Origin of the sequence: Bacillus sp. UMB0728, from assembly GCF_002858875.1 — a bacterium.
Lineage (GTDB): Bacteria > Bacillota > Bacilli > Bacillales > Cytobacillaceae > Bacillus_AB > Bacillus_AB infantis.
Genome location: NZ_PKLA01000002.1, coordinates 405,760 through 463,430, shown reverse-complemented (window position 1 = coordinate 463,430; position 57,671 = coordinate 405,760). Strand labels below are relative to the sequence as shown.

The following is a 57,671-nucleotide window of genomic DNA, read 5'->3' as shown; positions in this document are numbered from 1 at the left end:
GCCCTTAAGGAATGGAAGCGGATGGCTCCGTTTGCCGAGTTGTTTGTCTCACGGCTGAAGGAGTATCTGAGCTGGAACAATGAATATAATGCCAGCATGGATTTTTCCAGGATGGCTTTGAAGGCACTGCGCACCTATACCGGCGAGATGCGGAGGCATGATCTGTATGAGAAAGCCATGATCCAGACGCTGCCGTACAGCTATCGGGAATATGAGGATGTCCTTTTTGAGCAGGAAAACTATGAAAAGTGGGCAGAGCTGCAGTCTTATATCGGCTTTGATATCAGCATGCTCCCTTCTGAACGGATCAAAAGGATCCAGCAGGCCGAGCCTGAGATCCTGCTTGGGCTTTACCATCAGTCTGTACAGGGCCATATCAACATGAAGAACCGGGATCATTACCGGGAAGCTGTCCGCAAGATGAAGAAGCTCCGGACCATTTATAAGAAATTAAAGCGGCAGAATGACTGGGAGCTTTTTCTAGAAATGATTCTTGAAAGGACAAGGCGGCTGCGTGCCTTTCATGAAGAATGCAAAAGGGGTAAGCTGATCGATGCTTAAAACACGTTTTATAAAAGTGAACGTCCAACAATATGATAAAGATACTTTTTTCATTGGAGCTTCTGATGAGCACGATAAATGGATGGTGCCGAACGAGTGGCAGAACCTGTTGTTCAACAATCATAAGGAAAGTTTTTTCGGGACGATGCTTGCACCGGCTGAGCTGGATGGCGCCCCTGGCCTCCTGGTCAACGGCTGGCAGCTCGCTACGCTGTTCGCGAACGAGCAGTTCAACCGCCTGATCGAATGGGACTGGGATGACACAGCTGAGATCTGCCTTGCTGCCGGACATGCGCTAGAAGAATCCATTCTTGAAAAAGAATGGGTGCCTGACTTCAAGGCGTGGGAGCGGAATGAATTCCACTGGGCACTGCCTGAAAATGTCCTTTATGAATTCGATGATTCCTTTTGGGAGCGCCCCCTTGCAGAAGAAGATGGCAGGTCTGTCAAAGGCTTTGTCCAGCATTGGTTTGACCGGTCTCTGAATGATTATTTGAACCGGAATAGAGAAATGAAAGAAATGTTCGGCCGTAAAATAGACAGCCTGCAGAATGAAGATATTGCGCCAAGCCAGCTGGCTGCCTACTTTGACGAAGAAAGCTGGCAGGAATGGATTGGACTGAAGGACAATGATGTGCCTTTTACAATTGGTTTGAAGCTTGAAGAGCCTGCTGATATTGACAGCTTCTGGGACTTGTCTATTTTCCTGCGCGGCAAAAAGGAGCCTGACCTGTTTGTCGATTACCGGGATGAGAGCAACTATCCGCGAAGCTGGCTGAAGTATCAGGAGGTCATTGAACGGGAGCAGCAGCGCTGGATCAATGTCTTCCCCTGGCTGAACGGCGACCGCGGCATCTCCACCCGCCTGACTGAGGATGAAGCATGGACTTTCCTGACAGAAGCCAGCGAAACACTGCTTGCCCTTGGTGTCGAAATCCTTCTTCCTTCCTGGTGGCAGGCGATGAAGAATGCGAGTATGAAGGTGAAGGCCAAGGTAAAAGGAACATCTGGCAGCCACCGCCCTTCCTTCGTCGGCCTGCAGGCGATGCTAGATTATGACTGGCGCTTCAGCATGAACGGAGTCGAGCTGTCAGAGGATGAATTTAATAAACTCGTTGAAGAGAAGCGCCGCCTTGTCTATATCCGCGGACGCTGGATCAAGCTCGACCATGGCTTCATCCGCCAAATTCAGGATTTGATGAAAAAAGCGGAAAAAGAAGGGCTGCATGTCCGCGATCTGATTGAGCAGGAATTGTCAGGAGAAGATGATTCAGAAGACGAGCTCGATAACCCGAAGGCATTTGCACGCATCCAAATTGAATTGAACCGTCAGTGGAAGCAGATGGTGAAGCAGCTGCGCGAGGTGAACAATATCCCGCTCGCTGATGCGCCGGAAGCACTTCACGGCGAGCTGCGCCCATATCAGCAGCTTGGGATGAGCTGGCTGTTATTCCTTAGGAAATATGGTTTTGGTGCGATTCTCGCTGATGATATGGGGCTCGGAAAAACGGTCCAGCTGATTTCTTATTTATTGAAGGTGCGCGAGCAGGAGCATGAGGGAGCTTCCCTCATCATCTGCCCGACCTCGGTGCTCGGCAACTGGCAAAAAGAAATTGAACGCTTCGCCCCTGATTTGAAGGTGTATCTCCATTATGGACAGAATCGCCTGAAGGGACAGATGTTCACGGAAGAGGCCGAGAAAGCGGATATTGTCTTAACGTCTTATGGCCTCACTCATCTGGACCTGTCCGATTTCGAGAACGTCACCTGGAGCTCGATCAGCATTGATGAAGCCCAGAACATTAAAAATGCGCAGACCAAGCAGTCCCGGGCAGTCCGGAAGCTGCGCGGCAAACATCATATCGCCCTGACCGGGACACCGATGGAAAACCGCCTCAGTGAGCTGTGGTCAATTTTTGATTTTACCAATCACGGCTATCTTGGCAGCCTTGGGCAGTTTCAGAAACGGTTTATCCTCCCGATCGAGAAAGAGGATGAAAAAGAAAAGGTCCAGCAGCTTCAGGCGATCATCCGCCCCTTCCTCCTGAGGCGGACGAAGAAGGACAAAGAAGTTGCTTTGAATCTGCCGGATAAGGTGGAGCAAAAGGAATATTGCCCGCTGACCGCAGAACAGGCTTCCCTTTACGAGCAGCTGGTTAAAGATACTTTTGCTGAGATTGAAAAGCTGTCTGGCTTCGAGCGCAAAGGGCTTATCCTGCAGCTGCTCAGCCGCCTGAAGCAGCTTTGCAATCACCCGGCTCTATATTTGAAAGAAGAAAAGCCAACCCATCTGCTGGAACGGTCATCAAAGCTCGAGAAGCTGAATGCCCTCGTTGATGCCGTTCTGGAGCAGGAGGAAAGCTGCCTCATTTTCACCCAGTATATTGAGATGGGGCATATGATCCAGAAAATCATGAAAAAGCGGCACGGAATCGATGTGCCATTCCTGAACGGAAGTGTCTCAAAGAATGAACGCGACCGCATGATCACCAGGTTCCAGGATGGTGAATTCCCTGTCTTCCTGCTGTCCCTGAAGGCCGGCGGTACCGGATTGAATCTGACTGCGGCGAACCATGTTATCCACTATGACCGCTGGTGGAACCCTGCGGTCGAAAACCAGGCGACAGACCGCGCCTACCGGATTGGCCAAGAGCGGTTCGTCCACGTTCATAAACTGATCTGCACAGGAACTTTGGAAGAGAAAATTGACCTGATGCTCGAGAAAAAGCAAACGCTCAATGACCAGGTCATCCAGAGCGAAAGCTGGATCACGGAGCTGTCCACCGATGATCTCCGCGATCTGGTGCATCTGGCATAGATATTACAGGGTCCGCTTCTGTCTTTTGTACTCCGCAAGAGATGGCAGCGGACTTTTTTCTTTATTTTTCACCCGGCTGTCAGGCATCTGGATGGCAAATGACACTTTATTCCGGCTTGTTTTTATCAGCAGGCTCGATAATAGGCGATAGTTGATGCCGCTATTTTCATGGATGAGATTCCCTCGGCCGTCCGGCTCGTCGTCATATGGCAGCACCCGGACATCAGTTTGATATATTTTGGAATAGATAGGATGTGAGGTGTTTGGGTCAAGGAGGATTTGACAGAAGTGGGCTGATGGGTAGGGCTTAAGCAGCTGAAGGGCATCAAAAAAGCCTGGCTTGAAATCAAGATTGATCTCCTTCGAATCTGTTTTTTGAAAATAAATCCTTTGCTGGTTTTTCTTCATATACAATTTACACTCCCTTTATTTTAGAATCTGTTTCCAATTGTTATTTCGACAGCTATCTCCAAATTCCTTCAAGGACACAAAGAAAAACAGGTATTTTTTACCACAAAATTACTTCTAACTGCAGAAGCTCTCCGCGACTTATAATAAATGAAAAGAAAGTTTTTACATTTTATATAAGACAGGAGAAAACCATGAGAATCCTTACCCCATTATTGCTGTTCTGCCTCTTCATTGCCGCTGTTCCCGCTGACGCAGCAGAACCCGTGTCAGGGTTTACTGGCCATGCCGCTCTGATTTCACCTTCTGGAGATCATGCTTATATCCAGGAATACAATTTATATACAGGAGAGTACACGACTTATTTATATGATGTGCAAAATAAAAGGAAGCTGTCTTCCTACCCGCACAGAATTGATAGTGACTTTTCCAAAAGTGTTAATTTTACTCCTATGGGAGAGTTAATGGTAACAACCCGTTCTGACGGCACCCATTTTTACCACCCTCGCACAGGCGGGCTGATCCGGACGCTTCCCGAGTCGAGTTCGCTGAATAACTACGCTTTTCAGCCAGGCGGGCACCTTCTCGCCCTGGCGAACCAGGAAGTGGAACAGAATGATTCTGAAGGCTATTATCTGGCAGTCTATGATACAAGGAACTATGAAAAGTTATATAAGATCAATTTCCCTTATGCCCGCACAGCGGCTGCAGCTTTCAGTCCATCAGAAGACATTCTTGCTGCGGGCAGCAGCTATCATGACACCATCTCCTTTTACAAAGCTTCAACCGGTGAAAGGCTTTCTTATGAGCTGCAGGACACTTCCTTTATCGGAGTAGATGAAATTGATTTTTCCCCGGATGGTCAGCGTTTGTATGTCCGAAGTGAAAATAGTGTCTATCTTGCAGTGAAAGCTGACGGCAAGTGGAAATGGAAACAGGAGCGCGCCCTTTTCTCCGTGAAAGACAGCCACCTTGGGAGGATCCTTCCAAGTGTGGATGGACGTTATCTGTTTTCTTATACAAATTCAGGCTTCCGCATTTATGATGCCTATAGCGGCAAGCTTCTTGTGGAGAAGCCCGATTTCCAGAATATGAATCTCAGTTTGGACCAGAAATGGCTGATTGCAAATATCAACAATTACAGCACAATCCAGCTGTTCAGCACTGCAGGCCTTTTAGCAGGATCAGATAGCAAAACAGCTGCGGAGCTTCAGGCAGAAAAGTATCTGGCAGAAGCCGAAAAATATGCAGGCGCCCTGAAGTGGCAGATTTCAGTTGAGTACACAAAGACAGTTCAATATCCTGATATGTCTGTTTTCAACTTAACAAAAGATCATTATGTGCGGGCCAAAAACCAGATCAACAGCCTGGACGGCACCTATGAGCTCGAGTACAGGCTTGCAAATCATGTAGAGCTGCATTATTTCCGGGCCATCGGCTATATTGATGCTATCACCTCCGGACAGAAGATCGTCAATCAGGCAAAGCGCTTCAATCAGCTTTACAGCACGGCTCCGGCAGCCGACGGAACTGAAGCAGCCTACCATGCCCTGTCCGGTGAGATCCGCAAGCAGGCTGTACTCTTATACCGTGTATATGGACAGACAACCCGCAACAGTATCCTTGCCAAGTATAAAGCGCCTGGAGAAAAGGCTTTACAGTCAGCGCAAAAGGCCATTACCGTCAAAATGCTGATTGACGATTTGGCTGAAGCCTCCTCTGCGGATGAAAAAGCAGAACTGAAAAAAAGAATTGAAATGCTGCTTGCCAATATGGACCAGGATTGGGCCTATCAAGCCTTGATACTAAAATATAAAGCAGTAAAATAAAGAACAAGAAAGCCGGCACACCTAAATGGTTGTGCCGGCTTCTCTATTACATTGCTTCTTTGCCTGGGTCTGGCTTGACAGGAGTATCAGGAGTGCCTGGCAGTCCTGGAATATCAGGTTTTACAGGATTGCCCTTATCAGGAGCTGGAGTTTCCCCTTTGTCAGGTGTCTCTCCTTTATCAGGCTCCTTTTCGCCTTTTTTCAGCTTATACAAGTCAATTGTTTTCGCTGTTTTATTGCCTGCAAGGTCAACTGCCTCAAAGACAAATTGATTTGGACCGTCCTTCAGCTTCAGCTTTACCTTCTTAAGGACTTTTTCAATATTCCTCATTGCATATGGCTCTTTGAACTCATTGTAGAACAGTTCGCTGCCATTTAGGGAAATGCGGAGCTCATCGAAATTGTCAGTAACCTTTACATCGACAACAGGATCCTTCGCATTATGCTTTAAGTACATGCTGGACGGAAGCCCGGTGACTTCCAATCCTGGAGCTGCTGCATCGACCATCACAGTACGTTTGAAGGAGATGGTGTTGTTTGCTCCATCTGTTGCTTTCACTTCAAAAGAATGGACGCCATCTTCGAAGTGAAGAGTTGAAGTGAATTCATATTGCTCTTTCTCTTCATTGTAAGTCAATTCAACTTCCTGCCCATTGATTGTGAATTCCTTCATATCGGATTCTTCTTTAATGGTGCCTGATACGTTCAGGTCATTTGTATTATAGACTTCAAGTGCAGCAGGCTCGTCCAGGTATACGTATGGAACGGTCTTGTCATTGCTGCTTTCGCCGAGTTCAGCTTTTGCTTCAGCTGAATTTCCAGCGTTATCATACGCGACAACTGTCACTTCTTCTTTCTCGTCCAATGCTTCCGGCAGTTCAAATTCATCTGTTTCGCCGCTTAATGGCTCAGAAAGAACTGTTTCTCCGTTCACAAGCACATCGAGATAAGATAAGCCTGATCCCTTTTCATTGTCGGCTGCTTCAATTTTTACAATGGTATTGTTTTCTGTCAGGTTTGCCTTCACGCTTGGTGCAACAGTATCAACTTTTACAGGAATCTTGACGCTTTGCCATTCAGCTCCTGCAAAATCTACCACTGTCTTAATCTCGAAATAATACTGGCCATCCTTGGCCACAGCATTATTCAGCTGGCCATTCCATCCCCATGCCGGATTCAGCGTGTAATTGGCAGCTGCTCCGCCATCATAATAATGCTTGCGCAGATTGGTTTCGGTGCGCAGGGTTCTAAGCGTTTTCCCTTTTTCATTGGTAATGATGAATTCTGCCTTCTTGGCATTTCTCAGGAATGACAGGACAGGAATGATCTGATCCTGTACCTTGTCCCCGTTTGGAGAAATGGCAATGGCTTCTTTCTGGAATAGATCTTCTACAGGGTTATAGCCCAGGTAATTATAGCTGTCTGCAGACTCGGAAACGGCTCCAGCCATTCCGTAGAATGAGCTTTCATCATATTTTGTTCCATCCAAGATCGGTGCCTTGTCCCAGTCACCTTTGAAACCAACATAAGGGACTGTAAGCTCGGCATTCACATCGTTAGGGTCCTTTAGTGTTACATATCCTTCAACAAAATAGCCGTTCGGGAACACTTCATCAATGGCAACCGGTGTTTCCCAATCGCCTGTGATGGAAGGATCGACTACCTTCGCATTGCTCACATCGACAGATACCTTAATGGTTGCAATGCCTTTTGCCGGGATATTGACAGTGGTTGTATCCTGGCCGTTCACCTTGATGGAAGAGTCAAGGATCTTCTGTGCTTCAAGGCTGTCTGGATCCCAGCCCAGCTCGCCATATGCTGCAAAGTCTGTCTGCAGGTTGGCTGCTACATCATATTTCACTTTTTTGCTGCTGTAGTTTTTCGCTTTCAATGTGAATTCAAATGTATTTCCTACTTCTTTCAAAGCTACCTTAGCTTCATCTGTTGATGCTTCGGTTACGATTACCGGAGTCTGCAGTGCGGAGTTCAGCTGCATGATTCCTGAACCCTGACGGCGCGGAGAGTATGGAAGCTCCCAGCCGAATGACGCATTTACAGTTCCCTGGTCAATGATTGGCTTAGCCGTATTCATCAGAAGGCTCTTAGCAATATTGACACGGTCAAAGCCTTCCACCACAAATTCATTATCGACTCTTTCAAGGATGAGTGCAGAACCGCCGGCAACATGAGGTGCTGCCATAGAAGTACCGCTCATCATTCCGTACTTGTTATTTTCCAGCGTAGAGTAGATCTGTCCGCCTGGCGCCGTGATTTCTGGTTTGAAATCAAGGTTTGGGGTCAGACCCCATGAAGTGAAGGCACTCATTTTGCCAGCTTCAGGATTGGCTGATTTTACTTTCTCGCCGTTGAACGTCAGTGTTACCTGCTCGCCTGCTGCAAGGGCAGCCTGAAGCTTGTCCCCATCCTGTTTCAGCATGAACAGCTGAGGGATTTTGATGGCAGGGTCTGTCTGCATGTTGACGTAGCCGTCAGCATTGTTATAAATGATGACGCCGACCGCACCTGCTGCCTGGGCATTCAGTGCCTTATCAGTAAATGCGAGCTCACCGCGCTTGATGAGTGCATATTTGCCTGAGACATTACCAAGTTCCTCCGGCTTACCGAGGCCGCCGTAAGCAACTTCAAATGTTTTGGTTTCCACACTGTTCGGATGGACGCTTCCTGCAGACAGGAATGCTGCCTTTCCGCTTTCCGAACCGAATGAATAGTTAACTGCATCAAGGTCCATATAGGAATTTTCTACAGAAGCTACCTGCAGTGAGTCATAGGAAACCCCAGGAGATCCTGAGACACCTACGTCAGGGTTTGATGCCCAAGGATTGGCAAAGCCATTTCCGAAGTGGGCGGAGTTCCCTGCAGAGATGGACATAAGGATGCCGTTGTTAACCGCTCTTTCAACTGCTTTTTGCTCCTGGTCTTCCGGAGAAACGAAGCCGGCAGTAGAGCCCAAACTCATATTCAGTACATCTGCGCCCAATACGATGGCATCATCGATTGCTTTCACATAGATATCACTGTATGTGCTAGGCATATTCGGATCATTTCCGAAAACCTTCAGTGCCAGGATCTGTGCTTCAGGGGCAACCCCTTTGATCCCGCCGTTTTCTTCATCGCCATTGGCGCCGACTGTACCTGACACGTGCATTCCGTGCATAGAGGCATCAGGGCCGATGTCGCCGATTGTATCGTTTTCATCCATATAGTTGTAGCCATAAGGCACTTTTTCGGTATAGTACTTTCCTTTAAGTGCATTGTTCTTCACGAATTTATTGACTTTGGACTTTGTCAATTCTTCTTTCGTTTCAGAGGAAAGCACCATATCGCGGTGGTTCGGGTCCATACCTGTGTCGATGACACCAACAATCATGCCTTCTCCTTTAAAGCCGTATTCCCTCCAGGCTTCTTGTGCCTGGACCAGCTCCTTGCTGTATACCATGTCCGGCTTTTCTTCCGGGCGTGTATATTCATTAACTACCTGTACATCAGAGACTTCCGCCAGTTCTTCGACCTTTTCGATATCCCCGTACATCATTTCGGCGCTGAAGCCGTTGACAACCGTTGTAAAGCTTTCATGCTCAATAAGCTTTACCCGGTTTTGCTTTGCTTTATTTTTGACCGCCTGCTGTTCAGTCAGCTTCTCGTTCTTAAGCTGTGTTTTTGTTGCATCAGGCAGCTCTTTATAGCGCTTGTTCTGCTTTTGTGCAACAAGAATCGCAGGCTCCGATTTCATTTCTACGATAACACGGACAATGTCAGTGTCTTTGTACTGCTTGTCCAATTCAGCCTTTTTGATCTGCTGAATTGTTTTCTGGTTCTGCTGCCCTTTTGTGCTCTTTGATTTTTCAGGCACAGCGGCTGCAGACACCGAGCTTGAAAACATTAAGAAAAATAAAGATAAAATAGCCAATAGCCTTTTGGTCGACTTCATGCTTTTCCCCCTTAAGCGGTAAGTTTATTCAGAATTTTTCTAATACTACATAAAGTTACCATATCGGAAAAAAGGTTATTAAGGGGAAATAGTCACGATTGTGTTCGCTTTATGCTAGTCCTATAGGCTTATTTGTTCGACTCTCGAAACAAATTCCGACAGCAATTTCTCACTAAAAAAGAAAAATCCGGCGAATATCACCGGAAAATGCGGGAAGTGGGGATAAGATTGATTCTTTCTAGTGGGGTCATACTGCGTGGGTAAAAAGGTTATTTAATGTATTCGGCGAATTTTTTGAGTATGAAGTTTCTCTTGCGGCATACGGCGGAGGACAAATTCAAGCTGCTCGATCCTTTTTTCCAGCTGGCCTATCCTTTCATTGGACCTGCCAGTCATTTTGATCAGCATTTCTATGAGTGTTTCCAGGTTTTGATTTGTGTTCAAACCTTCGCCGCCTCCTTTTGGCTGCTAATATTCCGTTTTGGTTCAAGGAAGCGGACCGAATCGGCCATAACCTCTGTCACATACACCCGCTTTCCTTCCTGGCTTTCGTAGTTCCTTGTCTGAATCCGGCCTGTTATGCCAATCAAGGAACCTTTTTGGCAGTACTGAGCAGTGTTTTCGGCTGTTTTTTCCCATAATGTGCATTGGACAAAATCAGCCTCTATTTCGCCCTTCTGGTTTTTGAATTGCCTGTTTACTGCCACTGTGACATTTACAACCGATGTTCCTCCAGGGGTAATTTTCAGCTCCGGGCTTTTAGTCAGCCTCCCTACCAGAATTACTTGATTGATCATTTCTCATCTCCTCTCTATTTGATAATTTTTATATTACAGGCTGTGCAGGAAATGGTAAAAAGGCGGAAAACGGCATTTGTGATGGCCTTTTGCCGGACGGAGGCTCTTTTGGGTTGCGGAAACCGAAATTTCAGGCCATCTCTCCTATATAAAAATGAATTTTGGGTGCTGCCGCCGTTATTTTTCGACATGGCTAAAATTCGCTTTCAAAGTGGGCTGTGCTATAATTTTAGCAAGGACTATAAACCAGAACGGAGGCAATGATAATGAAGACATTTAAGTTGATCTCCCTGCAGATTGTTGAAGAAGAAGGCTTGAAGGATATTGCGCTTGATGATGGCTTGATCATTAATAAAGAGGATGATTTAAGCAACTGGCTGATCGAAGCCTATATCAGTAAAACTTATCTCGACTATTTCACCGCGGCGGAAGACGCTAACAAAGAATTGACCGTCCAGGCTGTTATCACGAAGAAAGAGAATGATCCGGCTGCCTTTACCACTACTGTTTCTTCTGTGAAAGAGTTGGAAAACCATATCAGCATCCTTCTTCAAGGAAGCTTAAGAAGAACAAAAAGCGATTATGCAGAGCTGCTTCTCGGTGACCTGGTACAGCAGGGATTGGATGGAGAGGCACTCGTCACTGAATTTAAAAAGAAAATGAAAAGCAAGCCAAGACTGGCAGCAGCAAAGAAATAGGAAGCTCCTGAACGGGGCTTCCTTTTTTTGTATAAAAAAGAGCAGGTTCCCCTGCCCTTCTCATTCATTATTTATCTTTATTATCGTCATCCTGCATGTCAAGATCGTCTTCGACCGCATCTTCGCCAGGATCATTATTATCTTCCATCATATCCTTGTCTTCGTCAGTGTTGATGTCGCCGTTTTCGCCATTATCGTCGATAACGCCGTTGTCATCTTCGCTGATGTTGCCATTGTCTTCGTTATTGCCATTCATGTCGCCGTTTTCTCCGTTCATGTCGCCTTCTTCAACAGGCGGCGTGTTATCGTCTTCCGGAGGCGGCTCCTGGTCATTATTGCATCCTGCCAATACCATAGCTGAAAGCACCGATCCGCCAATTAATGTTAAAAGCCTTTTCTTCATAAGTAAAAAGCTCCCTTCTGGTTGTTTATATTGACCTTGGTCTTTTCATATGATGTCCAAAAAAAGAAACAACTTGCATATAAAAAATTATTTTAGGGGGATTTTTATATGCAAGTTGTCACCTGCTGGCCAGGATATTATATACATACACGTATATGGGACAAGCTAAACGTGTTAGTTTGTTTTTTCGGCATATTAAAAAAGAATGTCCGGCAGCCGGACATTCTGAATTTATTCCTGCTTATCTCCAAGGGCAAACGTCAGCTCTGCTTCGCAGACAAGCTCCCCATCTACTGTTGCGGTGCCTTTCCCTTTTCCGATGGCTCCTCTTACACGTGTCATTTCAACTTCAAGACGGAGCTGGTCGCCCGGCTTTACCTGTCTTTTAAAACGGCAGTTATCTATGCCTGCAAAGAAGGCGAGGCGCCCGCGGTTTTCCTCTTTTTTGAGCATGGCCACGGCACCGACCTGCGCCAAAGCTTCAACAATCAGCACTCCTGGCATAACCGGGTAGTCCGGGAAATGCCCGTTGAAGAATTCCTCATTCGCCGTCACATTTTTTATCCCAATTGCCCTCTGCGCCTCTTCAACCTCAAGGATGCGGTCCACGAGCAGGAAAGGATAGCGGTGGGGAATGATTTCTTTGATTTGGTTTATATCCAGCATAATTTAGTACCTCCTACTAATAATAGGTATCATATGTCTTTATTGTACTGTAAAAGAACAGAAAAAAGGAAGGGCAAATCCCCTTCCCGGCAAAAATTTATTCTTTTTCAACCAGATCCTTGATATGCATCCAGGTCGATTTTTCAAAAATATCGGATGCTTTGCCGCCGCCCATTACACTGTAGCCCACAAATGCTCCGAGGATGAGGCTTCCGGCGATTAAAATCAGCACAATGATGACTCGAAGCCAGATCGGGACAAGGCGTATGCGGATGATCCTTTTGCCGGCCGCTTTCTCTTCCGCTTTTTGTTTTTTCTTTTGTTCACGCGTGTTGGCCGCTTCCTGGTTTTTCTTCACTAGCATCAATTTTAATCCCCTTTACCTGATCCCGTTTACAAGCCCCATCATCTGGTCTGCCATTGAAATGGCGCGTGACTGGAACTGATAGGCACGCTGTACGGTAATAAGATCAGTCATTTCTTTTTGCATATTCACATTCGACTGCTCAAGCGCCCTTTGCTGGACACCTGCCTCGCCGCGCAGTGCGCCTGTCAAATCAGTCAATACATCGATCCCATCCGCGCCGGCTGCCAGTGCCAGCAGATTGCCTCCCTGCTGCTGCAGGAACTGAGGCTTATTGACCCTGACAATACCGAGGCTGAATTCCTGCTCCAGGCCGGTGCTGTCCTTTGCCGTCAGGATGCCGTTCTCTGTAATGGCAAATTCACCGGGCTGCCCATTGATGTAAATCGGATTATCATTCTCATCCAGGACTGCGTTGCCGGCGCTGGTGACAAGCATGCTTTCTGTGTCGGATACCGGCGTTAAATAGAACGCACCATCCCGTGTATATTGAACCTCTGAGCCTGTCTCTGTCTGGACAAGGACTTTATAAAGCTGATTCTCTTTCGTAAAAGCCGTGTCCAGCTGGCGGTCCGTCGTTTTGATGCTGCCCTGCGCCATCACGATCTGCGACTGGGCCAGCATCGCCCCGGTGCCCTGCCTCAGCCCATTAGGCGTCAGCCTGTTTTCATCAGCCGAGTTCGGCTGATTGGCAAATTGCTGCACAAGCAGGTCTGTAAACGTGGCTTCCCTGCGCTTGTAGCCGGTCGTATCGACATTCGCCATATTGTGGCTTGTTATATCCATCTGCTTTTGCAGCTGGGCCAGCGTATTGGTGGCTGTAATCATCATTCTGCTCATAATATCCCCCTTATCGGGCTGCTGTTATTCGGAAGTCCGCTGGCGGCCATCATCCGATGCGGCCGACCTCATTCGCCATTTTTTCCATACTGCGGTCATATGCCTGCAAAACCTTCTGATTCGCTTCAAACGCCCGGTAGGCTGTCATCATATCGGTCATCGTCCTGCTTGCATCCACGTTTGAGGATTCCAGGAATCCCTGCTGCAGCCCGAAGCCGGCTTCCGGATTACCTGCGGCCTCTGCAAGCGGCGCTCCATCTTCAGTCCGGAACAGGCCGTCGCCTTCCTTGATCAGCTCTGCCGGATTTTCCGAGAAGCCGAATCCAAGCTGTGCGGTTTCGCCGTTTTCGCCTGTGATTTGACCTGCATTCGAGACAGTGAAGCGGTCGCTTCCAAGCTGGATCCGATTGTCCTGCCCGTCGAGAACGTACATGCCGGAAGCTGTAGTCAGGAAGCCTTCCCCATCAAGCGTGAAGTCGCCGTTACGCGTATAGCGCGTCCCGCCGTCTGCTCCTGCCACCTTGAAAAACACCGAAGCGGTGATACCTGTTTCTGCATCCTCCGGCATTGTGATATCTACAAGAGCCAGGTCAGTATTCTGTCCGGTTTCCCTCAGGTCTCCCTGAAGGAAGTTAGGCGTGTTCTCCTGCATATAAACACCTGTGTTGATGCTGCCGATTTCCTTGTTCAGCGGCATCTGAAGCCTGTTCTGAACGGGGATTTCCAGCTGCCCCGCACTTTGGAGGAGCATTTCCGGAAATGCCCTCATCGAGGACTGATCCGCCTTGAAACCTGGTGTATTGCTATTGGCCATATTATTCGTCAGCATTTCCGTCCTGCGCTGCTGGGACAGCATCCCGGAAGCCACCGTGTAAAAACCTCTAAACATGTTCCACCTCTATATATTGACCGGTAACGACCGGACATCATTTCACCATCAAAAGGGACATACAACTATTCTTGCGTTACTTTCTATTATAAAAAAAATCCGTCCAAGAAACAGCAGATTTTTGCAGAAAAGTGTCAATATGTGAAAAAAACAGCGGATTTTGCGGTTTGAGGTTGGGATTTCAGAGGGATGGAGTAATTTTAGATGAGGGTGGAGTTGCGTGGTGGTGCCTTGTTGGGAGTTGGCGAATTTTTATGCTGGTCAGATGCAGGGGGCTTGGCTTGATGATTTGTAAGTATATGGGGTCAGGAATTATTATGGATGAAACTGGAATGATTATTCGCAAATTCGGAATGATTATTGCCGAATCCGGCATGATTATCAGCCAATCCGGAATCATTATTGCCGATTCCGGCATGATTATCAGCAAATCTGGAATGATTATGTCTGAGACTGGCATGATCTCTTCAAAATATCAAAAAACTGCCTCCTAGATGGCATGCTCCCCCTCCATTCTAATAACATCTCCTCGAAGATACCTAAATTTATGCCCATTCCCCCCAAGAACACAGCAAAACAGAGTCAAAACCTTCCCAAACTCCGGCCCAAACCACAGAAAAAAGCGCACGGACCCCCGCACGCTTTTTCATTAGCCCAATCTTCTCTTAGGCAGTTTATCGATATTGTCCAGCATGATGCCGGTTCCGATTGCTACGCAATCCATCGGGTTTTCAGCCACAAGGACCGGCACTTTAAGCTCTTCTGCCAGCAGCATGTCGATGCCATGCAGAAGGGCTCCGCCTCCTGTGAGGATGACACCGCGGTCGATGATGTCGGCTGAGAGCTCAGGCGGTGTCCTTTCCAGGACTGTTTTGGCAGCCTGGACGATGACCGCGACGGACTCGCGGAGCGCCTGTTCGATTTCGCCGGAACGGACTGTGATCGTCCTTGGGAGGCCTGATACCATGTCACGGCCGCGGATATCGATTTCTTCATCCCTCGAATCCGGGAATACAGTTGCGATATTGATCTTGATGTTTTCGGCAGTCCTCTCACCGATCAGAAGCTTGTACTCACGCTTGATATAGTTGAGGATTTCGGCATCAAATTTGTCGCCGGCCATCTTGATGGAAGAAGATGTAACGATATCGCCCATTGAAAGAACAGCTACATCTGTAGTTCCTCCGCCGATATCGACAACCATGTTTCCGCTCGGCTGGAAGATGTCCATGCCGGCGCCGATTGCAGCGACCTTCGGCTCTTCCTCAAGGTAGACTTTCTTGCCGCCGCTTTTTTCGGCAGCTTCCTTGATTGCTTTCTGTTCGACGCTTGTAATATTGGTCGGGCAGCAGATCAGGATGCGCGGCTTGGATAAGAATCCTTTTACATTCAATTTGTTGATAAAATGCTTCAGCATAGCTTCAGTCACATCAAAGTCGGCAATGACGCCGTCCTTCAGCGGGCGGATGGCGACAATATTGCCGGGCGTACGCCCTACCATGCGGCGCGCTTCTTCGCCGACAGCCAGCACTTTATTATTGTTCCTGTCAATCGCCACTACAGATGGCTCATTCAACACAATTCCCCGGCCTTTTACATGAATCAGTACATTGGCAGTACCCAGGTCAATTCCAATATCTCTAGCAAACATTTTACTTTTTTTCCTCCCTGCACTTAGCCAGCGCGGGCTTCCGGCTCCTGAATGAAGTCAATAACGATTTTTCCTGGCTGGCCAGTTGCCGCTGCTTCATATTTTTTATGGATGCCTCCTGCGCCTATCCTGCTTTTTGGCGGAAGCTGCCAAGCAGGTTCGGCCAGGCGGCCTTTATGCAATAGCTTTAAACCGCCGCAAATCCTTCCATTAAGGAAGCCTTTCCAATTCAAGGTTTCGGCGGCTGACGAAGCTGCAAAATATTTTTTTCCAAGTTCTATCCTAATTGTTTATTTTATCACAATCAAACCGTAACTAGAAACATTTTGTAAAAATTATGTAGCATTCCCGCAAAATTTGTCGCTACATTTCCAATAAAGCAGAAAAAAGCACAAATCCTGTCGGCTGCGCTTTCTTCCTCTCTCATATTCAATTCATAGCCTACTGAACAGGCTCGCCTTCCAGTTCCTCTTTCTTGTATTTCATTTTTGTTGCTTCTCCCCCGCGCAGGTGGCGGATCGATTTATGGTAATCAAGTATTTCCTTTACTTCGTTTGCAAGATCAGGATTGATTTCAGGAAGCCTTTCTGTCAGATCTTTATGGACTGTACTTTTGGATACGCCAAACTCTTTCGCAATCACGCGAACTGTTTTTTTCGTCTCCACGATATACTTTCCAATCTTGATAGTTCTCTCTTTGATGTAATCGTGCACACCACTCGCCCTCCCTAAATTGGTTGTGAGGAGTGTAAAATGAGACCCGTTTCGCTTTTTCGAAATTCTCCATTCCGCACATTCTGATACAACAGCTGGTAGAATCGGCTTTTTTTGCGGCAGAAAGCTGTGCTCTCTAATACTGCAGGGAATAAACATGTCCTTTGGGGCCTGCTCTTTGTTGGTGTCAAAACGACTCTGCACCTCATACTCTCTCTTTTGTGTAAGGTTTGTAACAGTTTATTAGCTTGGTTGAGATTATATGCACGATTACGGCAATAAGGACAAGGCATACCTGAAATTATTTGAAAAATCGGACATTCACTATTCTCTTATAAGTCTCCTCTGGAGATACAATCCAGATTCCTCCTCCCTTTGTACCTTAGACTATGAAGGGCGAAATAACCTTTTTTCGACATAACCCGACATTTCTCTGGGTGTTTCTGCCCTGCGTGAATTGTCTATCTTTTATCCGCCTGCTCCTCTTAATAGGAAAATCTTTAATCATTTTGCTCTATATTTTTAGAGATAATCTGCTCAGAACTGGGCATAAATCCTCCTATGCAGGAAAAAGAATGGTTCTTCCAGCAGGATAGAGCCCAGCATTTATTCATGAGTTTATCCCTATTGCCGGAGGGTATTGATTACCATAAAATGAATTCTGGCTCAGCGTTCATAAATTTGGTTGCACATCCAAACTTATCCAAACTATATAAAAAGGCGGGTTAATCAATGGAACATACAATTACGATAACGAGAAAGGAACGTATAGAAGCAAGCAGGAAAAAAGACAAGCATAAAGGCAAAAAGAAGGGTGCTGCCATTTCCCTGTCAGCGGCCATGACTTTGTCTTCTTTTATGGCGGCTGGCACCAGCTATGCAGCGGCCGAGGAACAAACGGTATACAGTGTGAAAAAGGGAGATTCTCTTTATAAAATCGCAAGAACCTATGACGTTTCTGTTTCTGAGCTGAAAACAGCAAATAAGCTTCATGCTAATCTTATTTTTCCAGGGCAGGAATTGAAGATACCTGAAGCAGACAGAACGGCAGAACCACCGGCATCTGACCGGAAGACACGTGCAGATGTTTCCGTCTATACTGTGCAGGCAGGAGACACTCTCTGGGAGCTGTCACAGCGTTTCCAGACCCCGATAGAGACGATCAAAAGGCTTAACGGCCTGAACAGCAATTTCCTCTTGATCGGCCAGAGACTGATCATTCATGAGGAAACTCCTTATGTAGATGCACAAGTAGTTGGGGCAGCAGATAACTTCACAGTGGAATTTAAGACTGAGGACGGATATGTGGCTTTAAAAGTGGCGTATGGAACCGCCCAGGACTATCAGAAGCTCTCAGGCCAAAAAGTATCTATTGCCTATAAAGACGGTGCACTTGTTTCTATGAAAAAATAATATTTCCCGAGAAATTTGTCGATAGCCGCAAAGAAAAGCCGTACAGCTTCTCTAAAAGGAGAGAGCCGCACAGCCTTATTAGAAATCTGTTAAACGGATTTGGATTTCCCCTCATCCATCCATACTTCCCCATCTTTATAAATCATCTGTTCAGGATAGCGCAGATTGATTACTTCCTCCTGAATCTTTTTGGATGGGGCCTCGGTGGCCTTCGATACAATGATATTGGTCAAGAAGGCTGCTGCTGCCCCAAAGACGCCCGCTCCTGTATCGATAATGCCCAGGATAGTGAAGCCGCCGTATTTTGCGGCAAAGATATAAGCCAGGGTCACTCCCAGACCGACAAGGAGCCCGGAGATGACCCCTTTTGCATTGGAACGTTTCCACCAGACGCCAAGAACGAGTGCCGGGAAGAAGGTTCCTGTAGCCAGAGCGAATGCCCAGGCGACAATCTGGGTAATGGCTCCCGGAGGATTCAAGGCGATCAGGCCTGCCAGAAGCGTGGCGACCACAATGGACCAGCGGGCAACACTGAGCCTGGTTTTTTCAGTGGAATTAGGCTTCCAGACCCGATAGAAAATATCGTGTGCAAATGAAGATGAAATGGCGATCATCAGCCCGCCTGCTGTTGACAGGGCGGCTGCCATAGCACCGGCGGCAACAAGGCCGATGACGAATACACCAAGATTGGCAATCTCCGGTGTAGCCATGACGACGATATCATTAGAGATGATCAGTTCACTCCACTGCAGAATGCCGTCCCCATTGCCATCGGCAAGCTGCAGCTTTCCTGTGTCGACCCATGTTTTGGTCCAGGCCGGGAGCTCGCTGATGCTGCTGCCGGCAACCTTTGTCATCAGGATGAAACGGGAGAAAGCAGCATAAGCCGGTGCAGAAAGATAAAGCAATCCGATGAAGAGCAAAGCCCAGGCCCCTGACCAGCGGGCCGCCTTCATTGTAGATACCGTGTAGAAGCGGACAATAACGTGCGGGAGTCCTGCTGTACCCGACATCAAGGTAAACATGAGGGCAAGGAACTGCCATTTAGTCCCGTTCGTAAATGGAGCGAAGTATTCAGAGATCCCAAGCTCCCTATCAAGCTCACCCATCTTGCCGACAAGCTCTCCATAAGAAATCCAAGGAAGCGGATTATTGGTAAGCTGCAGGGACATGAAGATGACCGGGATGAGATAGGCAATAATTAGAATGATATACTGGGCCACCTGTGTCCAGGTGATTCCCTTCATCCCGCCGAAAGCGGCATAAAAGGCGATCAGTACAACGCCGATCATAGTACCGAGCTTGGCATCGATCTCAAACAAACGGCCGATTACTACGCCCGAGCCTGACAGCTGGCCGATTGAATAGGTAAATGAGATGACGATTGTACAAATTGCGGCTATGACCCTTGCTGTATGGCTGTTATAGCGGTCGCCGATGAATTCCGGAACGGTATAGCGCCCGTACTTTCGCAGCTGAGGCGCCAACAGGAACGTCAGGAGCAGATAGCCGCCCGTCCAGCCCATAATATAGGCTAGGCCGTCGTAGCCGAGAAGCATGATCGTCCCGGCCATCCCGATAAAGGAAGCTGCACTCATCCAGTCGGCACCGATGGCCATTCCATTGAAAATCGGCGGGACACCGCGCCCTGCCACATAGAAATCTGAGGTGGCACGCGCCTTATTATAGACCGCAATGCCAATATATAAAGCAAATGTAGCCAGAATAATTGATAATGAGACCAAAAACTGTGTATCCATGTAATCCCCCTTAAAAGGTTTCTATCTACACAAAAGCATTTTAGTGGTCCAGCACCTTCCCTGAGCTGATCTGTTCGTTTTTATCCTCATCAATCCCATATTTGCGGTCAATTGAATCACTAAGTTTCGCATTCACAAATAATAGAATGATAAACGTGATGACAGCTCCCTGTGCACCCATGAAATAATGGAACGGGAAGCCATTGATCGTTATTTCACTGAGCGGCTCTGCAAATAGCACGACACCGTAGGAGACGATGAACCAGATAGCAAAATAGATGATCATGTTTCTCGTTTTTTCGCGAAAATAACTGTCTGCCGTTGCCTTATCAATTTTTTTCAAACCTTTGCACCTCGCAATTAATGGATTTCCCCTCATTTGGAAGCGTATTCATTTATTGGCTCGATTCCCTCCTTCTTAAAAAGTTATATTCTAATCGGCCCGCCTTAAAGAAGGCAGGTCCGGATCAGCTGAGGCTGAAAATAAACTTGATGGTATCGAGAAAAGGCGCAGGGACCAGGATGATTTGTACGAGGAAGTAAACGAATATCCCTAGAAAAGGAATCGCAAGGAAGATAGTTTTCTTCTTCCGCAGCGCAAGAAAAAGGCATAATGCTGTCAATAGCAGCACAATAATAAGAGTCGGCAAGTAGTTCCCCCCAATGCCATTGGATTAAAAGACTAAATTTTATGAAAATTTTAACTATATTATCACTTGAAACTCTCTCGGGGTCAAGATATTTCCACAGACATATTTCTTCAAATCAAAAAGGTGTCCATTTCGTAGAGGACACCTTTTCACTGTTAATCTAAATCTACTTGTAACTCCAGCCCTTCCAGCTTTGTTATATTTCTCTCTAGAACACTTACCATTAACTCTTCAGCTCCCAATGGAGTTTTAAATTTTACTACATAGCCTTCAGCAGCTTTCTGATTGATCCCCCTTATTGATTTTCCTGAAGATTTGTCTGTTAGAATCGGGGTGGTTCCCATTCCCTTCAGCTCGCCTTCAGGCTGATAATATATCCAAACCTCTCCCTCTTTTTGTTTAACATTGGTAATCTCAACTCCCCCATAGGAATCTTGTTCAAGATAAAAAGGCAGCTTCTCTTTAAGCGGCTTTTCGTTATAACTGGCCTCTCCAAAAGTCCTTAAATATGGTGTGATTGTCAGGGACTTTGGCTGACTTTCTGCAGGCTCATAATATTCATTGAACTCCTCGGAAAACATACCCTCCTCTTGGCTGCCCCCGGTGGCGCCAGAGATCAAATGAGCAAAGCCTTTATCATCCTGGTCTTTGATCTCAAAAACATAGGAACCGTTTTTAGCATTATATTTTTCCATTGATTCCCTCATAGTTATTACCACTTGGGTTCCGCTTGGAGCAAATGAGACTTTATTAAGAGTCATACTAACTTCGCCATTTTCTACTGTGTTATTAGGACTGGCTGAGTAGTAATCCTCTCCTGCTTTTTCCACTGGAAAATCAAAGCTCATTTTTGTACCTTTCTCTCCCAGAATCATTGCATTTATCCCGAGATTAAACTCCTCAGGCAAATTCCCATACAAATGAAACTCATATAAATATTTATCTTTCTCATCTGTAAAAGAATTCCCTGCTGAATATTCCATGTATGGTTTTCCATCTACAGATAAATTAAATTCAGGCAATAAAGGATAACCTAGTTTGTCCTCTATATTCTCTCCCGCGATAGAATATACAATCGCCAACCGGGTCCCATCATACAAGAACTCATGCAGGGTAATGCTTGTTCCATCTTTTTCAACAGTCTGATCAATCTTTGTAAAAAGACCTTCCCTTTTGGCCCGCTGAATTCCAATATCACCAAATAATATCTGGTCTTCGTCTGTCTCATTAATGGCCTTCTCTGTATCTGGCGAATCCGGATTTTCTTTTGTCGGCAGAATGTTGTAACTTAGGAGCAGGAAAACGGCAATCAAAGGCGCTGCTATCATGATGAGCGGCGGACCAAACTTCATTTTCTTCCTGGCTGACTTTTGCTGCTGGCCTTGCGCTTTCTGCAAAACTTCCTGCATATCGGTGTCTGAAAAATTGAGGTTCTCCCCATATTTTTTTATAAATGCCTGTTCCAAGGATCTTTTCCTAGTCATAAAGAAATTCCTCCCTTAATTTAGGCAGCAGCTTATTTTTCCCTCTTCGTATCCTCGTTTTTACTGTTTCAACGGAAACAGATAGAACCTCAGCAATTTCCCTGGCCTCTAGTTCATGGATATACCGCAAAATAAGAACTTCACGGTACTTTTTGCTTAAACTCATAATTTCTGCCACGACTTGTTCGTCATCCAATTTGTCTATCGTGATGGTTTCAGGTGTATGATAGCTTGTCTGTTTGATCGAACTGTTCTGAAGGAACATCCTCCTGATATACTGTGACTTCAAATAGTCTTTACATTGATTGATTGTGATTCTATAGAGCCATGTCTTAATGGATGAACGCTTTTCGAATGTATGGTAATGGATATAGCATTTTATAAATACGTTTTGGATGATATCCTTTGATACTTCTACATCCTTGACATATGAGTAAGCCAAAATTGATAGCTCTGTTCCGTAATTTTTCATAATACCGGTGATGATATTGTCCAAATCAACTTCCCGTATATCCTGTTGGTTCAACTTTAGTCCCCCTTTCTCATTCTTAGACGCCTCAGTGAAGTGAGGAGGTTCAAATTTCTTACAGGAAATCAAATAAGCAATTATGACGAAAGAAAAAGCCCAGCCAATTGGCTGAGCCTGCAACTTATCTTATACCAGCTCTTCTATCATCAGTTTCACTGCTTCCTGCAAATCGCTGTCAGACCAGCTTGGCAGGCTGCGTTTGCTTTTGGCAGCGAGCTGGTGGGAGGCCGGAATGTGAATGAATCCAGCTGGGATCTCCCTCCCGCTCTTCTTTATTTCATGCAGGATGGTGTACATGACATTATTGCACAAATAGGTTCCTGCTGTATTGGAGATTTCAGCCGGCAGACCGTTCTCTTTTAATCTGTTGACCATCTTCCTGATTGGAAGAGTGGAGAAATAGCCGTCCGGCCCTTCTTCATCGATCGGCGAATCTTCCAATCTTGCTCCGCTGTTGTCAGGTTCGCCGTCGCGGCAGTTGATGGCGATCCGCTCTGGTGTGATGCTGTTCCTGCCTCCCGCAAGCCCGAGTGAGATGACAGCATCCGGCTGGTGCTCATGGTAGGCTTCCAGTATTTTAACCGGTGATTCTTTAAAGTCGACAGGAAGAAGGACTCCTGTAATTTCATAGTCTCCGATTTTTTTCCCGTTCAGGGCTTTAACAACCTTTTCCGTCGGGTTGATCGGAAATTCCAAAAAAGGCTCAAAGCCTGTTAAAAGCAGTTTCTTCATTATGCTCCTCCTTTACCAGCTGGCAATCGTTCCATCTGTGCGCGGCTCTGTTCCGCCTGTAAGCACGCCTGTTTCCGGGTTGCGGGTGATGACCTGCCCGCGCCCAAAACCGCCTGAATCGTGGGCCACCTTGATTTCATGCCCTTTGGCGGCAAGCTGCTTCACAAGGTGGTTTGGCATTGTATATTCAACCTCTATTTTATTGCCTTCAATCCACTGCCAGCGCGGTGCATCAAGAGCTGCCTGCGGATTCAGATTGAAGTCGATCATGTTCATGGCAACCTGCACATGGCCCTGCGGCTGCATGTATCCGCCCATTACGCCGAACGGCCCCACTGCGTCACTGCCTTTTGTAATAAAACCAGGTATGATCGTATGATAAGTCTTCTTGCCAGGTGCAAGGGCATTTTCGTGGTTCGGATCAAGGGAGAAATCATGGCCCCTGTTCTGCAGGCCGATTCCGGTGCCTGGCACCACCACACCTGAACCGAATCCCATATAATTGCTCTGGATAAACGAAACCATATTCCCTTCACTATCCGCCGTTGACAGATAAACTGTGCCGCCCTTTGGCAGGGAGCCTGGCTCTGGGAGGCGCGCTTCGCCTGTAATTTTCCTGCGGGAGGCTTCTGCATAGCTTTCAGAAAGCATGTCCTCCACCTTCGTCTTCATGAAGTCAGGATCGGTAATATAAGTTTTGCCATCAGTAAACGCCTGCTTCATCGCTTCCAGCTGCAGATGAAGCTGTTCAGCGTCTTCACGATGGGTAAATTCATAGCCTTTTAAAATATTCAGGGCCATCAGTGCTACCAGCCCCTGGCCATTCGGCGGAATTTCCCAAATATCGTAGCCACGGTAGTTAACGGAAATCGGATCCACCCATTCAGCTTTATAGCCTTCCAGATCCTCTTTGGAAAGGAAGCCTCCGCCCTCTTCGGATGCCTTGGCAATCTTATCGGCGAGTTCGCCGCGGTAGAAGCTTTCAGCGTTCGTTTCCGCAATCGCTTCGAGCGTTCTTGCGTGATCCTCAGACTTCCACATTTCACCGATTTCCGGAGCCTTGCCATTCGGCGCGAACACCTTGAACCATTCTTCATATTCAGGGCCGGTAAAGCGCTTTTTATAAACCTTATGTGCTCCTGCCCAATATTTCCCGAGAATCGGGGAGACAGGATAGCCATGGCGCGCATAGTCGATGGCCGGCTGGAGCACCTCTTTCAATGGAAGGCGGCCAAACCGCTCTGACAGCTCTGCCCATGCAGAAGGAGCACCAGGAACGGTGACAGGCACCCAGCCATGTGATGGCATGGTTTCATGACCCTTTTCCTTCACCTTATCAATACTGATGCTCTGCGGGGACGGTCCGCTTCCGTTCAAGCCGTACAGCGAATCATTTGTCCATACAAGCGCAAAAGCATCACCGCCGATCCCGTTTGAGGTCGGCTCCACGACCGTCAGGCAGGCAGCCGTTGCGATTGCCGCATCAATGGCATTACCGCCTTTTTTCATTATGTCGAGCCCAGCCTGGGCAGCAAGGGGCTGGGAGGTCGCAACCATCCCGTTCCGCGCAATTGAAGCCATCCGCTGTGACTGATATGGATATGTAAGATTTGAAGACAAATTCTTTTCCCCCTCTATTGACGGTGCCAGGCACCAGCTAGGCAAAACCTTCGCCTTGCGAAATATTATACCAGAGAAAAGGGGGAAATGTCGAAAAATTATGAATGAGTGAGTATTCTGGGTATAGTTTTGGTTGGGGAGTACAGTGTTTAGATGAAAGAGGGGGGATTTTGAGTGTAATTGACCATTGGAGGAGCCGGGGATTTCGTTTATTAGCAACTTTTTGAGTTTATTAGCAACTTTTTCCGTATATTAGCAACTTTTCCTTTTTATTAGCAACTTTCCGGATATATTAGCAACTTTCCCATTTTATTAGCAACTAGCCTCAGAGAGCAGCCAGCCCCATCGAAAGAGCAGCCAGCCCCGCCTAAAAACCAACCCCACATCCACTACGAAAAAACCCGCCATCATCACGGCGGGCTTTTCCATTCTTATTACGCGTTTTCGTTGTTCAGGCTGGCGTCAGATGAATCTGTGGACTCTTCTTCCTGATCTCCGGAATTGTTTTTGTCCTGGTCTTCTTTATCGCCTGCATTTTCGTCTTCTTTATCTTCTGCTGCTTTATCGTCTTCAGCAGCTTTTTTCTCATCTGCTGATTCTTCTGTTCCAGTTGCGGCATCGTCTGCTTCTTCACCTTCAGCTGCTGCATCGCTGTCATTTTCTTCAGCGGCACCGCTGTCGTCGGCTGCACCTGTGTTATCGGTCGGGGCAGCTTCCTGTAGCGCGCTTAATGGCTTATTGAAGTAGTCAAGCGGGTTGACAGGTACATTGTCTTTACGGATTTCAAAGTGTACATGGACGCCTGCTTCTTCGTTAAATAGGCTTTGGCCTGCTTTTGCAAGAGCTTGTCCTTGTTCAACCTGGTCGCCTTGCTTTACACTTACATCTGTAACAGATTGATATTGTGTTACAATACCTTTGTCATGCTCGATTTCGATGACATTTCCTAACAGCGCATCTTCATCCACTCTTGTAACAGTTCCGCTTAGGGCTGCTTTCACTTCGAAGGATTCGCCATCTTTTTGGGCGATATCAATTCCAGTGTTTGGATGGTACGTGTTATTGTAGAAAACCAATGCTGCTTCCTGTTCTTCTTTCTTGCCTGTGTAATCATAGAACTGCTTTTGGATTTCGACTGAATCCTGGTTGGCTACCGGCATTACGAAGTTTTCCATTGAGCGGGTTACTTCTACTGATGGCTCATCGTATTTCTTCTCGGCAACATCAGTATCGCTGTAATCATACTCATCAGACGCATTGTTCGAGTTTTGATACCAAAGAACCGCGGTTAGAATGATTGCTGCGCTCGCCAGATAGATAGCCGGGAATGCCCACCTTTTTTTCATAAAGCGCTTGAAACCTGAATCTTGAGAAGATCGTTGCTTTTCTTCCTCTCTCATTTATCATCACCTCAGCAATCATTCTGAACAGATTGAGGGTTTTATATACATACCTTGAAAAAAATTTTTAATGCTTATTTTTCGACAAAGCTTTCCGCTTTATGCATGAAAGATCAAAATAATTCTAAGGAGAAAAATAATGAAGTGGATCATACGAATTTTGCCCCTCTTATATATGGGTCTGATCTGGTTTTTATCGAGCATGCCGGCTGATGCTGTCGTCGCCCTGCCTGATTCAAAGGTCGACAGCTTCCTGAAGGAATCCATGCATCTGATAGAGTTTGCCATCCTTTATATCCTTTTGGTGCTGGCCTTTTTAACAGGAGGCTCTTTTACTAAAAAGCTCAATATCATCCTCGCGGTCATTGCCGCCCTGTACGGCGTGACAGACGAAATTCATCAATCCTTCATCCCGGCACGGTCTTCTTCGCTGATCGATGTGGCCAAGGATTGGATTGGCGTGGCTGCTGCTTATTATTTTGTCTATCAGGCCAGGTTCGGCGGACGCTTCAAGCTGCTTGCCAGCTTTTTAAAAAGAATAGAGAATATAAAAAAATAGGACTGGGGTCAGACCCCGGTCCTATTTTTGTGCGGTTATTTTTGTCAATGCCTGATCGGCCGAGGCAATTTCGACGCCTTTATAATAGTATGTGACGATATCCTTGAAGGTTTTCCCTTCTGCTGCCATCCCGTTTGCTCCGTATTGGCTCATGCCGACACCGTGGCCGAAACCTTTCGTGATAATGACAATATTATTGCCCTTGCGCTCCCATGTGAAGTCGGTGGACCTCAGCCCGAGATCTGTGCGTATCGTCGTGCCTTCCAGAATCTTGCCGTTAATATCCACCTTGCCGACCCTCTTACCGGCCGTTCTTTCAATAACGGTCCCGATCGTATTGTCAGCAGGCAGCTTTACGCCAAGCTTTGCTTCAAATTCTGCCACTGTAATCTCTTTTTGCGCCTGGTACTTAGGCGTACCCACATCCCATGGGCTTTCCACACTTTTTAAATATGGCATGGCATTGGACCACACTTCTTCCGAGCTTTCGGTATACCCGTTTGCCGTGGAGAAGAATTGGGCTTCAATCGGTTTGCCTTCATATGTCAGGATCTGTCCGCTCGTTTCATTCACGGCCTCTCTGATATTTTTAATCTTCCAGCTGTAATTTTCCTTCCAGAGCTTTTTCAGCTCAGCTTCATTCTTATAGACCTGATGGTTCTCCGTATCGGTTACGATGGCTCCATCCGGCAGCCCGTCTGTCACCTTGCCCATCATTTGCCTGACAATATAGGTCCTGGCTGTCAGTGCCTGTGCCTTCAGTGCTTCTTTTTCAAAGTCGGCAGGCATTTCTGAGGCGACTACCCCGACTACATATTCCTCAAGAGGAAGCGTTTCTACTTTTTTGGCCATTGTGCGGTATACAGACACGTCGATTGCCGGTCCGGCAGGCTTCGCCGCTGCCGGCGGCTCTTCCTGCTGCTGAAGCTCTTCGCCCAGCTTGCCGCTGACTTTCGCATCCTTAAATGGGAGGACGAGCAATGTCGGAATCATCAGGGTTGTTACGAGCAGTAGGGCGGATAGTAGTAGGATCGGTTTAAATTTAATCATGAATTATGCCTCCATATCGAATGATTGTCAAATAACCAAATGGCCATCTCCATTCATTCATATGGTTCGGGACAAGCTTTTATGACAAGAATCATCAGATGGGAGAAGGGTTTTGCATTGAGACCAGGATGATATTAAGAATAGGTTACATTCAGCATAAACAGTCGTAAAAACAGCTTTTCCGCATAAAATCAAAAAACCGCAGAACCTTATCGTCGGATATCAGACAACAAGGTTCTACGGTTTTATTGAACATCATCCGGAATGCTATTAAGCATTCATATCGGATACGTAAGTTTCTTCAGTAATTGTTTCTTCCACTTCTGTGATGCGTTCGATGTCAGCGCCAAGTGCTGCCAGTTTGTTGTGGAAGCCGACATAGCCGCGGTCAAGGTGCTTAAGCTCTGTTACACGGGTAACGCCGTCAGCGACCAGGCCAGTCAGGATCAGGGCTGCTGCTGCGCGAAGATCGGTTGCTGCAACTTCTGCTCCCTGCAGATTGGATGGTCCATTCATGACAACGGAACGGCCTTCAATCTTTACTTCTGCATTCATCCTGCGGAATTCCTCTACATGCATGAAGCGGTTTTCGAATACCGTTTCAGTGATCATGCTGGTTCCTTTTGCACGAAGCAAGAGGGCCATCATCTGGGACTGCATGTCAGTCGGGAAGCCAGGGTGAGGCATGGTCTTGATATCAACAGCCTTCAGCTTATCAGGGCCGATGACACGGACTCCTTCGCCTTCCTCGATGAAAGTGACACCCATTTCCTCCATTTTGGCAATCAGGGATGTCATGTGTTCCGGAACTGCATTCTGTACCAGCACGTCTCCGCCTGTGATAGCAGCTGCTACCATGAAGGTTCCTGCCTCGATGCGGTCAGGGATGATGTTATGGACTGCTCCGAAAAGCATGTCTACGCCTTCGATTTTGATCGTTCCTGTGCCTGCGCCTTTTACTTTTGCCCCCATTTTATTGAGGAAGTTAGCGAGGTCGACAATCTCAGGCTCTTTTGCAACGTTCTCGATGATGGTTGTGCCCTTTGCAAGGGTTGCAGCCATCATGATATTTTCAGTTGCCCCGACACTCGGGAAGTCCAGATATATTTTTGCTCCCTGCAGGCGGTCTTCTACTTCCGCTTCAATGAAGCCATTTCCTACTTTTACCTTAGCACCCATGGCTTCAAAGCCTTTAAGGTGCTGGTCGATCGGACGTGATCCGATGGCACAGCCTCCTGGCAGTGCGACACGGGCACGGCCATTGCGCGCGAGCAATGATCCCATTACGAGTACAGATGCGCGCATTTTGCGAACATATTCAAACGGTGCCTCAACCTTAAGCTCTCTTGATGCATCCACGATGACTTCGTTATTTTTAAACTCCACTTCGGCGTTTAAATAGCGTAACACTTCATTGATGGTATATACATCGGAGAGAGTCGGCACATCACGAATTACGCTTTTTCCATCACTTGCTAACAGTGTAGCGGCGATAACAGGCAAGACAGCATTTTTTGCTCCTTCTACTTTAACAGTACCGCTTAGCCTTTTTCCGCCGCGGACGATGATTTTTTCCAAAGTGTATTCCCCTCCGCGTCCAATTTCTCTATATTAATATTCAATCGTAATGATTGGTGTTCCAACTACAAGGGTAGTCTTTCCGCCCAATCCTTGAGTTCTTAATCCAATTTGTAAATTCATCTCATCATTGTTGCTTTCAATCGACCCGGCAAACATTGGAGAATACGCCGATGCTGATATAAAAGAACTTTCTTTTAATGACTCAATTTCCTTTGCATCAAAAGCTTTCATCAATTCATTTACATTATCAGGCAAAGTCTTTTTCATCTTATCACCGAACTCGCCTTTAATACAAGAGAAAATTGTGGCATTTCCACGAAATATGTCGGAGAGCTTATCGGAAAGTTCCTCTTTTAGGAAGGTCTCCGTTCCCTTCCCCCAGCCATGGCCTGTGGCCTCATAAATTAAATACGTATGAGCCTTGCCATTTGTGAGGGTCGATAGGATTTTTATGCTCTCTTTTTTATTTCCGTCTGCCTGGAAAACCGCTGAATACTCGGCCTTATCCTTGCTGGAGCTTGATGTCCACTCCCATTCCGGATAATCTGCCTTCATTTTCCCGGCAAGCGTTTCGGCGTCCCGAAGATTTTCGACATTTTCCATATTTTTTCTTGCATGGATCGTCCAGTCTTGAATCAAAATATCTTTGTTTTGAAGAACCGCGGCCATAGTCAATAGGTCATGCTTTCCGATAGCTACAGTCGTCTTATTCCCAAGGTTTATAGTGACAAAACCAATAATAGCGATAATTGCAAAATAAAGTGTGTACTTTTTCAACATGTATCTCACTCCCCTTATTACCATTGTTGCCAAGCTGGGGGAGAGCATACCAGGGAAAAGTCGTCACTTTTTGACAAATACAGAAGCCGGAAAGCTCACATTATGTTTATACGTGACTTTTTTCACAAAAGTGCGCATATGTATTTGCAGCAAGAAAGCTGCTGACATACAAAAAAGATTTTACTAAGATTCCTGCTGGAATGGAACATGCATGAAGACCTATATTTCACATTTTTCTGCTGCCAAAACCTGCTTTTTATTGAAGAATGAGCGGCAGCTGCTGAGACCATAGCAGATAGTCGAGAAAAAAATTGCTGACAATCGATCCAATGACGATGGAAAGCATGACGAACAGCACTCTTGCCTGGAACACATGGTGGGCTCTCAGAAACTTTTCATAGTTGACTGACTGCAGTGCCCACCAGGCAATCGCGATGAAAAACAAGTGTGAGATGATGCTTAGTAATGCCTGCTGGCCGAAGCCTGAAATCATTTGGCAATCCCCCTAGAACTTTTCAGTACTTAGATTGTAGCACCAATTGCCATGCAAATAAATCGGCTGGCGCACATTGCTTCCCGAAATGCAGGCGAAGCGGATGCCTCCTTTCATTTGACGTAAGCTCCCCTGCAAAGGTTTCACACTTTTATAGAAAAAATAAAAAGGAGGCTGGCGCTTTTCACCAGCCTCCTTTTCTTCTCATTGAAGAAAATCAGCAAATTGATTGAAGTTGCTTTGCAGAAAATCAATGGCCAGATTCGGCAGGATCCCAAACACAATGACCGCACAGGCGCAGAAGCCGATGACAATGGATACAGAAGCAGGCTGGGCCGGTTTCTCCCGATCAGCTGCTGGCCTGAAGAACATCTGCGTAAGGATTCCAAAATAATAATAGTAAGAGACAACCGTTGCGGCAACCATGATCGACACGAGCACATAGTGAGCCGGCTCTGTCATAAGGGCGCCTGTGATGATATTGAGCTTCCCGATAAAACCTGCGGTCCCCGGGATGCCTGCTAAAGAGAGGATGAATATCCCCATCGCAGCAGCAAGCAAAGGCGACCTTTTATACAGGCCGGAAAAAATGCTGATGTCTTCTGATCCTGCTTTTTCAGAAACAGCCTGGATGACCGCAAAAGCCCCGAGGCTCATCAGCAGATACGCACCCAGATAGAACCACAGCGAGTCGAACATAAATACCGATGCAGCCGAGATCGCAACAAATATATAGCCGGCATGGGCAATGCTTGAGTAGGCAAACAGCCGCTTGATATTCCGCTGCCTCAGGGCAATCACATTTCCAACGATCATCGTGGCCCCTGCCAGGAAGGCCATATAATCCTGGACCTTGATGATGAGCGGCAGCGAGCCCGGCCCTTCAGACGGTGCTGATAAGGCTATGACGAGCACCACACGTGCGATCAGTACAAATCCTGCTGTTTTTGAAACCACACTCAGGAAAGCAGTGACCGGAAGCGGTGATCCCTGATACACGTCCGGTGCCCACATATGAAAAGGCACAGACGCTATCTTGAAAGCGAGCCCAGTCAAAATCATGAAAAAGGCCAGGCCAACAAGGTACAGATACTGTGATTCCGTGATGGATGAGAGTGCCACTCCGATTTCCTTCAGATTAGTCGTGCCGGCAATTCCGTACAAATAGCTCATCCCAAACAGAGTGATTGCAGTGGAAATCCCACCATTGATGACATACTTCATGGCTGATTCATTGGACTGCAGATTCCTTTTCTGCATGCCGGCCAGAATATAGGAAGAAATCGACAGCAGCTCAAGCCCTGTGAAAAGGGTGATCAGGTCACCGCTTGAAGACATCATCATCGCACCAAGAAGCGCCGTCAGAAAGAGATAGTAAAACTCTCCCCTGTATTCCTCCAGTCCCTCTTTCCCTCTATATCCGAGAGCGAGCAGCATTACAAAAGCGGAGCCGATCAGGAGCAGCAGCTTGAATGCCTTGGCAAACGAATCGAGGCGGAAGGTGTCAGAAAGGATTGATTCCGTCCCGCTTCCCAGCAGAGCAAGAAGGGAAGCCAGTGCACCAAGGATGCCGGCTAAGGCAAGCCAGCCAAGGATCTGCCTGCTTTTCTTAGAGGGCATGAACAGATCAATCAGGGTTAGGATGGCTGTGCTGCCAAGGATGATGAATTCCGGTGTCATCAAGAGCCAATTATATGAAAGCAATGTTTCCAGGTCCATCGTTCATCACCCTCCCATTCCTGGCAAAATCGTTTCCAGCACCGGCTGGAGCGGTGCGCTGATGGCGAGCGGATACACGCCGATCAGGACAATGGCCCCAATCAGGAGCACCGCCGGCATCATTTCCAACGCTTTTAGGTCCGTAACATTCCCATAGTCGGACCTCGCTTCCCCGAACGTCACTCCAAGGACAGCCCTCAGAAGATAGACAGCTGTCAGAATGATGCCCAGTGCGGCAACAGCAGCTACCGCTGGCCGGTTTTCAAAGAGGCCGAGAAAGGCCATGAATTCACTGATAAATCCAGACATGCCGGGCATGCCGAGCGAAGCCATCGCACCGGCGAGCAGGAAGCCGGCCGCAAGCGGCATCTGCCGGGAAAGCCCGCCAAGCTTCTTGATGGAAGAGGTCCCGACCCGCTCATATAAAGCACCGACAAGATAGAACAAAAGCGCAGAAATAAGTCCGTGAGACACTACTTGAAAAATGGCCCCCTGTACGCCCGCTTCATTTAATGCGCCTAATCCGATTAAGACGATCCCCATATGGGAAATGGAAGAATAGGCAAGCACTTTCCTGAAATCATCCTGGATGAAAGCAAGGAATGCCCCATACAGGAGATTGACTGCACCCAGTATGCTAATCAGCAGGCCGAGCTGCTGGAATTGCTCCGGAAAAAATCCGAGGCCAAAGCGGATGAGGCCGAATGCCCCGATTTTCAAGAGGATGCCGGCATGCAGCATCACAACCGAGGCCGGCGCCTCAGCATGGACACGGACCATCCAGCTGTGAAGCGGAAAAATCGGCAGCTTGACGCCAAATGCAATCAGGAGGGCAATGAACAGCCCCAGCTTCAGCTCCTCAGAGAAAGGCGAAATGGCCTGTGCTCCTCCCTGCATGATGATTTGAAGCTCTTCCATATTGGCCGTTCCGGTTCTGGCAAATAAAACAATGAACACAATCAGCAGGATGGCTGAGCCTAGGCCATTGTAGATCAGAAAGCTGAAGGCAGCTTTTTCTTTTTCAAACAATCCCCACTTTCCGATCAGAAAGAACATCGGGATGAGCGTTATCTCAAAAAACAGGAAGAATAAGAACAGATTTTCTGCGGCGAAAACGCCAAGCATCCCCGTTTCCAGCAGAAGGAAAAGCATAAAATAACCTTTCCATTCTTTAGTGATCCGGAACGATGCAGCCGCAGCAAGCAAAGCAAGGAAGCTGGTGAGCAGGATCATGATCATTGAGAAACCATCGGCCCCGAGTTCATAGCTGATTTTAAAATAATCGCCAACGAGATCAGGATGGCCAAACTGGATCCAGTCTGCCCTTTCATCCATCTCTTCGAGCCCTGCTCCTGAATGGTATATAAAATAGGCAGCGAGGGCGAGTATGGCAGCCGGCAATGCTGCGGCCAAGCCTATCCACTTTATCGCCCTTTCTTTGGCTTTTGGCACAAATAGGAGCACAAGCAGCCCTGCTAACGGGGAGAATACCAGCACAGATAGATAATAAGGAAATGTCATTTAAAGAACCCCCCTGTCAAAGCAAATACAGCTGTCAGGATGGCAAGGCCAATAAAGGCGGCCGCCCCATATGTCTGTACCTGTCCATCCTGGAGCCTGGAGCCTGCTTTTCCAAGGCTCTGCACCGCAGAACCGATTCCCTTTACGGCTCCTTCTACAATGAAAGCTTCAATATAATGAAGGAAAAGACTGAACACCTTCATTCCCTGTACAATGCTGAGCCGGTAAAATTCGTCCACATAAAATTTGTTCAGCAGGATGCTGTGGGCAGAAGGCATATAGCTGCTGAGCCAGGTGCGCGATACCGTCCTCCTGCCGTACATCAGCCAGGCAAGAAGGATGCCGGCAAGTGAAACCGCAGTCGCTGCAATCATGATCCAGACAGGCGCCTCAATATGGCCATGCCCTAACAAATCATTGCCCTCTGCCAGCCAGTCGCCCAGGAAGGTACCGAACCAAGGGGTATTCACATAGCCTGCAATAATAGCCAGTACTCCCAGCACTAACATCGGGAAGGTCATCATACCCGGTGATTCATGAACACTATCTGTTTTTGTACGCGGTTCTCCGGCAAAAACCATGAAGAACAGCCTGAACATATAGAAAGCGGTAAAAAAGGCGGCAAGCAGTGCGAGCCAGAACAGGACCGTATTTCCGTGCACCCAGGCAGACGCCAGTATCTCATCTTTGCTGAAGAAGCCTGAAAAAAGCGGAACCCCGCTGATGGAAAGCGTCCCGATCAAAAATAGCGGACCAGTCAGCTTCATTTTTTTCCATAAGCCGCCCATTCTCTCGATATCCTGTGTATGGACTGCATGGATGACGCTCCCTGCCGCAAGGAAAAGAAGCGCTTTGAAAAAGGCATGTGTCATCAGGTGGAACACCCCGGCCGTGTAGCCGGCCGAGCCGAGGGCAAGCATCATATAGCCGAGCTGGCTGACTGTCGAATAAGCGAGCACCCTTTTAATATCCGTCTGGACAAGACCGATGAGGGCGGCAAATACCGCCGTCCCTCCCCCAATGGCTGCGACGGTGAATAATGCTGTTTCACTGGCTGCAAATAGAGGGAAAAGCGCAGCAACCAGATACACACCCGCTGCCACCATTGTTGCAGCGTGGATGAGTGCAGAAACCGGGGTCGGCCCCTCCATCGCATCGGGAAGCCATGTATGGAGCGGGAATTGTCCTGATTTTCCTACTGCTCCGATAAAGATAAGGATCGCTGTCAGCGTGATCATCCCTTCAGAGATGGCACCTTCCGCGACAGCAGCAAAAATCTCGTCGTACTCAAAGCTTCCTGTCTGCCAGAAAAGCAATATAAGTCCGATCAGGAGGCCGACATCGCCGATCCTTGTCATGATGAAGGCTTTCTTGGCAGCCTGCTTTGCTTCATTTTTGTAAAAATAGAAGCCGATCAGCAGAAAGGAGCCGAGACCAACAAGCTCCCAGAAAATATAGGTCTGCAGGAGGTTGGGCGAGAGGACCAGGCCAAGCATGGCAAAGGTGAAAAGCCCAAGGTACGCGTAAAAGATATGGAACCTCCCGTCCCCGTGCATATACCCTTTTGAATACATATGTACAAGAAAACTTACCAGAGACACAATGATCAGCATTAATGCGTTCAATTGATTGACTTCATACCCCGCTGTGATCTGCAGTCCGCCGATCTTGAGCCAGATTCCTTCCGCCTTGAAACTCGGGGAGGCAAATCTGTCAATCAGGACGAACAGGGATAACACAAAGGAGGCAAGGCTTAAGATCATCCCGATATAGGCGCTCGCTTCCTTGAGCCTCCTGCCGAAAAGCAGGAGTATGACAAATGATAACAGCGGGAACAGCGGTATGATCCATGCACTTTCCATCAATATCACGATCCCCTTTTGCACACCGCAAGCCGGCGTGCTGGATGGAGGCCAGCAGCAGGCAGCAGTATCATTTTTTCTGCCGGGCACAGCCTCTTTCTATCTGCTTGTTCCGATCCAGCGGACATCCGCTGATTTTTCCTAAGAGCTAATGTTTCATCGTACCCATTTCATCGATGTTGACCGTCCTGCGGCTGCGGTAAAGAGAAATGAGGATGGCGAGGCCTACCGCCGCTTCCGCTGCAGCAACAGCTATGGCAAATAAGGCGAATACCTGTCCTGTGATTGACGGGACCATCCCATATTTGCTGAACGCGACAAGATTGATATTGACCGCATTCAGCATCAGCTCAATGGAAATGAGGACGATGACGGTATTCCGTTTCGTAAGGGCCCCGTATAGTCCGATGCAAAATAAGATGAGTGCCAGCGCGAGATAAGCTGAAACAGGTACACCTGTCATCTTCCATCCTCCTCCGTTTCCTCATCATCCTTCCTCGACAGGACAATGGCCCCGACTAAAGCGACCAGGAGCACCACTGATGTCAGTTCAAACGGAATGACAAATTCGGAGAATAAGCTGATCCCGATTTGCTCTGTATTGTTTTCATGAAGCAGCACCTCCTGCTCTGGAAAATCCAGGTTGTAGATGCCGATATACACACTGAAGGCAAAGGCCAGGATCGCCAGAAATAATAGAATCCTGCGCAGTCGGCCGGCTTTCTGCCCGCTCTCGTCATGATGGCGGGTAAGCATGATGCCAAACAGCATAATGATCGTGATGGCACCCGAGTAGATCAGCACCTGGACAACGGCAATGAATTCAGCAGACAAAAGGATATAAATGCCCGCTATGCTGATAAAAGTAAAGACAAGCGCGACCACCATATGGACCACTTTTTCAAGGTTGATCAGCAGGATCCCCCCTGTCACTGCAGCGATGGCCAGCCCCAAAAAGGCAAGCAGCTCTCCTGAAAATGTCATGCTTTATTCACCTGCCGTATGTTTTCATCATTTTCATCAAGCCATTCAAGGTTTTTGAACAGCTCATCCCGGCTGTATTCTGCCAGCTCGAAGTTATTGGTCATGATGATTGCCTCGGTCGGGCATACCTCTGTACACAGGTCGCATAAAATGCAGATCTCGAAATTGATGTCATAGGTGTCAATGATTTTCCCTTTTTTTGCAGGGTCAGGATGCTTCTTGCCTGTCAGCTGGATGCAGTCTGTCGGGCAGATATTGGCGCACTGATTGCAGACGATGCATTTTTCCGGATAGAATTTTTGGATGCCCCTGAACCGATCCGGAAGCGGCAGCGGCTCTTTCGGATAATTATAGGTGACTTTTTTTCTTGCCAGATTACTAAGGGTATATTTGAGTCCCTTTGCCAGTCCCAGCATGCTTTTTCACCCTTTCTATCAGTCTGGAATATAAGCGGCATTCCCGGCATCTGCGCCGGGCTGCATGTTTAGAAGAATCTGATCAGCTCTTTAATGATCGCGGTCAGGAAGATATTTGCCAGGGCAGCCGGCAGCAGCACCTTCCAGCCGAACTCCATCAGCTGATCGGCGCGTATGCGGGGGAAGGTGACCCTGAACCAGATGAGCAGGAAGACAACCAGGCTGAACTTAAGTGCAAACCAGACTGCTCCGGGAATGAAGCCAAGGAATGGCAGCGGGAGCCAGCCTCCGAGAAACAGCACCGTGGTCAGGGAAGCCATTGCGAAAAAATACACATATTCCGCGAGCATGAAAAATGCCCATCGAAACCCTGAATATTCCACATGGAAGCCGGCAACAAGCTCCGATTCCGCTTCCGGGAGATCAAAAGGCGCCCGGTTCAGCTCTGCTACTGATGCGATGATGAAGATGATGAACGCCACCGGCTGCCAGATGATGAACCAGCCGCCCCGCTGAGCCTCGACTATTTCATTGAGATTCAGGCTCCCTGTCAGGAGTACGATACCGAGCACAGACATGACGAGGGGGATTTCATAGGAAATCATCTGTGCGGCCGCCCTCATGCCGCCGAGGAGCGCGTATTTATTATTGGATGCCCATCCCCCGGTCACAATCCCGATGGTCGTCAAACCGGAGATGGCAATATAGTAGAGCAGCCCGACGCCAATGTCGGCGAACTGGAATTTATCCGTGAACGGGATGACCGCCAGGACCATAAAGGCCGGCGTGAAGGCAATGACCGGTGCCAGGATGAACAGCGGCCGGTCGGCCAGCTTCGGGATGGTGTCCTCTTTTATCAGCAGCTTCAGCACGTCAGCCACTGTCTGCAGCAGGCCCCACCGCCCGCCGACCTGGTTCGGTCCCTGCCTGAGCTGCATAAAGCCCATTACTTTCCGTTCGGCCAGGATGGCATAGGTGACAAAACCTAGCACTACGAGCAAAAGGACCGCAGCGAGCGCGAAAAAGATGCCAAAGTTCAGAAGGCCAGGTTCTGAACGGAGCAGTTCATTGACCATCAGCCGTCCACCTCCCCTAGTACAATATCAATCGCTCCTAAAATAGCAATCAGATTTGCGATATTCTCCCCCTCCAGGAGCTTGGGAAGAATCTGCAGATTATAGAAGGATGGCCTTCTGAATTTCAGGCGGTACGGCTCTTTTTTCCCGTTGCTGGCAATATAGCAGCCGATCTCGCCGCGCGGAGATTCAATCCTTACGAAGGCTTCACCCTTCGGCGCTTTGATGATTTTCGGAACCTTTGCTATGAAGTCCCCAGCCTGAGGAAATTGCTCTGCGGCCTGCTCCAGTATTTTAAGAGACTCTTCTATTTCTTCTAGGCGGCAATGATAGCGGGCCCAGGCATCCCCGCCTTCCCGGACAGGCACATCGAATTGGAAGCGGTCATAGATGGAGTATGGTTCATCCTTGCGGAGATCCCATTTGACGCCTGTACACCTAAGATTGGCGCCGCTCAGCGAATAGCTGAGGGCTTCCTCTTTCGTGTAGGTGCCCACTCCTTTTACACGGTTCATGAAAATTTCATTTCCTGTGACAAGATCGTGATAGCCTTTCAGCTGCTCCCTCATGTAAGGGACAAATTCTTTGACCTTCTTGATCCAGCCTTCCGGGGCATCCCATTTAACGCCTCCGACACGCATATAGTTAAAGGTCAGCCTGGCACCGCACAGCTCGTTGAGCATATTGATGATCATTTCCCGTTCGCGGAAGGCATACAGGAACGGGCTTACCGCCCCGATATCGAGCAGATAGGTTCCCCACCATACGAGATGGCTTGCAATCCTGCCGAGCTCCATCGAGATCACGCGAAGGTATTCGGCCCGCTCCGGGATTTCGATGTTCATCATCGTTTCCACTGCATGGACAATCACATAGTTATTCGTCATGGCAGCAAGATAGTCCATCCTGTCTGTATAAGGGATGATTTGTGTATACTGAAGATTTTCTGCCAGCTTTTCTGTACCTCTGTGCAGGTAGCCGATGACAGGCTTCGCTTCTTTAATGATTTCTCCGTCTATTTTGAGGACGAGCCTGAAAACACCGTGTGTACTGGGGTGCTGCGGCCCGACATTCAGGAGCATTTCCTCTGTTCGCAGCATCGGCTACACCTCCACATCATAGGGTTCATAATCTTTTCGGAGCGGATGGCCGACCCATTCTTCCCCGAGCATGATCCGGTACAAGCCTGGATGACCCTTGAAGCTGATGCCGAGCAGGTCATATGCCTCGCACTCCGGCCAATTCGCCCCCGCCCATAAAGGAGCCAGCGATTCAATAGCAGGGTCTGAACGGTCTATCTTTGTTTTCAATGCCACCGTTTGGCGGTTTTTATAAGAATACAAATGTACATAGACCTCCATATGGGTTTCAAAGTCAGTACCGTGGAGCTCGGAAAGATAGTCAAAGCCCAGCTGCTCGTTATAGCGCAGGAACTCTGCAATCTTGAAATATGTATCCTGCCTTGCGACAAGAGTCGGAACATCCTTCGAAAGCCTATTAATATAGGAGTCTTCCAATACGTCCCCTCCGAGATGTTCTTCAATTACCTTATTGTACAGATCAAGGAAAGGCTGGTTTACGGAAGGCTTCTGTTCTGCTTCAGGCTCTGCGGCCGGCTTTGCGCCTGAAGCAGATCTTGCTTTGGCTGCTGCTGCGGCTTTCGCCTTAGCCGCGGCAATCGCTTTTGCTTTTTCATCATCAGCGCCGGCTCCTGAAGCTTTCGCGGCAGCAGCGGCTTTTGCTTTGGCAGCTGCTGCTGCCTTTGCCTTAGCGGCTGCAATAGCTTTTGCCTTTTCGTCATCTGTACCAGACTCACCGGCTTGCTTTGCCATAGCTGCCGCTTTTGCCTTTGCCGCGGCGGCTGCCTTGGCTTTTGCAGCGGCTGCGGCTTTTTTCTTGGCAAGATCCTCGTCCCCTGCTGCTTCCCCTCCTGATTCCTGTTCCTTTGCTTTCATTTTGGCGAGGGCTGCGGCCTTTGCTTTGGCTGCTGCGGCGGCTTTCTTTTTCGCTAGGTCATCTTCTGCTAACTCTGCAGGGATGCCCTCTGCCTTGGCTGCCAGTTCTTTTGCTTTCATTTTTGCAAGGGCTGCGGCCTTTGCTTTGGCTGATGCGGCGGCTTTCTTTTTGGCAAGGTCATCTTCCGGCTCATCTGGAGCAGAGGCCTCTGTCTGAGCTTCCTGTTCCTTGGCTTTCTTTTTAGCAAGGGCTGCGGCCTTCGCTTTGGCTGCTGCGGCTGCCTTTTTCTTCGCCAGATCATCTTCTTGAGGTTCTTCTGGAGTTGGGGTCTCTGTCCCGGCTTCCTGTTCCTTGGCTTTTCTTTTCGCTAAAGCTGCGGCTTTTGCCTCGGCTGCTGCGGCGGCTTTTTTCTTTGCCAGGTCTTCCTCTTGATCTGAAGCTTCTTTTAGTTCAGCCTGTTCAGCTGCCCGCTTTTCTTCAAGCCGCTTTTTGGCGATTGCTTTGGCCTTTTCTGCTGCCTCTTTCTTCAGCTGCTCTTTATCCTTTTCATCGCCCATAAGCCTAGATCACCCGCTTCCCGGTCTTTGCTTCATATCGGATTTTTTCCTTCAGCTTGTTGATTCCGTAAATCAGGGCTGCCGGATTTGGTGGACAGCCCGGTATGTATACATCCACCGGAACAATCTGGTCAACGCCTTTTACAACTGAATAGGACTTTACATATGGCCCTCCTGCAGTTGCACATGAACCCATGGCAATGACCCATTTAGGTTCAGGCATCTGATCATACAGGCGGCGGACAATCGGAGCCATCTTCTTTGTGACGGTACCGGATACGATCATGACGTCCGATTGGCGCGGCGAGGTACGGAAAAATGAGCCGAACCGGTCCAGGTCATAGTGGGAGGAACCTACCCCCATCATTTCAATTGCACAGCAGGCGAGCCCGAAGGTCATAGGCCATAATGAGTTGCTTCTGGCCCAGGCTTTGATTTGTTCAAGGGTGGCCATAAATACGTTCCTCTGCAGTTCCTGCATTTCTTCTGGTGTGATATTCTCAAGCTTTAAGTCCATTTGAGCACCTTCTTCTTCCATGCGTAGATTAGTCCGATGACCAGCATGATGGTAAAAATGAGCATTTCAATCAGGGCAAATATTCCGAGTTTTTCATAGGCGACGGCCCAGGGGTATAAAAATACGGTTTCAACATCGAAGATGACAAACATGAGGGCAAAAATATAATAGCGGACATTGAACTGCACCCTTGAATCATGGAATGGTTCAATTCCGCTTTCATATGTGGTGTACTTTGCTTCTGACGGCTTGCTGGGGCGAAGGAGCTTTCCCATGAATAATGCGACCACTGGAAGCAGGACACCTAGACATAGAAATACGAAGACAATCAGATAGTTATTTTGGTATAAGTTCAGCAAATCCATGTCTTTTCCTCCCGAAACATATGAATTTTCAAAACTTTTAGAAATGTAATCGTTATCATTATAGCATCGTTGGTTTTTACTGTCGATAAAGCTTATGTATTATTTGGAAATATTAAGGTCCTTGTACATTTTACGCAGAATCGTTGGAGTTATGACCTAAGTTTTTGTGATATAAGGAACTGGGGGTTAGTAAGATAGCATATTCGGTTGAAGGATGGGGTTCTGATGATAATGGGGCTGTTGATTTCCGTTACAGGCACTTCGTTTTCCGCGGGGCGAAGTTGAGCCTCCTCGCGCTTGCGCGCTGCGGGGTCTCAACATTTTCGCTTCAATCCCGCAGGAGTCTGCGTGCCTTCCACTGCAATCAACAGGTTTTTTAAAATTTTGATGGATTTATGAAAAGATCACTGAGGAGCTAAAACTATTTACTTAAAAAACTCCGACAGGCACTTAAGATAAGGTATAAACAATTTATGTCCTTGGCTTTCTATTGGTATGGGGCTGTTGATTTCCGTTACAGGCACTTCGCTTTCCGTGGGGCGGCGCTGAGCCTCCTCACGCTTGCGCGTTGCGGGGTCTCAGCCCTGCCGCTATCTCCCACAGGAGTCTGCGTGCCTTCCACTGCAATCAACAGGTTTTTTTAATTTTAATGGATTTATGAAAAGATCACTGAGGAGCTAAAACTATTTACTTAAAAAATTCCGACAGGCACTTAAGATAAGGTATAAACAATTTATCTCCTTGGTTTTCTATTGGTATGGGGCTGCTGATTTCCGTTGCAGGCACTTCGCTTTCCGTGGGGCGGCGCTGAGCCTTCTCACGCTTGTGCGTTGCGGGGTCTCAGCTCTGCCGCTATCTCCCACAGGAGTCTTCGTGCCTTCCACTGGAATCAACAGGGTTTTTTATGATTTTTATGGATTCTTGACGAAAAAATAAACGGAGAAAATCCCTCTATTTTAAAAAATTCTCTAAAAATAGCTAAAATAAAGAGAAATTCCGGCTATCGACTCAAAAAAACAGGTTAATGGGCAACTTCGCTCCTCTTAACTGCAATTTCTCCGCTTATTTTTAAGCTTGGTGTCGCTTACTCAAGTAAGGATAAGACTTCCTTTTTTTTCAAAACCATTCTTTCACTATCCTGCCGCAAAGAATAAGACTTCTTCATCCGATACCCATAAATGCAATTTACTCCTTGTTATCATTAAAAGCAACCAACAAAAAACCCCCGGCATTTACCGGAGGTTTTTAATTATATTCTTCTTTCAGCAACTGAAATACGGTTAACTGCCCTTTGGAGGGCTAGTTCGGCCCGTTTGGCGTCGATGTTGTCACGCTTTTGATCGGCGAGGCGCTGTTCGGCGCGCTGTTTGGCGCTTTTGGCACGCTCGATGTCAATTCCTTCTGATTGCTCAGCGGATTGCGCTAGGATCGTTACTTGATCCGGACGGACTTCGATGAAGCCGCCATTGACTGCCAAGAGTTCAGTATTTCCGCCATTCTTCAGGCGGACGGCTCCAATTTGCAGCGGTGCGACCATTGGAATATGTCCAGGCAGGATGCCAAGCTCGCCGCTTTGAGCTTTGGTGCTGACCATGTCCACATCTGATTCGTACACCGGGCCATCGGGAGTAACAACACTGACTTTGATCGTCTTCATTTTTTACCCTCCTGGTCCGAAATTAGACCTCTACGCCCATGCTTTTCGCATTTTCAAGCACGTCTTCGATCGTTCCGACAAGGCGGAAAGCATCTTCTGGAAGATGGTCGTATTTGCCTTCAAGAATTTCTTTGAAGCCTTTAACAGTTTCTTTAACCGGAACGTAAGAACCTTTCTGGCCAGTGAACTGCTCGGCAACGTGGAAGTTCTGTGATAGATAGAACTGGATACGGCGAGCACGGTGTACAACAAGCTTGTCTTCGTCAGAAAGCTCATCCATACCGAGGATCGCGATGATATCCTGAAGTTCTCTGTAACGCTGAAGCGTTGATTGAACCTGGCGCGCTACTGAGTAGTGCTCTTCTCCAACGATTTCCGGTGACAGGGCACGGGAAGTTGAAGCAAGAGGATCCACCGCAGGGTAGATACCCATCTCAGAAAGCTTACGCTCAAGGTTAGTCGTCGCATCCAAGTGAGCGAACGTTGTTGCAGGAGCTGGATCCGTATAGTCATCGGCTGGTACATAGATTGCCTGGATGGAAGTAACAGAACCTACGTTAGTAGATGTGATACGTTCCTGAAGGCGTCCCATTTCTGTTGCAAGAGTCGGCTGGTAACCTACCGCTGAAGGCATACGGCCTAACAGGGCGGAAACCTCAGAACCTGCCTGTGTGAAACGGAAGATGTTATCCATGAAGAAAAGAACGTCCTGTCCTTGGTCATCACGGAAGAATTCAGCCATTGTCAAACCTGTCAGGGCAACACGCATACGCGCTCCCGGCGGCTCGTTCATCTGGCCGAATACCATCGCCGTTTTCTTGATTACGCCTGAGTCGGTCATCTCGTGGTAAAGGTCATTACCTTCACGTGTACGCTCGCCGACACCGGCGAATACGGAGATACCGCCGTGCTCTTGGGCGATATTGTTGATCAATTCCTGGATCAGAACGGTTTTACCTACACCGGCACCACCAAATAGACCGATTTTACCACCTTTGATGTAAGGTGCAAGAAGGTCTACTACTTTAATTCCAGTTTCAAGGATTTCAACCTCAGTTGAAAGCTGCTCGAATTTAGGTGCTTCCCTGTGGATGGAGTCGCGACGGATGCCGGCTTGGAGTGCCGGATCAAGGTCGATTGTTTCACCAAGTACGTTGAATACACGTCCAAGAGTGATATCCCCAACTGGTACAGAGATAGGTGCACCAGTGTCAATAACTTCAGCACCACGGGTTAAGCCGTCAGTAGAAGCCATGGCAATAGTACGAACTGTATCATCACCTAAGTGAAGGGCAACTTCAAGGGTTAAGCTGATTGCAACTTCAGATTCGTTACGCGCAGGGACTGAGATTGTTAAAGCATTGTAGATTTGCGGAAGCTCGCCGCTGTCAAACTTTACGTCAACAACCGGACCCATGATTTGAAGAACGCGTCCTTTGTTCATCATTTTCCCTCCTAATATTTCAATTCAATAGAGGATTGCGCCTGGCATGATATCAGTCGGGCATCTCTATCTTGCTTGCCTGGCCTGTGCCGTAAGATGCAGATGCTATGGCGCCATCAGCAGTGAAGGCACCTAAGCAGCAGCTTCTATAAGCGTCCAGGACTGGCATTTATTATTCCAGCGCTGCCGCGCCGCCGACGATTTCGGTAATTTCCTGGGTAATGGCCGCCTGACGCGCACGGTTGTAGCTTAGGCTAAGCGAATTGATAAGCTCCTTCGCATTATCCGTCGCACTCTGCATCGCTGTCATACGGGCCGCGTGCTCACTGGCCTTGCTGTCCAGCAGCGCGCCATAGATCAGGCTTTCTGCATATTGCGGAAGGAGAACTTCCAGAATATCTTCTGCAGAAGGCTCGAATTCATAGGATGTAAGCTTTCCGCCGGAAGAAGAAATATCCGTCAGCGGGAGAAGCTTCTTCTCTGTTACATCCTGCTGAATTGCACTGACATAGTGGCTGTAGTAGATATATAGTTCATCAAATGTTTCGTCTGAAAACATGCCGACTGTTTTGCTGGCGATATCTTTGATCTCCGCAAAAGCAGGCTGGTCCGCAACTGCCACGATATCCAGGATGACGTTCATGCCGCGCTTCCTGAAAAAATCGCGCCCAATTCGGCCGATGGCGATGATTGCATACTCATCACTTGATTTATGGCGTTTTTGGATGGTCTGGTATACAGTCCGCAAAATATTGCTGTTGTATGCCCCGGCCAATCCGCGGTCGGAAGTGATGACCAGGTATCCTGTCTTTTTAACGGGACGGGATGTCAGCATTGGATGGGATACGTCAGTGCTCCCCAGTGCGATGCTGGCAGTAACTTCCTGGATTTTTTCCATGTAGGGAACGAATGATTTAGCATTCATTTCTGCACGGTTCATTTTTGCCGCAGATACCATTTGCATGGCCTTTGTGATTTGGCTCGTCTTCTTTGTAGAAGTGATCCTATTTTTTATATCGCGCAATGATGCCACAGGTTCTCACCACCCTTTTCAAAGAATGTCAGGCTGAGAGCCTGCCCGCATAGGAGCAGCCCCGGCAGCCCTTCTATTGTCAGACCTTTAACAGCGATATCCATCCTCAAGGGAAAAAGCCTGAATCAGGCTTTTTCTGCTTGGGACTTGCGCTATTACTCGGTTACTGCGAAAGTCTTTTTGAAGCTGTTGATCGCAGAAGCCATATCATCGTCAGCAGGAAGCTCTTTCGTTGTAGCGATATGGTCTAACAAATCTTTCTTGTTATGGTCAAGCCATGTAAGGAATTCAGCTTCGAAACGGCGGATGTCCTGGACAGGGATATCGTCTAGGAAGCCGCGTGTCAATGCATACAGGATGGCTACCTGCTTTTCAACCTTAAGCGGCTTGTTAAGATCCTGCTTCAGTACCTCAACTGTACGGGCACCGCGGTTAAGCTTCGCTTGTGTTGCTTTATCAAGGTCAGATCCGAACTGGGCGAATGCTTCCAGCTCACGGTATGATGCAAGGTCCAGACGCAGTGTACCGGATACCTTTTTCATGGCTTTGATCTGTGCAGATCCGCCGACGCGTGATACAGAAAGACCAGCGTTGATCGCAGGGCGTACGCCTGAGAAGAACAGGTCAGACTGAAGGAAGATTTGTCCGTCCGTGATGGAGATAACGTTAGTTGGAATGTATGCAGATACATCCCCTGCCTGTGTCTCAATGAAAGGAAGTGCAGTGATTGAACCTGCTCCCTTCGCATCGCTCAGCTTTGCAGCACGCTCAAGAAGGCGGCTGTGCAGGTAGAATACATCCCCTGGATATGCTTCACGTCCTGGAGGACGGCGCAATAATAGTGAAAGCTCACGGTAAGCAGCTGCTTGTTTTGTAAGATCATCATATACGACAAGAACGTGCTTGCCATTGTACATGAATTCTTCACCCATTGTTACACCTGCATAAGGAGCAAGGAACAATAATGGAGCAGGCTGTGATGCAGAAGCTGTCACAACGATTGTGTACTCTAATGCACCAGTCTTGCGGAGCGTTTCTACTGCATTACGTACAGTAGATTCTTTTTGTCCGATTGCTACATAGATACATACCATATCCTGGTCCTTCTGGTTCAGGATTGTATCGATGGCAACGGAAGTTTTACCAGTCTGGCGGTCACCGATGATAAGCTCACGCTGTCCGCGCCCGATTGGCACGAGGGCGTCGATCGCTTTGATACCAGTCTGCAGCGGCTCATGAACAGATTTACGGTCCATTACGCCTGGTGCAGGGCTTTCGATCGGACGTGTTACAGTTGTATTGATTGGCCCCATGCCATCAACAGGCTGTCCAAGCGGGTTGACTACGCGCCCGATCAGCTCAGGTCCTACAGGAACCTCCATGATGCGGCCCGTACGGCGGACCTCATCTCCCTCACGGATTTCAGTATATGGGCCAAGGATGATAATACCGACGTTATTTTCTTCAAGGTTTTGTGCCATACCCATAACGCCGTTTGAAAATTCAACAAGTTCTCCAGCCATGACATTGTCGAGGCCATGAGCACGGGCGATACCGTCACCGATCTGGATAACTGTACCTACATCACTCACTTGAATTTCCGACTGATAGTTTTCGATCTGCTTTTTTATCAGCGCACTGATTTCTTCAGCTTTGATGCTCATGAGTTTCACCCCTATCTATAAATCTCAGCTTAATAATTGACGTTCCAGGCGTTCCAGCTTGCCGCGCATGCTGCCGTCGAAAATCCTGTTTCCGATGCGGAGCTTGATGCCGCCGAGCAGGCCCGGGTCCACGATATTCTCGATGCGGAGGGACGTTTTTCCGACCCTTGATGCAAATGCAGCAGATAGCTCGCTGCTCTCAGCCTCTGTCAGCGGACGGACTGAGTAGACCTTTGCTTCCGCAATGCCCCTTGCGTCATTCGCAAGGCTGATGAATTCCTCCGCAAGATCAGAGAATTGATCTTCACGGTGGCGGTCAATCAATAGCATAAGTGTATTAAGTACTAAAGGATTAACAGACGCGAAGGCAGTTTTGATGATCCCTTTCTTCTCATCATTCTCGAGTTTCGGGGATTTCAGGACTGCATCCAGGCCCTTATTATTGTTTACGACATCTTTGACGATGCGAAGGTCTTCTTCCATTTGGCCAAGAAGCTGATGTTCATTCGCAAGCTGGAACAGAGCCAACGCATAGCGCTTTGCTACTGTAGAGCCGCTCATCGGTTTTCTCCTGCCTCTTGAATGTATTCATTGATCAGCTTTTCCTGGTCTGCTGCACTCAGTTCCTTCTCAATAACCTTGGAAGCAATAAGGACAGACAGTGAAGCAACCTGCTCGCGGATTGCGGCAACTGCTTTTTCTTTCTGCTGATCGATTTCCAGCTTAGCTGATTCTTTGACGCGCTCTGCTTCAGCACGCGCTGCGGCGATGATTTCCTCGCGCTGCACGTCGCCTTGCTTCTTCGCACCTTCGATCAGGTTCTGAGCGTCTGTGCGTGCTTCTTTCAGAAGGCTTCTCTGCTCTTCCAGAAGCTTATTTGCTTCAACACGGCTTTGTTCAGCCGCGCCGATTTCATTGGCAATATGCTCTTCACGCTGTTTCATGATGCCCATTAAAGGACCCCATGCAAATTTCTTGAGCAATGCCAACAAAATGATAAACATAGCCAGCTGGAATAAGATATCCCCGCCGTTGAATGCTGTATGTGCTGCGCCTTCTGCAGCGCCTAATACTAAATTGCTTGCTAACACCCTCGATTCACTCCCTTCAAGAGTCTTCCACTTTCCCTATCAACAAGTTAACGAATTTCATCATATGAATTCGGTTCTTTCAGATTCAAAAAGCCAGTTTGCATCCGCCTGCACAGGCTAAGCGGACCTCCAAGATTAAGGCGCACCCGCACCTGGGCATAAAGGAATGGCGAAGGGTCACATCCATGATCTTCGCCATTATGTGTACTGCTTATAATTATTGACCAATAACCATGAACGCGATAACAACTGCGATGATCGGCACGGCCTCAACTAACGCTACCCCGATGAACATAGTTGTTTGAAGCATTCCGCGAGCTTCCGGCTGACGGGCAATCCCCTCAACTGTACGTGATACGATAAGACCGTTACCAATACCGGCACCTAGTGCTGCCAAACCAATTGCAATTGCTGCTGCTAAAAGACCCATTATAAATTTCCTCCTTAGGATTGTATAAAATAATATAGTGTTTGAATGTTTTGTTCATAGAATGAACAGGTATATATTAATGGTCAGAGCTCACTTTATGGGAGAGATAAACCATTGTTAACATACAGAAAATAAATGCCTGGATCGCGCCGACAAATATTGAGAACCCTTGCCATGCAAGCATTGGTACAATCGCGGCCAGATGTCCGACCCACCCTGTTGCCAGGCTTCCGGCAATCAGTGTCAGCAGGATTTCACCCGCATAGATGTTACCATAAAGACGAAGGCCGAGTGTAAGCGTGTTGGCAAACTCCTCGATGATCTTGATCGGGAACATGAACCAGAATGGACGGAAAAATTCTTTTCCGTATTCCCCTACTCCCCGAAGCTTTACACCGTAATAGTGCGACAATCCAACCACCATAACTGCCAAAGTCAGCGTTACGGCAGGGTCTGCTGTAGGCGATTTCCACCATAATTGGTCATTGATGACCACGGAGAACGGAAGCCCAAGCATATTTGAAACAAAAACATACATAATAATGGTGATTCCAAGGATATGGAATCTTCCGCCATCTTTCCAGTCCATCGTACTGTTGATGATGTTTTTTACAAAATCCATGACCCATTCGAAAAAGTTCTGCATTCCGGTTGGTTTCATGGCGAGCGTACGAGTGGAAAGAACAGCGATGATGAAAACAATGGCACTGGCAACTGTAATCATCAACATGTTTGCCAAGTTGAAGTTCAAACCAAGAAATTCAACTATAGGTGCTTCATGATGCACAGTATTCACCTCTCTTCCCGGCTATTTACGTAAAACAAAAAGTTGAAGAAAATAATCTATCATAATGACAATATATGATGTCATTAATCCCAGAACTACGCTGATCAGGTGCACCTCATCCGGGTACTTCATGCTGATCATGACGGCAAGCACTGCCGTCGCCATCCTCGACAGCATCCCGAGAGACCGCATCCTTTGGCCATTCGCTGCCGCTTCCCCAAGCTGGTCCGTCTTCCTTACCATCAGCCATAAATTGAACAGGCTCAGGCTTGTCCCCACTATCAGCCCCATAAAAATAGATTGATAAGAGGTGAACCCCCAGCCGAGAACATAGACTGACAGCAGTAGGAATATGTATTTGCGCTGCCGTATAAACATTGTTTTGAGGTCTGGCATAGGCTGTTAGTCTCCTGTAAAGAAACGTCTGACCAGGTGAAGCATGGCATAAGTCCCTGCGGCCAATCCTATAAGCAATCCGACTATCAGGAATAACGGCTCGGTTCCAATCACATCATCAAGCCATCTTCCAAGGAAGATGCCGATCAGGACGGAGCCTACTAATTGGGAAAGGATGGCGGACATTAAAGCCATGGCTTGAAACGGGTGGCGGTCTTTTCGACGCATGATAACGCATCCTCCACACTGGAAATATATTCCTTTGACGTATTTATGTCTTGAGAATGCAGGGTTTCCTGCTAGTGAAAAGAGAATGGTGTTTGAATTGAGGTAAGTGTTTTCATTGTTGATATCATGCAGATTGCGGTTATTTTCTTCCGCATGAAATCTGTGAAAACCCTATCATTTTATACCCTATGTAAGCATACAATAGGCATCTGTCAATGTCAATGCATTCGGAGTGAAAAAGTTCACAAACTCCAGTAACGGAAAAGTCTTTGTTCACACTATTTTCGAATTTTTTTTCGAATAATAACTTGCAATTGGAGCGAGGTATTATCTCGCTCCAATCGCACCCTCTTCCTCTTCTTTTCTTACCTCCAGATAGGCCTCAATCATATCCTGCCTGCCGGCTTTCCTTGCAAAGACCTGAGCAATGTAGACGCCGTCCGGAGGCAGATTATCGTTTGCTAATTCCTTGCGGATCTGGCCTTTGCCTGCTCCCCTCTTCCAGTCAAGGAACTGGACGAACCGGAGTGTATCAGGATCAAACAGCGCAATACCGAATTCTTCCGCTCCCCCGGGAAGGTAGACTTCATAGCGATAGCTCCCTCCATTGTCTCCCCTGCCAAAATCGAACCCCATGACACGCGGGTAATCCGGCTCTTCGAGGACATACAAATACGGGATGCCGACTTTCCTGCCTCCAGCGTTCAGGACAAGCCGCCCATCATGAATTTTCTGTTTGAATTCTTCCGGGTCTATTCTCATCTTGATAGCGACCTTCTTTTTCCCGCCGGGTTCAAGGCGAAAGGCGAGCGGCATCTCCCATTCAATCCCGCTTATGTTAGCGGGTACAGTGAATGAATACGATTCTGTTCGGCTGCCTGTATTTTTAACAGTCAGATACCGGACATGCTCATTCTCACGCCCGGCTATCTTGAACTTTCCAAACTGAAGTGAAGCCGGCGTCACTAAGGCAGGAGCCTTCACCGCGTCTTCGACCTGGATCCGGCCTGCCCCCTGTTCATAGGTCCTGTACAGCATGCCTTCTTCATTATAAAGAGGCAGAGCCGTATTCATGAGCGAGGCTTTGATTTCTTCCGGACTCCAATCAGGATGGGCCTGTTTAATCAGCGCACATGCACCTGCAACATGGGGGGAAGCCATACTTGTTCCCTGCAATGGCAAATACCCCCCGGGAACCGTACTGCTGATAGCCACACCCGGGGCAAGTACATCCGGCTTGATTTCCCAAGTATCGGTCACAGGTCCGCGTGAGCTGAAATCGGCAAGAATATCCTTTTCTTCTATTATATATGTCCGGGCCAGCACCGTTTCTTCCTGCAGGCGCTTCTTCAGCTGGTCCCCATCCTGCTTAGAGAGCGACACAACCGGAAGGCCGGCATCCTCCTCAAGATTGCCTGCAAAGCTTCCGTCTGTATTATTGTAGATAATGACTGCGATCGCGCCTGCCTGCCTTGCATTTTTGGCTTTTTGTGAAAAAGTAAGGCCACCCCTCTGAATGAGGGCAATCTTCCCTTTTATCCTCTTAAGCTCTTCAGGATTTCCAAGCCCGCCTAACGCCAGCTCATAGGAGCGGTCTAAATTCCAGAGAGAAGAGCCTTGAAGGGGATTCAGTTTGACTTTCTTTCCGCTGCCGAAATCAAGATAGGGAATCTGGAGCATTGGCGTAGAGGCGCCGACGGATATCGCTTTAGAGGCAGTACCCGGCGAGCCGACTGTCCAGGTATTCGGTCCTGAGTTTCCAGACGAAGTGACAGCAGTAATGCCCTTATCGACTGCCTTATTGAGGGCCAGGCTGATGGGCAGGTCCGGGCCATTGACACTGTTGCCGAGCGATAGATTCAGGATGTCGACTTTATCCTTGATGGCCTGTTCAATGGCTGCAATCACCTGCTCTGTTGTACCCGCACCGCCTGGACCGAGCGCACGGTAGGCAATGATCTTTGCATCTGGCGCCACTCCCGTCATTTTGCCATTGGCTGCAATCACTCCTGCTACATGGGTGCCGTGAAAAGTATCCTCTCCTGCCGTCCTCACCGTTTCCATCGGATCATCATCCTGGTCCACCAGGTCACGCCCTCCGGCGTAATTCCTCCGCAGGTCCGGATGATTATAATCAATTCCCGTATCAATCACACCGATTGTAACACCCTTCCCCGACAGCCGCTCCCCCTTTTCATCAAACAGCCCCCTGACTGTATGACTCCCAATCAGGCTGATGCCATCCTCACTTTCTGCCTGATAAGAGACCGCTTGGGATATGGTTAGGACTTCCTCTTCTTTGGCAAGCCTGTCCAGCGATTTGACCGGACCCTTTACTGAAAAACCGTTCAATGCCTCCTGGAAACTTTGCCTAAGAATTAAATCCGGGTACTGCCGGAGAAGGATATTCCGATCCTGTTCGGTTTGCCCTTCTTTCATCAGGACAATTGCCACACGCTCTGCATCCTCCGGTTCAGCCGGAAGCGGAGGGATTTGTAATGTCCTTGCATTCACATGAGGACTGAGCATAAGCGCAAACAGACTGATGATGAGGAAGATTTTTTTCATGGGAGGCTCCTTTCGGCATTTTTCCTTAGGGTTTGTCTTGAAGGGCGGGAGTATTCAAGAGGTTTTCGAGGTCCTCCCAGTTTTCTTCCGAGGGGGAATGGTATAGGCGGTTTTTGGTGGTGCCGGAGGATTGGAGGTTGAGGGAGGATAAGAGTTGGTGGATGTTCCTGCTGGAGTCATATAACAGAAAGTCTCTGCATTTCTGGCTGCTGACGGAATTATCCACGAGGAGAAAGTAATCAAGGATGGCGCGGATATGGGCTTTTTTTGACTCGCCCGCACAAGCCGGGCAAATCCATCTGCCATGGAAGCGTGACATGGCGTACAGCTGGCATTCGAAACATTGCACTCCGCGAATGATTTCATCTGGTGAGATGCTATATTGTTCGAGAATGGATGTATAGAGCGGCTCATGGTTTTTCAGCAGGAGCCTTTTCACTTTGTTCATCTCTTTGCTAGTTAGAATTAGCGAGGGAGAGAACGGGCGGAGCTTTTCGAGTTTTCCGGGCAGCTGTTCAGCATGTATCACAGTTTTATAAATTCGCTCATTGCCTGTGCTGGTTTTAACAATCGTGGAATTAGAACTGATGATGACCAGCGGATCGATCGGCAGTTCTGGAAGCTTCATCTTCTCCATCCACCCTTTGAGCTGAACTTTATGCCGCTGGACTTGAAGCAGTGGATTGGAAAACCCGTCCTCTCCCTTGCTGGACTGCCTGATTAGTTGATGGGAGTGTTTTTCAAAATATAGCGTCCCGGAAATGTTCTTGATTTCAGCTGCTGCGATAAATGAGGGAGCAAGTATGAGGGTATCTATCTGGAAGGGATGCTGATGGACTAAACGGAGGCCGTGGAATATGAGATATTCATCCGGCAGGAAGGAAATATGGTAATCTACATTCTTTTCCCCGCGGTATCCGGTGCGGCGCTTGATGAGTTCCTGCTCAATCAGGGGAATTTTGAGATGGTTCTGCGGCAATCTTCTCAACAATGCTTCAAGCTGCCTGATTTTTAAAGGGACGACTCTCTTTTTGGCAATCATATGGGCATTCACCTCTTTGGAATGGTATTTGGTCAGTATTTTATTCTCTGTTTTATACGGATTTCCTCTTTTATCGGGAATAAAGTATGGGGATTTTGATAGACTGGTCAAAATTTTATAAAAATACATATGATCCACGCCCAGTGAGGAGGTCTTCTTAATTTTGCAGAGGGAAATTTATGCTGATTCTACACAAATTTGCCGTTATTCTACCAATTATTCTGGTTTTTCTACATAAAATTAACATGATTCTACATAAATTCTTCGTTATTCTACAAAAAATACATTAATTACCATAAAATCAACAAGAAACCGGCCGCTCTCACGGCCGGTCCCAAATCATCTTACTATTTAGTTCCAAACAAACGGTCGCCAGCGTCGCCAAGGCCTGGTACAACATAGCCTTTTTCGTTCAGCTTTTCGTCAAGTGCAGCAATGTAGATGTCTACGTCTGGATGTGCTTCTTTCACTGCTTCCACACCTTCAGGGGCAGCAACCAGGCACATGAATTTAATGTTTTTTGCGCCGCGTTTTTTCAGGGAATGCATCGCTTCAATGGCAGATCCGCCTGTCGCAAGCATTGGATCGACTACGATGAAGTCCCTTTCCTCTACATCGCTTGGCAGCTTGGCATAGTATTCAACCGGCTGAAGTGTTTCCGGATCGCGGTAAAGGCCGATATGCCCTACCTTGGCAGCAGGGATCAGCTTTAAGATGCCGTCCACCATGCCGATTCCCGCACGCAGGATTGGCACGATTCCAAGCTTTTTGCCGGAAAGGACATTTGATTTTGTTACGCTGACAGGAGTTTCAATTTCTATTTCTTCCAAAGGCATGTCGCGTGTGATTTCAAAGGCCATAAGTGTTGCGACCTCATCAACCAGTTCGCGGAACTCTTTCGTGCCAGTGTTTTTTTCTCTGATGTATGTAAGCTTGTGCTGAATGAGCGGGTGATCAAAGACGTATACTTTTGCCATTGAAAATCTCTCCTTTATTCTTCGCTATGTTTCGTTTACACTTCGTCTAATTTTACAGAAAAATAAATGCAAGGGCAACTGAGAGCAGAAATTGTTAATAATTCGTAATGAGTCTTCGCTGCTCTCCGCAAAAAGAGCCCCCCGCAAAGGAAGGCCCTCCATTTTAAAGCTCTTTATAAAGGATGAATCTGCCTGTGAGTTCCTCAACACGGCTGCTTGCTTCTGCAAGCTTTGCTTCGTCTTCATGGTTCTTGAGGGTGAAGGCAATCAGGGATGCGATTTCCTTCATCTCTTTCTCGCCGAAGCCGCGGGAAGTAACTGCAGCTGTTCCGATGCGGATGCCGCTGGTAACAAACGGGCTTTCCGGATCGAATGGAATCGTATTTTTATTAACAGTGATGCCAATTTCATCAAGCACCTTTTCAGCCACTTTGCCTGTCAGGCCAAGGGAGCGGAGATCGATCAGAAGAAGGTGATTGTCCGTACCGCCGGAAACGAGGTCGATGCCTTCCTCTTTCAGTCCTTCTCCCAGTGCTTTAGCGTTATTAATGATACTTTGCGCATAATCCTTGAAGCTGTCCTGCAGTGCTTCGCCGAATGCGACAGCCTTGGCTGCAATCACGTGCATCAATGGGCCGCCCTGGATGCCAGGGAAGATAGACTTATCGATCTTCTTCGCGAATTCTTCACGGCAAAGGATCATGCCGCCGCGCGGTCCGCGCAATGTTTTATGTGTAGTGGTTGTTACAAAGTCAGCATATGGCACAGGATTTTGGTGGAGTCCCGCTGCGACCAGGCCGGCAATATGGGCCATGTCGACCATCAGGTAAGCACCGACTTCATCGGCGATTTCCCGGAAACGCTTGAAGTCGATTTCACGCGGATAGGCACTTGCACCGGCTACAATCAGCTTCGGCTTATGCTCGCGCGCTTTTTCAAGGACATCATCATAATTGATTCGGTGCGTTTCTTTATCCACCCCGTATTCAACAAAGTTGTACTGGATGCCTGAAAAGTTGACAGGGCTGCCGTGGGTGAGGTGTCCGCCATGGGACAGGTTCATGCCTAGGACAGTATCCCCTGTTTCAAGGATCGTGAAATAAACAGCCATATTCGCCTGCGCGCCTGAGTGAGGCTGGACATTGGCATGCTCTGCCCCGAAAATCTGCTTCGCACGGTCGCGCGCCAGATTTTCCGTCACATCGACATGCTCGCAGCCGCCATAATAGCGTCTGCCCGGATAGCCTTCCGCATATTTATTGGTCAATACAGACCCTTGCGCTTCCATCACCGCTTCACTGACAAAATTCTCGGAAGCTATTAATTCGATCTTCGTTCTCTGGCGCTTCAATTCATCCTGAATCGATTGAAAAACCTGCTCATCCTGCTGTGCTAAATGCTTCATTGTAATCCTCCCTTTTTGAAAAACTACATATGTATGCTTTTTTTGTAAAATCCTCTTACATTCTATCATGTTTTGGTTTTAAATAGGAACCCAACTTCAACACCCCGCCAAAAACAGGCGGGGCTCTTTGATTATTCCGTCCAGTTCCAGTAATCCATCTCGCCAAGCTGGGCGCCGCGCAGCTCTTTTACCTCTCTCAGCTTCAGCAGCTCCTTGACTGGCCCCGTTACAACAGCTCCGTATACCTGAAAGCCATTTTCTTTCAGGTAAGCATGCCTTTCTTCAAGATAGCCTAGTCCGAGGAATCTCTCATAATAGCTTTCCCGCTCATCTTTTAGGAGCTTCTCCATCTGTCCGAGCATCAGCTCCTTATTTTTGCCGAGCATTTCCTGTGTAAACTCGTATTCACTTTCTGACATGCGGTCATCGCTGATTTCCCTTCCGCCCGTAAAACCGAAGGCAGGGATCGGAGAAATGGAATTGCCGCCGCTGCCTGTGTTTCCTTTAAAAGTCTTTAATTCCCCTGTATACAAAGGCATCCACAGGACATCCAAGTCATACGGCTCAAGGAGAGCGAAGAGCTCCTCCGGCTCCATAAACCGGTCTGTCGAAAAAGCTGCCTCTGCCACCGTTCCCTCATGAACCTTATCCAATTCCTCCCAAACGCCATTATCGTCCTCGGCATCAAGCTTCTCCCCCGTCTTCGGATTTTCAGGAAAGTAGAAACGGAATCCTCCTTCCTGATCCGGCTGATAATAGGAAAGCGTGCGCGTCGAATAGCTGTTCAATAGCCCTTTCCTGATCTGCATTTCACCTGCTGGCTGTTCTTCTTTGCCGACCCGCCTTGTTACAGGGTAAGAAATCTTCTGCGTAAAAAATGGTGTGATTTCCGACTGTGCGAATCCGCCAAAGTCTTTATGGATATTCGGCTGGGTCCAATCCAACGCCAGCTGGGTGTAAAAAATATGTTTCCGATCCAGGTGCAGGCTGTCATAGCTGATTGTGACGGCCAGCATATATATCCAGAAGAAAAATAATGCAGCAATCAGGACTTTAACTACCCGGAATGTCAGGGCAAAACGGTATTTCGTCAGGATTTTCTTTTCTTTATCAGGGCTCCAGTCTGCCATCCTTTTTCCATCCTTTCTTTTCTGCGATTACAGCGAGCTTTTTCCTGGCACGATGAAGATCAACCTTCACCTGGCTTTCTGTCAGGTCAAGCGCTTCCTGTATTTCCTTATAGCTGAAATGCTCATATTCTCTTAAATAGAGGACCGTCCGGTATTTTTCCGGCAGCAGCCTCAGCATGTCAGCGGCGTCCTGCTCCAGCTCGGCACC

At 47.8% G+C, this 57,671-nt stretch carries 59 protein-coding genes (2 of these 59 only partly in view); 8 read left to right on the top strand and 51 right to left on the bottom strand.

Translation table 11 applies throughout. The annotated features are described in order from the left end of the window. A protein-coding gene (locus CYJ37_RS08110; protein WP_101548947.1) for an SWIM zinc finger family protein crosses the window boundary here: on the top strand, positions 1–561 show its 3' end. It extends 1,062 nt beyond the left edge of the window; only the last 561 of its 1,623 coding nucleotides appear in the window; its start codon lies beyond the left edge, outside the window; its stop codon occupies positions 559–561. Then, entirely contained in the window at positions 554–3,379 is a 2,826-nt protein-coding gene (locus tag CYJ37_RS08105) for a DEAD/DEAH box helicase (RefSeq protein ID WP_101548945.1), read from the top strand. The genes CYJ37_RS08110 and CYJ37_RS08105 overlap by 8 nt, the downstream gene beginning before the upstream one ends. Positions 3,380–3,382: 3 nt before the next feature. Here the strand turns inward: CYJ37_RS08105 and CYJ37_RS08100 are convergent, their stop codons facing one another. After that, a complete protein-coding gene (locus CYJ37_RS08100) occupies positions 3,383–3,787 on the bottom strand; it encodes a hypothetical protein (protein ID WP_142385235.1) in 405 nt (134 codons plus the stop codon). 194 nt (positions 3,788–3,981) lie between these two features. Between CYJ37_RS08100 and CYJ37_RS08095 the strand changes: the two genes are divergently transcribed. Next, positions 3,982–5,616 carry a WD40 repeat domain-containing protein gene (locus tag CYJ37_RS08095; protein WP_101548941.1) on the top strand — a complete coding sequence of 545 codons (1,635 nt, stop codon included), beginning with the start codon at positions 3,982–3,984 and terminating at the stop codon, positions 5,614–5,616. Between the two features lie 46 nt (positions 5,617–5,662). On the opposite strand, the gene CYJ37_RS08090 is transcribed toward CYJ37_RS08095, so the two are convergent. The 3 genes from CYJ37_RS08090 to ssb form a co-directional block, all read right to left on the bottom strand. Continuing rightward, complete coding sequence (locus CYJ37_RS08090; RefSeq protein ID WP_101548940.1) at positions 5,663–9,565, bottom strand: S8 family serine peptidase; 3,903 nt, start codon at positions 9,563–9,565, stop codon at positions 5,663–5,665. Positions 9,566–9,838: 273 nt separating this feature from the next. Then, on the bottom strand, positions 9,839–10,009 hold the full coding sequence (locus tag CYJ37_RS27090) for a hypothetical protein (protein ID WP_180827277.1): 171 nt from the start codon (positions 10,007–10,009) through the stop codon (positions 9,839–9,841). Then, positions 10,006–10,362 carry a single-stranded DNA-binding protein gene (ssb, locus tag CYJ37_RS08085; protein ID WP_101548938.1) on the bottom strand — a complete coding sequence of 119 codons (357 nt, stop codon included), beginning with the start codon at positions 10,360–10,362 and terminating at the stop codon, positions 10,006–10,008. The genes CYJ37_RS27090 and ssb overlap by 4 nt, the downstream gene beginning before the upstream one ends. Before the next feature lie 266 nt (positions 10,363–10,628). On the opposite strand from ssb, the gene CYJ37_RS08080 reads away from it, so the two are divergent. Then, positions 10,629–11,060: a YwpF-like family protein gene (locus tag CYJ37_RS08080; protein ID WP_101548936.1), complete on the top strand. Its 432-nt coding sequence runs from the start codon at positions 10,629–10,631 to the stop codon at positions 11,058–11,060. A 67-nt stretch (positions 11,061–11,127) separates the two neighbouring features. On the opposite strand, the gene CYJ37_RS08075 is transcribed toward CYJ37_RS08080, so the two are convergent. The 5 genes from CYJ37_RS08075 to CYJ37_RS08055 all read right to left on the bottom strand — a co-directional run bounded on the left by CYJ37_RS08075 (position 11,128) and on the right by CYJ37_RS08055 (position 14,222). Further along, positions 11,128–11,463, bottom strand: coding sequence for a hypothetical protein (locus tag CYJ37_RS08075; protein ID WP_009792675.1), 336 nt, complete (start codon positions 11,461–11,463; stop codon positions 11,128–11,130). 231 nt (positions 11,464–11,694) lie between these two features. After that, the gene (fabZ, locus tag CYJ37_RS08070; RefSeq protein WP_009792674.1) at positions 11,695–12,129 is read right to left on the bottom strand and encodes a 3-hydroxyacyl-ACP dehydratase FabZ; all 435 of its coding nucleotides are present in this window, start codon (positions 12,127–12,129) and stop codon (positions 11,695–11,697) included. A 97-nt stretch (positions 12,130–12,226) separates the two neighbouring features. Further along, positions 12,227–12,493, bottom strand: coding sequence for a DNA-directed RNA polymerase subunit beta (locus CYJ37_RS08065; RefSeq protein WP_009792673.1), 267 nt, complete (start codon positions 12,491–12,493; stop codon positions 12,227–12,229). Positions 12,494–12,508: 15 nt separating this feature from the next. Beyond that, positions 12,509–13,333, bottom strand: a complete 825-nt coding sequence (locus CYJ37_RS08060; protein ID WP_101548934.1) for a flagellar hook-basal body protein — start codon at positions 13,331–13,333, stop codon at positions 12,509–12,511. A gap of 49 nt (positions 13,334–13,382) precedes the next feature. After that, complete coding sequence (locus CYJ37_RS08055; RefSeq protein WP_101548931.1) at positions 13,383–14,222, bottom strand: flagellar hook-basal body protein; 840 nt, start codon at positions 14,220–14,222, stop codon at positions 13,383–13,385. 284 nt (positions 14,223–14,506) lie between these two features. Between CYJ37_RS08055 and CYJ37_RS08050 the strand changes: the two genes are divergently transcribed. After that, positions 14,507–14,716, top strand: a complete 210-nt coding sequence (locus CYJ37_RS08050) for a hypothetical protein (RefSeq protein ID WP_101548929.1) — start codon at positions 14,507–14,509, stop codon at positions 14,714–14,716. Positions 14,717–14,871: 155 nt separating this feature from the next. On the opposite strand, the gene CYJ37_RS08045 is transcribed toward CYJ37_RS08050, so the two are convergent. From CYJ37_RS08045 to spoIIID, 3 genes are all read right to left on the bottom strand, one after another. Beyond that, complete coding sequence (locus tag CYJ37_RS08045; protein ID WP_009792669.1) at positions 14,872–15,873, bottom strand: rod shape-determining protein; 1,002 nt, start codon at positions 15,871–15,873, stop codon at positions 14,872–14,874. Positions 15,874–15,896: 23 nt separating this feature from the next. Next, the gene (locus CYJ37_RS08040; protein WP_094769174.1) at positions 15,897–16,106 is read right to left on the bottom strand and encodes a hypothetical protein; all 210 of its coding nucleotides are present in this window, start codon (positions 16,104–16,106) and stop codon (positions 15,897–15,899) included. A gap of 208 nt (positions 16,107–16,314) precedes the next feature. Then, positions 16,315–16,587: a sporulation transcriptional regulator SpoIIID gene (gene spoIIID / locus CYJ37_RS08035; RefSeq protein WP_009792667.1), complete on the bottom strand. Its 273-nt coding sequence runs from the start codon at positions 16,585–16,587 to the stop codon at positions 16,315–16,317. A gap of 732 nt (positions 16,588–17,319) precedes the next feature. Between spoIIID and CYJ37_RS08030 the strand changes: the two genes are divergently transcribed. After that, complete coding sequence (locus CYJ37_RS08030; protein WP_101548927.1) at positions 17,320–18,000, top strand: LysM peptidoglycan-binding domain-containing protein; 681 nt, start codon at positions 17,320–17,322, stop codon at positions 17,998–18,000. Positions 18,001–18,089: 89 nt separating this feature from the next. Here CYJ37_RS08030 and CYJ37_RS08025 read toward each other — a convergent pair whose 3' ends face one another. The 8 genes from CYJ37_RS08025 to CYJ37_RS07990 form a co-directional block, all read right to left on the bottom strand. Next, positions 18,090–19,760 carry a sodium:solute symporter family protein gene (locus CYJ37_RS08025; protein ID WP_101548925.1) on the bottom strand — a complete coding sequence of 557 codons (1,671 nt, stop codon included), beginning with the start codon at positions 19,758–19,760 and terminating at the stop codon, positions 18,090–18,092. 40 nt (positions 19,761–19,800) lie between these two features. Beyond that, positions 19,801–20,103, bottom strand: a complete 303-nt coding sequence (locus CYJ37_RS08020; protein WP_101549662.1) for a DUF4212 domain-containing protein — start codon at positions 20,101–20,103, stop codon at positions 19,801–19,803. A gap of 124 nt (positions 20,104–20,227) precedes the next feature. Beyond that, on the bottom strand, positions 20,228–20,410 hold the full coding sequence (locus CYJ37_RS08015) for a hypothetical protein (protein WP_101548923.1): 183 nt from the start codon (positions 20,408–20,410) through the stop codon (positions 20,228–20,230). 155 nt (positions 20,411–20,565) lie between these two features. After that, complete coding sequence (locus CYJ37_RS08010) at positions 20,566–21,723, bottom strand: DUF4179 domain-containing protein (RefSeq protein ID WP_180827276.1); 1,158 nt, start codon at positions 21,721–21,723, stop codon at positions 20,566–20,568. Between the two features lie 163 nt (positions 21,724–21,886). After that, positions 21,887–22,420: a sigma-70 family RNA polymerase sigma factor gene (locus tag CYJ37_RS08005; RefSeq protein ID WP_253618785.1), complete on the bottom strand. Its 534-nt coding sequence runs from the start codon at positions 22,418–22,420 to the stop codon at positions 21,887–21,889. 129 nt (positions 22,421–22,549) lie between these two features. Further along, positions 22,550–23,155: a pyroglutamyl-peptidase I gene (pcp, locus tag CYJ37_RS08000; protein WP_101548919.1), complete on the bottom strand. Its 606-nt coding sequence runs from the start codon at positions 23,153–23,155 to the stop codon at positions 22,550–22,552. 12 nt (positions 23,156–23,167) lie between these two features. Next, the gene (gene ggt / locus CYJ37_RS07995; RefSeq protein WP_101549659.1) at positions 23,168–24,736 is read right to left on the bottom strand and encodes a gamma-glutamyltransferase; all 1,569 of its coding nucleotides are present in this window, start codon (positions 24,734–24,736) and stop codon (positions 23,168–23,170) included. 473 nt (positions 24,737–25,209) lie between these two features. Continuing rightward, positions 25,210–26,175 (bottom strand): M23 family metallopeptidase, encoded by a 966-nt coding sequence (locus CYJ37_RS07990; protein WP_009792658.1) that lies wholly within the window; start codon positions 26,173–26,175, stop codon positions 25,210–25,212. A gap of 139 nt (positions 26,176–26,314) precedes the next feature. Between CYJ37_RS07990 and CYJ37_RS07985 the strand changes: the two genes are divergently transcribed. Beyond that, positions 26,315–26,734 carry a VanZ family protein gene (locus CYJ37_RS07985; protein ID WP_094769168.1) on the top strand — a complete coding sequence of 140 codons (420 nt, stop codon included), beginning with the start codon at positions 26,315–26,317 and terminating at the stop codon, positions 26,732–26,734. 21 nt (positions 26,735–26,755) lie between these two features. Here the strand turns inward: CYJ37_RS07985 and spoIID are convergent, their stop codons facing one another. The 7 genes from spoIID to nuoL all read right to left on the bottom strand — a co-directional run bounded on the left by spoIID (position 26,756) and on the right by nuoL (position 35,740). Continuing rightward, positions 26,756–27,784, bottom strand: a complete 1,029-nt coding sequence (gene spoIID / locus CYJ37_RS07980; RefSeq protein ID WP_101548917.1) for a stage II sporulation protein D — start codon at positions 27,782–27,784, stop codon at positions 26,756–26,758. Between the two features lie 270 nt (positions 27,785–28,054). Then, positions 28,055–29,362, bottom strand: a complete 1,308-nt coding sequence (gene murA, locus CYJ37_RS07975) for a UDP-N-acetylglucosamine 1-carboxyvinyltransferase (RefSeq protein ID WP_009792654.1) — start codon at positions 29,360–29,362, stop codon at positions 28,055–28,057. Between the two features lie 33 nt (positions 29,363–29,395). Further along, positions 29,396–30,145, bottom strand: coding sequence for a YwmB family TATA-box binding protein (locus CYJ37_RS07970; protein ID WP_009792653.1), 750 nt, complete (start codon positions 30,143–30,145; stop codon positions 29,396–29,398). Between the two features lie 256 nt (positions 30,146–30,401). Further along, positions 30,402–30,638 carry a DUF1146 family protein gene (locus CYJ37_RS07965; protein ID WP_009792651.1) on the bottom strand — a complete coding sequence of 79 codons (237 nt, stop codon included), beginning with the start codon at positions 30,636–30,638 and terminating at the stop codon, positions 30,402–30,404. A 204-nt stretch (positions 30,639–30,842) separates the two neighbouring features. Next, positions 30,843–32,357, bottom strand: a complete 1,515-nt coding sequence (gene nuoN, locus CYJ37_RS07960; protein WP_101548915.1) for an NADH-quinone oxidoreductase subunit NuoN — start codon at positions 32,355–32,357, stop codon at positions 30,843–30,845. 6 nt (positions 32,358–32,363) lie between these two features. Next, positions 32,364–33,878 carry a complex I subunit 4 family protein gene (locus CYJ37_RS07955; RefSeq protein WP_101548913.1) on the bottom strand — a complete coding sequence of 505 codons (1,515 nt, stop codon included), beginning with the start codon at positions 33,876–33,878 and terminating at the stop codon, positions 32,364–32,366. Continuing rightward, the gene (nuoL, locus tag CYJ37_RS07950; protein WP_253619158.1) at positions 33,875–35,740 is read right to left on the bottom strand and encodes an NADH-quinone oxidoreductase subunit L; all 1,866 of its coding nucleotides are present in this window, start codon (positions 35,738–35,740) and stop codon (positions 33,875–33,877) included. The genes CYJ37_RS07955 and nuoL overlap by 4 nt, the downstream gene beginning before the upstream one ends. Between nuoL and CYJ37_RS27085 the strand changes: the two genes are divergently transcribed. Then, positions 35,721–35,885 (top strand): hypothetical protein, encoded by a 165-nt coding sequence (locus tag CYJ37_RS27085; RefSeq protein WP_170939557.1) that lies wholly within the window; start codon positions 35,721–35,723, stop codon positions 35,883–35,885. The genes nuoL and CYJ37_RS27085 overlap by 20 nt on opposite strands. Before the next feature lie 3 nt (positions 35,886–35,888). Here CYJ37_RS27085 and nuoK read toward each other — a convergent pair whose 3' ends face one another. The 24 genes from nuoK to CYJ37_RS07830 all read right to left on the bottom strand — a co-directional run. Next, complete coding sequence (nuoK, locus tag CYJ37_RS07945) at positions 35,889–36,203, bottom strand: NADH-quinone oxidoreductase subunit NuoK (RefSeq protein WP_101548909.1); 315 nt, start codon at positions 36,201–36,203, stop codon at positions 35,889–35,891. After that, on the bottom strand, positions 36,200–36,724 hold the full coding sequence (locus tag CYJ37_RS07940; RefSeq protein WP_101548907.1) for an NADH-quinone oxidoreductase subunit J: 525 nt from the start codon (positions 36,722–36,724) through the stop codon (positions 36,200–36,202). The genes nuoK and CYJ37_RS07940 overlap by 4 nt, the downstream gene beginning before the upstream one ends. Next, on the bottom strand, positions 36,721–37,140 hold the full coding sequence (nuoI, locus tag CYJ37_RS07935) for an NADH-quinone oxidoreductase subunit NuoI (RefSeq protein ID WP_009792644.1): 420 nt from the start codon (positions 37,138–37,140) through the stop codon (positions 36,721–36,723). Before nuoI ends, CYJ37_RS07940 begins: the two co-directional genes overlap by 4 nt. A 68-nt stretch (positions 37,141–37,208) precedes the next feature. Then, positions 37,209–38,216: an NADH-quinone oxidoreductase subunit NuoH gene (gene nuoH / locus CYJ37_RS07930; RefSeq protein WP_009792643.1), complete on the bottom strand. Its 1,008-nt coding sequence runs from the start codon at positions 38,214–38,216 to the stop codon at positions 37,209–37,211. After that, a complete protein-coding gene (locus tag CYJ37_RS07925) occupies positions 38,216–39,316 on the bottom strand; it encodes an NADH-quinone oxidoreductase subunit D (protein ID WP_101548905.1) in 1,101 nt (366 codons plus the stop codon). The genes nuoH and CYJ37_RS07925 overlap by 1 nt, the downstream gene beginning before the upstream one ends. Positions 39,317–39,319: 3 nt before the next feature. Then, the gene (locus tag CYJ37_RS07920; RefSeq protein WP_101548903.1) at positions 39,320–40,729 is read right to left on the bottom strand and encodes an NADH-quinone oxidoreductase subunit C; all 1,410 of its coding nucleotides are present in this window, start codon (positions 40,727–40,729) and stop codon (positions 39,320–39,322) included. 4 nt (positions 40,730–40,733) lie between these two features. Next, complete coding sequence (locus tag CYJ37_RS07915) at positions 40,734–41,246, bottom strand: NuoB/complex I 20 kDa subunit family protein (protein WP_022544498.1); 513 nt, start codon at positions 41,244–41,246, stop codon at positions 40,734–40,736. Beyond that, positions 41,237–41,611, bottom strand: coding sequence for an NADH-quinone oxidoreductase subunit A (locus CYJ37_RS07910; protein WP_022544499.1), 375 nt, complete (start codon positions 41,609–41,611; stop codon positions 41,237–41,239). Before CYJ37_RS07910 ends, CYJ37_RS07915 begins: the two co-directional genes overlap by 10 nt. 1,249 nt (positions 41,612–42,860) lie before the next feature. Beyond that, positions 42,861–43,268 (bottom strand): F0F1 ATP synthase subunit epsilon, encoded by a 408-nt coding sequence (locus CYJ37_RS07905; protein ID WP_009792638.1) that lies wholly within the window; start codon positions 43,266–43,268, stop codon positions 42,861–42,863. 22 nt (positions 43,269–43,290) lie between these two features. Beyond that, positions 43,291–44,712 carry a F0F1 ATP synthase subunit beta gene (gene atpD / locus CYJ37_RS07900; RefSeq protein ID WP_009792637.1) on the bottom strand — a complete coding sequence of 474 codons (1,422 nt, stop codon included), beginning with the start codon at positions 44,710–44,712 and terminating at the stop codon, positions 43,291–43,293. A gap of 172 nt (positions 44,713–44,884) precedes the next feature. Further along, entirely contained in the window at positions 44,885–45,745 is an 861-nt protein-coding gene (locus CYJ37_RS07895; RefSeq protein WP_009792636.1) for a F0F1 ATP synthase subunit gamma, read from the bottom strand. Positions 45,746–45,900: 155 nt separating this feature from the next. Further along, positions 45,901–47,409 carry a F0F1 ATP synthase subunit alpha gene (gene atpA / locus CYJ37_RS07890; RefSeq protein WP_009792634.1) on the bottom strand — a complete coding sequence of 503 codons (1,509 nt, stop codon included), beginning with the start codon at positions 47,407–47,409 and terminating at the stop codon, positions 45,901–45,903. 24 nt (positions 47,410–47,433) lie between these two features. Then, positions 47,434–47,970 carry a F0F1 ATP synthase subunit delta gene (locus tag CYJ37_RS07885; RefSeq protein ID WP_009792633.1) on the bottom strand — a complete coding sequence of 179 codons (537 nt, stop codon included), beginning with the start codon at positions 47,968–47,970 and terminating at the stop codon, positions 47,434–47,436. Beyond that, entirely contained in the window at positions 47,967–48,500 is a 534-nt protein-coding gene (atpF, locus tag CYJ37_RS07880; protein WP_009792632.1) for a F0F1 ATP synthase subunit B, read from the bottom strand. Before atpF ends, CYJ37_RS07885 begins: the two co-directional genes overlap by 4 nt. A 217-nt stretch (positions 48,501–48,717) precedes the next feature. Further along, complete coding sequence (gene atpE, locus CYJ37_RS07875; protein WP_009792631.1) at positions 48,718–48,930, bottom strand: F0F1 ATP synthase subunit C; 213 nt, start codon at positions 48,928–48,930, stop codon at positions 48,718–48,720. A gap of 76 nt (positions 48,931–49,006) precedes the next feature. Next, complete coding sequence (gene atpB, locus CYJ37_RS07870; protein WP_009792630.1) at positions 49,007–49,717, bottom strand: F0F1 ATP synthase subunit A; 711 nt, start codon at positions 49,715–49,717, stop codon at positions 49,007–49,009. Between the two features lie 21 nt (positions 49,718–49,738). Further along, complete coding sequence (locus tag CYJ37_RS07865; RefSeq protein WP_094769156.1) at positions 49,739–50,113, bottom strand: ATP synthase subunit I; 375 nt, start codon at positions 50,111–50,113, stop codon at positions 49,739–49,741. Between the two features lie 6 nt (positions 50,114–50,119). Further along, the gene (locus tag CYJ37_RS07860; protein WP_022544500.1) at positions 50,120–50,341 is read right to left on the bottom strand and encodes an AtpZ/AtpI family protein; all 222 of its coding nucleotides are present in this window, start codon (positions 50,339–50,341) and stop codon (positions 50,120–50,122) included. A gap of 327 nt (positions 50,342–50,668) precedes the next feature. Next, complete coding sequence (locus CYJ37_RS07855) at positions 50,669–52,909, bottom strand: S8 family serine peptidase (RefSeq protein ID WP_101548901.1); 2,241 nt, start codon at positions 52,907–52,909, stop codon at positions 50,669–50,671. 25 nt (positions 52,910–52,934) lie between these two features. After that, on the bottom strand, positions 52,935–54,080 hold the full coding sequence (locus CYJ37_RS07850) for a nuclease-related domain-containing protein (protein WP_101548899.1): 1,146 nt from the start codon (positions 54,078–54,080) through the stop codon (positions 52,935–52,937). A gap of 218 nt (positions 54,081–54,298) precedes the next feature. After that, complete coding sequence (gene upp / locus CYJ37_RS07845; protein WP_009792624.1) at positions 54,299–54,928, bottom strand: uracil phosphoribosyltransferase; 630 nt, start codon at positions 54,926–54,928, stop codon at positions 54,299–54,301. 163 nt (positions 54,929–55,091) lie between these two features. Continuing rightward, positions 55,092–56,333, bottom strand: coding sequence for a serine hydroxymethyltransferase (glyA, locus tag CYJ37_RS07840; protein ID WP_101548897.1), 1,242 nt, complete (start codon positions 56,331–56,333; stop codon positions 55,092–55,094). 131 nt (positions 56,334–56,464) lie between these two features. Next, a complete protein-coding gene (locus CYJ37_RS07835) occupies positions 56,465–57,463 on the bottom strand; it encodes an anti-sigma factor (RefSeq protein ID WP_101548895.1) in 999 nt (332 codons plus the stop codon). Then, a protein-coding gene (locus CYJ37_RS07830) for a sigma-70 family RNA polymerase sigma factor (protein ID WP_253618789.1) crosses the window boundary here: on the bottom strand, positions 57,444–57,671 show its 3' end. Its footprint extends 318 nt past the window's final position; the window shows 228 of its 546 coding nt (coding positions 319–546); the start codon falls outside the window, past its right edge — the gene reads right to left on this strand; it ends in the stop codon at positions 57,444–57,446. Before CYJ37_RS07830 ends, CYJ37_RS07835 begins: the two co-directional genes overlap by 20 nt.

Coding starts and splice junctions, on each gene's coding strand:
- CYJ37_RS27085 (WP_170939557.1), top strand. CDS start 35,721: ATGATCCATGCACTTTCCATCAATATCACGATCCCCTTTTGCACACCG.
- CYJ37_RS07855 (WP_101548901.1), bottom strand. CDS start 52,909: ATGAAAAAAATCTTCCTCATCATCAGTCTGTTTGCGCTTATGCTCAGT.
- CYJ37_RS08065 (WP_009792673.1), bottom strand. CDS start 12,493: ATGCTAGTGAAGAAAAACCAGGAAGCGGCCAACACGCGTGAACAAAAG.
- atpD (WP_009792637.1), bottom strand. CDS start 44,712: ATGAACAAAGGACGCGTTCTTCAAATCATGGGTCCGGTTGTTGACGTA.
- CYJ37_RS07860 (WP_022544500.1), bottom strand. CDS start 50,341: ATGCGTCGAAAAGACCGCCACCCGTTTCAAGCCATGGCTTTAATGTCC.
- nuoH (WP_009792643.1), bottom strand. CDS start 38,216: ATGGTCAATGAACTGCTCCGTTCAGAACCTGGCCTTCTGAACTTTGGC.
- CYJ37_RS08030 (WP_101548927.1), top strand. CDS start 17,320: ATGGAACATACAATTACGATAACGAGAAAGGAACGTATAGAAGCAAGC.
- nuoL (WP_253619158.1), bottom strand. CDS start 35,740: ATGGAAAGTGCATGGATCATACCGCTGTTCCCGCTGTTATCATTTGTC.
- CYJ37_RS07970 (WP_009792653.1), bottom strand. CDS start 30,145: ATGTTGAAAAAGTACACACTTTATTTTGCAATTATCGCTATTATTGGT.
- CYJ37_RS08080 (WP_101548936.1), top strand. CDS start 10,629: ATGAAGACATTTAAGTTGATCTCCCTGCAGATTGTTGAAGAAGAAGGC.
- CYJ37_RS08105 (WP_101548945.1), top strand. CDS start 554: ATGCTTAAAACACGTTTTATAAAAGTGAACGTCCAACAATATGATAAA.
- ggt (WP_101549659.1), bottom strand. CDS start 24,736: ATGGCTTCAATTGCGCGGAACGGGATGGTTGCGACCTCCCAGCCCCTT.
- CYJ37_RS08045 (WP_009792669.1), bottom strand. CDS start 15,873: ATGTTTGCTAGAGATATTGGAATTGACCTGGGTACTGCCAATGTACTG.
- nuoN (WP_101548915.1), bottom strand. CDS start 32,357: ATGGACCTGGAAACATTGCTTTCATATAATTGGCTCTTGATGACACCG.
- CYJ37_RS08050 (WP_101548929.1), top strand. CDS start 14,507: ATGATTTGTAAGTATATGGGGTCAGGAATTATTATGGATGAAACTGGA.
- CYJ37_RS07920 (WP_101548903.1), bottom strand. CDS start 40,729: ATGGGCGATGAAAAGGATAAAGAGCAGCTGAAGAAAGAGGCAGCAGAA.
- CYJ37_RS07955 (WP_101548913.1), bottom strand. CDS start 33,878: ATGACATTTCCTTATTATCTATCTGTGCTGGTATTCTCCCCGTTAGCA.
- atpE (WP_009792631.1), bottom strand. CDS start 48,930: ATGGGTCTTTTAGCAGCAGCAATTGCAATTGGTTTGGCAGCACTAGGT.
- CYJ37_RS07985 (WP_094769168.1), top strand. CDS start 26,315: ATGAAGTGGATCATACGAATTTTGCCCCTCTTATATATGGGTCTGATC.
- CYJ37_RS07990 (WP_009792658.1), bottom strand. CDS start 26,175: ATGAGAGAGGAAGAAAAGCAACGATCTTCTCAAGATTCAGGTTTCAAG.
- CYJ37_RS07915 (WP_022544498.1), bottom strand. CDS start 41,246: ATGGACTTAAAGCTTGAGAATATCACACCAGAAGAAATGCAGGAACTG.
- CYJ37_RS07850 (WP_101548899.1), bottom strand. CDS start 54,080: ATGTATTTTTATAAAATTTTGACCAGTCTATCAAAATCCCCATACTTT.
- CYJ37_RS07865 (WP_094769156.1), bottom strand. CDS start 50,113: ATGCCAGACCTCAAAACAATGTTTATACGGCAGCGCAAATACATATTC.
- CYJ37_RS08100 (WP_142385235.1), bottom strand. CDS start 3,787: ATGAAGAAAAACCAGCAAAGGATTTATTTTCAAAAAACAGATTCGAAG.
- atpA (WP_009792634.1), bottom strand. CDS start 47,409: ATGAGCATCAAAGCTGAAGAAATCAGTGCGCTGATAAAAAAGCAGATC.
- CYJ37_RS08060 (WP_101548934.1), bottom strand. CDS start 13,333: ATGAGCAGAATGATGATTACAGCCACCAATACGCTGGCCCAGCTGCAA.
- CYJ37_RS08095 (WP_101548941.1), top strand. CDS start 3,982: ATGAGAATCCTTACCCCATTATTGCTGTTCTGCCTCTTCATTGCCGCT.
- CYJ37_RS07940 (WP_101548907.1), bottom strand. CDS start 36,724: ATGACATTTTCAGGAGAGCTGCTTGCCTTTTTGGGGCTGGCCATCGCT.
- fabZ (WP_009792674.1), bottom strand. CDS start 12,129: ATGCTGGATATAAACCAAATCAAAGAAATCATTCCCCACCGCTATCCT.
- CYJ37_RS08075 (WP_009792675.1), bottom strand. CDS start 11,463: ATGAAGAAAAGGCTTTTAACATTAATTGGCGGATCGGTGCTTTCAGCT.
- ssb (WP_101548938.1), bottom strand. CDS start 10,362: ATGATCAATCAAGTAATTCTGGTAGGGAGGCTGACTAAAAGCCCGGAG.
- CYJ37_RS08090 (WP_101548940.1), bottom strand. CDS start 9,565: ATGAAGTCGACCAAAAGGCTATTGGCTATTTTATCTTTATTTTTCTTA.
- CYJ37_RS07965 (WP_009792651.1), bottom strand. CDS start 30,638: ATGATTTCAGGCTTCGGCCAGCAGGCATTACTAAGCATCATCTCACAC.
- nuoK (WP_101548909.1), bottom strand. CDS start 36,203: ATGACAGGTGTACCTGTTTCAGCTTATCTCGCGCTGGCACTCATCTTA.
- CYJ37_RS07925 (WP_101548905.1), bottom strand. CDS start 39,316: ATGCTGCGAACAGAGGAAATGCTCCTGAATGTCGGGCCGCAGCACCCC.
- CYJ37_RS08055 (WP_101548931.1), bottom strand. CDS start 14,222: ATGTTTAGAGGTTTTTACACGGTGGCTTCCGGGATGCTGTCCCAGCAG.
- CYJ37_RS07905 (WP_009792638.1), bottom strand. CDS start 43,268: ATGAAGACGATCAAAGTCAGTGTTGTTACTCCCGATGGCCCGGTGTAC.
- CYJ37_RS08025 (WP_101548925.1), bottom strand. CDS start 19,760: ATGGATACACAGTTTTTGGTCTCATTATCAATTATTCTGGCTACATTT.
- CYJ37_RS07885 (WP_009792633.1), bottom strand. CDS start 47,970: ATGAGCGGCTCTACAGTAGCAAAGCGCTATGCGTTGGCTCTGTTCCAG.
- upp (WP_009792624.1), bottom strand. CDS start 54,928: ATGGCAAAAGTATACGTCTTTGATCACCCGCTCATTCAGCACAAGCTT.
- CYJ37_RS07835 (WP_101548895.1), bottom strand. CDS start 57,463: ATGGCAGACTGGAGCCCTGATAAAGAAAAGAAAATCCTGACGAAATAC.
- nuoI (WP_009792644.1), bottom strand. CDS start 37,140: ATGCTGGGACTGGCAAAGGGACTCAAATATACCCTTAGTAATCTGGCA.
- CYJ37_RS07910 (WP_022544499.1), bottom strand. CDS start 41,611: ATGGATTTGCTGAACTTATACCAAAATAACTATCTGATTGTCTTCGTA.
- spoIID (WP_101548917.1), bottom strand. CDS start 27,784: ATGATTAAATTTAAACCGATCCTACTACTATCCGCCCTACTGCTCGTA.
- glyA (WP_101548897.1), bottom strand. CDS start 56,333: ATGAAGCATTTAGCACAGCAGGATGAGCAGGTTTTTCAATCGATTCAG.
- pcp (WP_101548919.1), bottom strand. CDS start 23,155: ATGAAGAAACTGCTTTTAACAGGCTTTGAGCCTTTTTTGGAATTTCCG.